The sequence below is a fragment of the Alcanivorax sp. 1008 genome (assembly GCF_020667895.1).
Classification (GTDB): domain Bacteria; phylum Pseudomonadota; class Gammaproteobacteria; order Pseudomonadales; family Alcanivoracaceae; genus PGZG01.
In genome coordinates, this window is record NZ_JAFMPS010000003.1 from 116929 (window position 1) to 174599 (window position 57671).

Consider the following 57671-nt stretch of genomic DNA (forward strand, 5'->3'; position numbering starts at 1 on the left):
GTTCGACGCTTTCCAGAAAGGCCTGCATGCGGCTGGCGTTGCGACGCTCTGGCGACGGGCTCCACAGAGGCATTTGCTGAGTCATGGCTGCTCCGCTTGCCCGGGCTCGAACTGTGCCAACAGGGCACCCTCGCTGACCTGCTCGCCAATGCTGGCGAGCAGGTCACTGATTATGCCGTCCGCCGGTGCTCTCAGGGTATGCTCCATCTTCATGGCCTCCATTGTAACCACGGCAGTCCCCGCGCTCACCGCTGCTCCCGGTGCCACATGCAATGCCACCACGGTGCCGCTCATCGGTGCGGCGAAGGGAGCGTGGCGGCTACCGTGTTGTTGTTGTCCGCGGCGGCTGTCCACATCGCTGATGGAGATGCTGTCCGCGCATACATTCAAAAGTACACCGTTATGCTGATGGATAAATTGTGCCTTGAGTGTGTCGCTTCCCCAGGCCAGAGATACCTGCTTTTGATCCTTGTGCCAGTGAAGGGTACGCTGCTCGCCGTTAACCTTTGCGCCGCATTGGTGGCCATCAACATTAATCTGCACCAGCACGCCGTTGCCATCGACCATCAACTCATATTGCTGTAGCTGCCTGGCGAATGGACGCCAGCCATTGAGTGATTGCCAAGGATCGCCACCTGGCTGGGTATCTGTCAGTGCCGCCGCCGCCGCTACTGCTACCAGCTCAGGCTGGAGGTGGGGCTTTTCCATTAGCTGAGCATGTCGCTCCAGCAGACGTGTATCCAGCTCGGCATTGGCGAAAGCGGCGCTACCAAGTACCTGATAAAGAAACCCGCAGTTGTGATGAATGCCGTCGATCATGGTGGTAGATAGTGCTTGCATCAGTTTTTGGCGCGCTGCGTCGCGGTCTTCACCATGACAAATGATCTTGGCAATCATTGGATCGTAGAAGGATTCAACCCTGTCACCCTGTTCATAGCCACTGTCTACTCTGGCATTACCATGGGGCCAAACCAGTGTGTTGAGCAGGCCAGAGGAGGGCATAAAGTTCTGCCATGGATCTTCCGCATAGATGCGCACTTCCATGGCAGCGCCATGAATACGAAGCTCATGCTGCCGCTTGGGTAGCGGGTTGCCGGAGGCAACACAGAGCTGCCACCAAACCAGATCCTCGCCGGTGATCATTTCAGTTACCGGGTGCTCCACCTGCAGGCGCGTGTTCATTTCCATAAAGTAGAAATGACCATCGGCAAACAGGAACTCCACGGTGCCGGCACCAACATAATCGATAGCTTGGGCGGCTTGCACCGCAGCTTCTCCCACCGCGATGCGCTGGCTCTCGGTTAAACCCGGTGCAGGCGCCTCTTCGATGATTTTCTGGTGACGCCGCTGCACAGAGCAATCTCGCTCGAACAGATGCAGGGCCTGACCATGCTGATCGGCGAACACTTGCACTTCGATGTGGCGGGCGCTGGACAGGTATCGTTCGAGTAGAACGCGGTCGTCGCCAAAGGCTGCCTTGGCCTCGCGGCGGGCACTATGCAAGGCTTCGATGAAGTCTGCTTCGCGGTGCACTACTCGCATGCCTTTACCGCCACCGCCGGCTACGGCTTTGACCAGAAGTGGGAAGCCTATCTGTTTTGCTTCCTCCAGTAGCTGGTTGTCATCACGGATATCCTGATCACAGCCTGGCAGGACCGGGACGCCGCTTTCCGTCATTAGCTTGCGTGCTGCTGCCTTGTCGCCCATCAGTTCAATGGCTTTCGCCGGCGGACCGACAAAGATAATTCCAGCCTCGGTGCAGGCTGCGGCAAAGGCGGTGTTCTCGGAGAGAAAGCCGTAGCCGGGATGAACCGCATCGGCGCCGCTACTGACCGCTGCGGCCATCACTTTGCTGATATCCAGATAGCTTTCCCGAGCCGGTGCTGGGCCAAGTCGTACCGCCATATCCGCTTCGCGGACATGGGCTAGATTAGCGTCGGCATCAGAATACACGGCAACTGTTTCAATGCCGTTGGCTCGACAGGTGCGAATAATGCGCCGGGCAATTTCACCGCGGTTGGCGATCAGAAGACGTTTGATCATGATGCACTCCAGCGCGGTGTGCGCTTGTCGAGAAAGGCGGTTAGGCCTTCGCGGCCTTCATCTTCGGTGCGCAGGCAGGCAATCAGATCGGCGGTGTACCCGATTACGTCTGCATCAATGGGCCGATCAGCCACTTGTTCAATCAGGTCGCGGCTTTTCAGTTGTGCCAGCGGTGCGCCCTGACGCAGTGCCTGAATAATCGCCTGAATACGCTCATCAAGCTGATCGGCGGTTGCTAGCTCGTGAACAATACCCAGTCGTTCGGCAACGGCTGCTGGAATGATCTCTGCGGTCATAAAATAGCGCTGCGCCTGACGGGGGCCCATGGCACGCACTACATAGGGAGCAATAACCGCAGGCAGGATGCCTAGTTTGACCTCGCTGAGACAGAAACGGGCGTCGTCACTGGCAATGGCGATATCACACGCGCAAATCAAGCCCAGAGCGCCGCCGAAGGCAGCGCCCTGAACCCGACAGATCACTGGTTTGCCTGCCCTATCGATGGTTCGCATCAGCTCCGCCAGGCGCAGAGAGTCGGCCCGGTTTTGTGTCCGGTCCAGTTCTCCCATGCGTTTCATCCAGTTCAGATCCGCTCCTGCGCTGAAGTGCTTGCCGTTAGCGCCAAGAACAATGATGCGTACATTGTCGTTGGCGGAGGCTGCATTGAAGGCACTAATCAGCTCTTCAATAATGGCATCATCGAAGGCGTTGTATTTTGCCGGGTTGTCCAGTGTGATCCGTGCCAGATCCTTTTCCACTGTCAGGGAGATGCTCATGGCTTTTTCCTTACATGCGGAACACGCCGTAGCGTGTTTCGCTGATCTCTGCATTGAGGCTGGCCGACAAAGACAGGCCGAGCACATCGCGGGTATCTGCGGGATCAATCACGCCGTCATCCCACAAACGTGCACTTGCATAAACGGGTCGCGCCATGGTGTCGTAGCGATCGACCATTTCTGCTTTGAATGCTTCTGCTTCTTCCTTGGTCCAGCTTTTCCCCTTATTACGCAGAGAAGCGCCCTTGACTTGAGTGAGCACGCTGGCTGCCTGCTCTCCACCCATCACAGAGATTCGCGCGTTTGGCCACATAAACAAAAAGCGCGGATCATAGGCGCGGCCGCACATGCCATAGTTTCCGGCACCAAAACTGCCACCAATCACTACGGTAAATTTTGGCACCCGTGCACAGGCTACGGCGTTGACCATCTTGGCGCCGTGTTTGGCAATGCCTTCGGCTTCGTACTTCTTGCCAACCATAAAGCCAGTGATGTTCTGCAGGAAGATTAGTGGGGTCTTACGTTGATTGCACAGTTCGACGAAGTGCGCTCCTTTTAACGCGGATTCAGAGTAGAGCACACCGTCATTGGCGACGATCCCCACGGGAATGCCATGTATGCGAGCAAAGCCAGTGACCAGGGTTGTGCCATAGCGGCTTTTGAACTCATCCAGATCAGAGTCATCCACAATTCGGGCAATGATTTCCCGCACCGGCATGGGTTGGCGGGTGCTGGGCGGAATAATGCCCAGTAGCTCTTCCGGGTTAAATGCGGGTGGTCGGGCAGGGCGAATGTCGAGCTGCTCGGGCTTGCGCCAGTTTAGTCTCTTGATGCACTGACGAGTCAGTTGCAGAGCGTGTGGCTCGTCTTCGGCAAGATGATCAGCAACTCCCGATTGTTCGCAGTGCAGTGCCGCGCCACCCAAATCTTCCGCTGTAACTTCTTCGCCGGTGGCCGCTTTGACCAGCGGCGGTCCGGCGAGAAAGATGGTGCCGTTGTTGCGCACCATAATGGTTTCATCCGCCATAGCCGGTACATAGGCACCACCAGCAGTGCAGGAGCCTAATACGACAGCTATTTGCGGGATGCCGCGGGCGGACATGTTGGCCATGTTGAAAAAGATCCGGCCAAAATGTTCTCGATCCGGGAATACTTCATCCTGACGCGGCAGATTGGCGCCACCGGAGTCCACCAGGTATATGCAGGGCAGGTTATTCTCGGCGGCGACGGCCTGAGCGCGAAGGTGTTTTTTTACCGTGAGGGGATAGTAGCTACCCCCTTTTACGGTGGGGTCATTGGCGACGATGACACACTCAATGCCTTCCACACGGCCAATACCACCGACGCATCCTGCGGCCGGGACATCCTCACCATAGACACCTTCAGCGGCTAATGCAGAGAGCTCCAGAAACGGGGAGCCAGGGTCCAGCAGTCGATTGATGCGCTCGCGCACGGGCAGCTTGCCGCGCTGCCTGAGTTTTTCTTCCGCCGCTTCGCCTCCACCATGGGCGATGCGGTCTAGCATGCCTTTGAGGTCAGCGCGCAGTTTCAGGTTGTGCTCGCGGTTGGCGGCGAACTCGGCTGATCCGGTCTGGATGTTGCTGTGGATTTTCGGCATCGTTCGGGTGCCTCTTGTCTGTTTTTCGGTCGCGAGAGAGAAGCCACATACTCCTCACGCTATTCATCAGTTCGCACAATCTGTCATCGTCAGGAAAACTGCCCCAAGCCGCTTTTAATAGCGCACAGAAAATCAGGAAGTTTCTTTAAACAGCTCCCGGCCAATCAGCATCCGCCGAATCTCACTGGTGCCGGCACCAATCTCATACAGCTTGGCGTCGCGCAGGAAACGTCCAGTCGGATAGTCATTGATATAGCCATTGCCACCGAGTACCTGAATGGCCTCAAGTGCCATCTTGGTGGCATTCTCGGCGCAATACAGAATTGCGCCGGCAGCATCCTTGCGGCTTGTTTCTCCGCGATCACAGGCGCGCGCCACCGCATACAAATAGGCGCGACTGGCATTCAGCATTACGTACATGTCTGCCAGCTTGCCTTGCATTAGCTGAAATTCACCGATTGCCTGACCAAACTGCTTGCGCTCATGCACATAAGGGACAACCACATCCATGCACGCCTGCATCAAACCAATACAGCCGCCGGACAGCACGGTGCGCTCATAGTCGAGGCCGCTCATCAGCACTCGCACACCATCGCCTTCCTTGCCCAGAATGTTCTGCGCTGGCACTTCGCAGTTCTGGAAAACCAGCTCACAGGTATTCGAGCCACGCATGCCCAGCTTGTCCAGCTTCTGCGCCCGGGAAAAACCGGGGAGGTCACGTTCGACGATAAACGCCGTGATGCCGCGGGGACCTGCCTGAAGATCGGTCTTCGCATAAATCACATAGGTGTTGGCATCGGGCCCATTGGTGATCCACATCTTGTTGCCATTCAGCAGGTAATGGTCGCCGCGCTTTTCGGCCCGCAGCTTCATGCTGACCACATCTGAGCCGGCTCCTGGCTCGCTCATTGCCAGTGCGCCAACATGTTCGCCACTGACCAGCTTGGGCAGATATTTTGCGCGTTGGTCATCGTTGCCATTGAGCCAGATCTGGTTTACGCAAAGATTTGAATGGGCGCCGTAGGACAGCCCTACGGAGGCGGATGCTCTGGATATTTCCTCCATAACAATGGTGTGAGCCATGTAGCCCATGCCAGTGCCGCCGTACTCTTCGCCAACAGTCATACCAAGCAGCCCCATATCACCCATCTTGCGCCATAGCTCCATAGGGAATTGGTTGCTGCGATCGATCTCCGCCGCCTGAGGGGCGATTTCATTACTGGCAAAGGCGCGCACGCTGTCACGCAGTGCATCCAGAGTTTCACCGAGATCGTGGTTCAGGGAGGGGAAGGTCATGGATCTCTCCGTTGGTTATTTAAGGAACTCGAGGCAGCGCTGTTCGGCCTCGTCCAGTTCCAGTTGCATCACTTCAATATCGCGCAGCTGCTGGATCAGTTGGGCACGACGTTCGTGGATCTTGCCAAGTAGCGCTTCCAGTTGGGCGCGATTGGCGTCCGGGTTGTACATTTGAATCAGCTGCCGGCTTTCAGCCAGGGAAAAGCCCAGCCGTTTGCCACGCAGGATAAGCTTTAGCGCAGTACGGTCGGCTGCACTGTAAACCCGCGTTTGCCCGCGACGCTCGGGCTGCAGCAGTCCCTCATCTTCATAGAAGCGAATGGTTCGGGTGGTTACGTCAAATTCCCGGGCCAGATCGCCAATGCTCCAGGAGGTCTTTTTCTTAGCTGTCATGGCAGGTCTGGGCGTTAGCAGAGGTGAAGTGAGTTTAGGAGAAGTTTACGTTAACGTAAACTAGTAGCTGGCAGATTTGCCGCTCGATATCGTCACATAAAGACGCTTTTCACTAGATTGGGCTGGTATACACTCTGTTGTCCCTAATAAGAGCTTGCCGCCATGCTTGATCGCTGGAACCGTCTGGTTGTAGACCACCCCTGGCTGGTCGTTGTGCTTACCGTGCTGCTGGCCGGCCTTGCCACGGTGAGCTTGAAGGACTTTACCAACAATAACGATCCACGCATTTTCTTTAGCGAAGATAACCCGGACTATCGTTTGTTCCGCGAGCTGGAAGATCGGTTTACCAGCAACGAGGCGGTTTACTTTATTGTCCACCCGGCCAACGGAGACATCTTTACCCGGGATAACCTGGCTGCGCTCGAGGAGCTCACTGAGGCAGCCTGGACCCTGCCTAACTCCACCCGGGTCGATTCTCTGACCAACTTCCAGCATACCGAGGTGGATCAGGATGATCTTACCGTTAGCTATCTGGTTGAGGACGCTGCGCAGCTCAGTGACGAACAGGTTGCCAGAATTCGCCAGATTGCCCTGAATGAGCCCTCGCTGATTGGTCGTAGTATTTCTGCCAGCGGCCATGTGGCCGGTGTCGTAGTGACGGTGACCATGGCAGAGGGAAGCCGTGAGGCGCCAATGATTACTGAGGCCTCACGGCAGCTGGCGTTGCAGTTTGCCGAGCGTTATCCGGACATCGAATTTCTCCTGACCGGCACCGTGGTGTTTGCCGAGGCCACCCGACAGGCTACCGATCAGGCCATGTCGTTTACCCTGCCGCTGGCGTTTTTGGCCATGTTGCTCTGTCTTTTGCTGATTCTGCGCAGCGCGCTGTTTACCGGCATCGTGATTGCTGTGGTTGGCCTGTCCATTGGCATGGCAATGGGCGCGTCCGTCTGGCTGGGTATCGAGTTCTCGCCTGTGGTGGGGATGGCCCCCGCCATGATCCTTACTTTGGCAGTGGCGGACTGTGTGCATATCCTCGCCACCTACCGTCACGAAAGGCTGGCAGGCAATCTCAAGCGTGCTGCCATGCTGGAAAGCTTGCGAGTCAATTTTCAACCGGTATGGCTGACTAGCCTGACCACAGCGATAGGCTTTGCCATTCTCAACTTCTCCGATTCCCAACCATTCAGGGCTCTGGGTGATGTGGTTTTTATGGGGGTGCTCATTGCCTTCCTGCTTTCAGTGGCGCTGCTGCCGGCTCTGGTTATGTTGGTGCCTCACCGAGTTACGGCACAGCGGCAAACGGATTACCAGCCGTGGATGAATGCTCTGGCGGAATGGGTTATCGGCCACCATAGACGCCTGTTGCTGGGCATGGGGGCATTGGTCCTGATGCTGGTTGCCTGTATTCCGCTAAACACCATTAACGATGTGTTTAATGAATACTTCGATCGGTCTTTTGAGGTGCGGAGGGTAAATGATTTTGCCATGCGTGAGCTGACTGGGATGCATCGTATTGACTACATGGTGCCCAGTGGTCAGGCAGGAGCCGCCATGGAGCCGGATTTTTTGCACAATCTTGACAAGTTGGTGGACTGGCTCGAGCAGCAGCCAGAGGTGCGCTACGTCAGTGCCTACACCGACGTTATCAAACGCCTCAATCGTGACCTCAACGGCGGGAATGGGGAGTTTTACCGGGTGCCGGATCGACGTGATCTGATCAGTCAGTACACCCTGATGTATGAGCTGTCCCTGCCGCAGGGGCTCGGTCTGGAAAGTCAGCTGGATATCAACAAGGAATATGCCCGGGTCGTACTGATGCTGGAGAACATTGGCTCGCACCCGGTACTTGATTTCAATGACCGGGTAGAGGCGTGGATGAATGCCAACTGGCCGCAGCAGATGCAGGCCCGTGGCACGGGCATGGATATCCTGTTTGGCCGGGTGACTATGAAGAATATCGAGAGCATGCTCACCGGCGCCGTGCTGGCTTTGCTCAGCGTGTCTCTGTTGCTGGTATTGGCGCTGCGCTCCTGGTGGTATGGATTTCTGTCGTTATTACCCAACTTGCTTCCCGCCGCCATGGCTTTCGGACTGTGGGGCTTGGTTAGTGGAGAGATTGGTCTGGCGGTATCCGTGGTGGCCTGCATGACCCTGGGTATTGTGGTGGATGATACCGTCCACTTCCTCAGCAAGTATGTCCGAGCGAAGCGCGAGCATGGCCTTGGTACCGCAGATGCAGTGCGCTATGCCTTCCGTACCGTGGGGGTGGCCTTAATCGCTACCTCAGTGGTGTTGGTGGCTAATTTTGCGGTGATCGGTACCAGCAACTTCTACCCCAATTCGAGCATGGGCCAGCTGTCTGCGATCACCATCGCCATGGCATTGGTGGTCGATTTCTTCTTCTTTGTGCCAATGTTGATCGAGCTTGACCGGCGTCGCCGTAGTGGCAGGGGAGAGGGGGCAGTGGTAACTTAAGCCCCTCGAAATTTTCCGGGAATTGCCCATGCCGAGCCAGTCGCCACCGCCGATGAAAGACCGCAAGGTGCTGCGCAGGATCGACTATGCTGCCGCCCGCACATCGGTGCCAGGGATGCTCGCCGCTCTGATGGTGTTTTTCGTGCTCGGCAGTGTTGGCCAGCTGTATCATGAGGAGCAGTCGCTGACTCTGGGTTTTGGCCTCGCAATTATCGTCACAGCGATCTATCGCATCTTCCTGATGGCTCGATTTGATAGTCTTTATGGCGCAGCGCCGGGGCGCTGGCGGCGACTCTTTGGCTTTGGTTTGCTGGCTCATGCACTGGTCTGGGGGCTGCTGTTAGCCGTTATAGTGGTTCTGGATGGAACCTCCTTTAACTTTCTGCTGGTGGTGGTCTATGCCATCGGCGTTGCTACCGCATTGAGCACATCCTGGATGGCGGCGCTGAGGATTCGGCAGAGCTACGCCATTTTGATGCTGGCGCCGGGTATCGCAGCATTACTGTCGTTAAAAAATGTTGAGGGGCTGGTTCTGGCTGCGTTGTTGGCCGTCTACCTGCTGTATCTTTCCCGTCTTTATCGCGAGCAGTATCTGGCTTTCTGGCATGGCCTGAACCGAGAGCGGCGTGCGCCTGTGGAAGCGACTCAGCCAGTGAAGCTTGCCTCTAACCAGATCCAGCTTAGTCTGGTTTACCGGCTTGCCCATGAAATCCGCACGCCCATGAACTCAATTATGGGGATGCTCTCCCTGATGCGCGAGACGCGCATGGATGACGAGCAGCTTGAGTACCATTTGCACGCCACCCAATCGGGCAACCTGCTGTTAACCCTGATTGATGATGTGCTGGATTACAGTCGTGTATTGACTCGTCGAATCACCCTGAATCCGGACTGGTTTGATTTGCGCACTGCTCTGGAGGAAAGTCTGGATGCCTATGGTGCCGCGGCACAGCACGATGGCCTGGAGCTGTCTTGCGTGGTCGATCATTATTTGCCAGAGCGGCTACGCGGCGACCGCGAGCGGCTTATGCAAATCATTAATAATCTGATTAGCAATGCGATCAAGTTCAGTGAGCAAGGTGAGATCTGTGTCGAGATCAGCTTCTCTGCACTGTCAGATCAGGATGGCATGCTCAAGGTGTCCGTTACAGACCAGGGTGCGGGTATGGAACCGGCCACCTTGGCAGGCTTGTTTCATGATGAAGCGCTTGAGGAAGGTGAGGATCTCTTTTCTGCCCGTCGTACCGGCTTTGGTTTGCTGGTGTGTAAAGGCCTGGTTGAGGCCATGGGGGGAAGTATCGATGCCACTAGCGAGCCGGGCAAAGGCAGTCGTTTCTCGTTCAATGCCAAAGTCGGCATGCAACCCGATATGCAAAGCCGGGACAAGCTACGTACTGTGATGGCCGGCCAGTCTGTGCTGATTGCCGGTGCTGCGACTGGCAGTGTTGCCGCCCTGACCGAGGAAATTGAAGCGCTGGATGTGAACTGCGTGAGTGCCAATGATTATGATCATGCTTTGCAAGCGCTGCGCGGAGGTCTGCGCGAGCACACCAGCTTCTCTGTGCTGCTAGTTGATACCTTTGTGCGCCGTGATTCCGCTCTGAATCTGGCTCGCACGGTGCTGGACGACCCCAAGCTGGCTGCCATGCGAGTCATACTGCTTACCACACTGGCGGAACGCGGCGATCATTCCGTTCAGCAGCTCAAGGGTAAATCTCCGCGTCTTGATGTGTTGGTGAAGCCAGTTCATAGACGTACATTGCGTGAATCTCTGCGCAGTCTTTTTGACCTGGAAAGCACTCGGCCCACGGAAGACAGACGGGTTGCCAGTGAGCCTGACAAAGCTCAGCGAAAGCGCTGGCGCCTGCTATTGGTAGAGGATAATGAAATCAACCAGATTGTTACCCGAGGCATGCTCGACAAGCTTGGCTATCAGGTGAAAACGGTCGGTGATGGCAGAGCCGCGTTGACCCTGTTAGAGCGTGAATCCTTTGACCTGATTCTGATGGACTGCATGATGCCAGAGGTGGATGGATTTGAGACTACGCGTATTATTCGAGCGCGCGAGGAAGGCACGGAGCTTCATGTTCCAATCGTGGCGATGACTGCTAATACTATGGAGGGCGTGGAGGCGCACTGCCTCGCTGCCGGTATGGATGATTACATGGCTAAACCGGTGCATCTTGAAGACCTGGAGATCATTCTCAGCCATTGGCTGCGAAATGATGAAGTTGACCCCTCAGAAGAAGAGAACACGCCATGAGTCGTCGTGCTGTTGTGCTGGGCGCCACCGGATTAGTGGGTGGTTTGCTATTAAATCGGCTGCTGCAGCGTGATGAGTGGCAGCAGATTACCGTGCTTGGCCGCCGGCCGCCGGAATTGACGCATCCAAAGATCCGCTTTGTGCAGGCGAATTTTGACCAGATGGAGGATTATCTGGCGGAGTTTTCCGTTGATGATGTTTTCTGCTGTCTCGGTACGACCCTGCGCCAGGCCGGTTCAAAAGAGGCTTTTATCCGAGTCGATCTGGATTACTGCGTGGCTGCTGCAGAGCAGGCCAAGTCTGGTGGTGCCACCCGGTTTATTATGGTTTCAGCGGTGAATGCCAATCCCCGTGCTCTAGCATTCTATGCCCGTACCAAAGGGCTGGCAGAGCAGCAGATCATAGACAAGAAGATTCCGCTCACATTTTTTATGCAGCCATCGCTGCTTAAGGGTGCGCGCAACGAATTTCGTTTTGGTGAGCAGTTTGGGCTTAAAGCCATGGGCGTGCTTATGCCGCTGGTAAACTGGACGAAAGCGGACTGGCTGCCCGTTGAGGCCCAGACAGTGGCGGATGCCATGGTGGCCGCTGCACTGAGTGATGCCGCAGCAGGCGTGTATCGTTTGCGCTACGCCAAGCTGCAAAAATATGCCCAACAACTGAGGTGATCTGTGAGCTTTGTAACCTGTGATATCTGTGACGCTAATGAAGACAAAGTCCGTGTGCTTAGCGGATTACAGTGGCACAGCTATGGGGGGCGTAATGCTTTTCACGGCGAGGCGGTTACCGTCAAATGCTTCGAGGATAACTCGCGCGTCAAGGAAACTCTGGCCACCGATGGTCAAGGCAAGGTGCTGGTGGTTGATGGTGGCGGCTCCCTGCGCATGGCTTTGATTGGCGACATGATTGGTGAAAGCGCGGTCAAGAATGGATGGAGTGGAGTACTGATCTATGGCGCTTGCCGCGATGTGGACGAGCTCAGAAAACTTGATCTTGGCGTAGTGACGCTTGGCTGTGTGCCGTTAAAATCTGTGCGGCGAGGTGAGGGGCAACTGAATATCGACATTACTTTTGGGGGTGTGACTATCCAGCCTGGTGATCATGTATACGTGGATAATAATGGCGTAGTGGTGTCCAGCGAGAAGCTGCTCTAAAAGGAAATCTCTGCAAAAGACCGCACGCACTTGTGGCTGCTTGCCGGCTTCTTACCATCCCGGTCAAGCAGCACAGTCTGCAAGCCGGCCTGCCGGGCGGCATTCAATTCACCTTCGATATCCGATAGAAATACAATCTCCCCGGCCGGCAGGGTAATAGCCTCTGCAATTCTGCGGTATGACTCGGCTTCCTGCTTCATGCCCGTAGTGGTGTCAAAATAGCCACTGAACAGAGGCGTTAGATTTCCCGCATCACTGAAGCCGAAAAATAGCTTCTGTGCGGCAATCGAGCCTGATGAATATACATACAATGGCAGGCCGGCAGCGTGCCAGCGGCGCAGGGCAGGGGCGGTGTCCGGGTAAAGGTGGGCGGTATAGGCACCGGACTGGTACCCGTCTTTCCAGATCATTCCTTGCAGGGCTTTCAAAGGTGTCGCTTTGCGATCCTCGCGAATCCACTGTTGCAGAATACGATTGGCTTGTTCGGCGGTCGCCACTTCGAGGCCAGTATCAGTGGCCAGTGCATGAATTTGCTCTTGCACGGCCGGCTCGCCCCAGTGTTCTCGCAGAAAGGTTGCCATGTGCTCTGCTGCGTAGGGAAACAGGACCTCTTTGACGAAAGAGATGCTGCTGGTGGTGCCTTCAATGTCAGTGACAACCGCCTTGACCATGGACTCAGTTCTCCAGGCGTGGGAAGCGGCTGGCGATATCAGAGCCGGTGAAATTAGCAACCCAGCCTTCCGGGTTGTTGAATAAACGGATGGCAATAAAGTAAGGGTTCGGACCCATATCGAACCAATGTGGTGTGTTGGCTGGTACGGAAATAAGGTCCCCTTGTTCGCATAGCACTTCATAGACTTTATTGCCGATATGCAGGCTGAACAGACCGCTGCCGGCAACAAAGAAACGCACTTCATCCTCGCTATGACGATGCTCGTCTAGAAACTTCTTGCGCAGTTCTGCCTTTTGCGGATGATCACTGTTCAAACTGACCACGTCGACCGTCTGATAGCCCTGTTCGGCAATCAGACGGTCGATATCCGCGCGGTAGGCGGCAATGACTTTCTCCTGACTATCACCTGGCGCGACGCTGGCATCGGTCTGCCACTGTTCAAAACGCACACCCGCTTCATTGAGCAAGCGGCTGATCTCGCTGTGCTCACTGCTCTCCAGAATGGGGTTGCTGGCATCCTTGTCGTGACAAATGCGAATTTCGCTCATTGGTAATCTCCTCAGCCGCCGATCTTGCGGCGTTCCAGTTCAACGGCCAATAGCACTTCCAGTGCTTCTATCTGGCGGAAGCAGGTGGTCATGTCTTTTGCCCAGGTATATATGCCGTGGCCGCGGATCAGATAGGCGTAGCGGATGCGACCATTCGCCATGGCAGCATCGACATCGCGGGCCAGAGCATCAATATCCTGAGTGTTGTCGAAAATCGGAATAACAAGCTCGGTATCGTGACTGGTTACCCCGTCCAGTGCTTTCAAAAGTTCGTAGCCGCTGAGTACCAGCTCACTGCGTTCTGGCCAGTGCATGGTCAGCACGGTGCTGGCCAGACTGTGGGTGTGTAGCACCGCACCGATATTGGTGAAACGGCGGTATATCTGGGTGTGCAGGCCAGTCTCCGCAGAGGGTTTGCCGTTGCTCGCTGGCGTGCCTTGCATATCCACAACCATGACATCGGCTTCGTTCAGCGTTCCTTTGTCCTTGCCGGAAACGGTCACTGCACAATAGTCCGCATTGAGACGCATGGAGTAGTTGGAGCTGGTGGCCGGGGACCAACCATGCTCATAGAGGCGCTGGCTGATGGCCGCGATGTTACGTGCAGCTTCACGAAAAAGTGTCGGGGACCAGGGACGTGCAATCATCAGCGCGGGTTTCCTGCCGAGGCCAGATGGGCGGCCATTTTATCAGTGTCGGGCTGCTCAATCACGCCGTGCTCGGTGACGATGGCGCTGATTAGTTCCGCTGGAGTGACATCGAAGGCCGGGTTGAATACAGGCACATTCTCCGGGGCAACCTGCACGCCATGAATGCTGCGCACTTCGGCCGCGCTACGTTGTTCAATTTCGATAGCGTCACCACAGGCCAGTTGTGGGTCAATGGTGGATAGCGGCGCAGCAACAATAAACGGGATGCCATGGTGGCGCGCCAGTACGGCAAGGTTGTAGGTGCCGATTTTGTTGGCGGTGTCGCCATTGGCTGTGATGCGATCGGCGCCGACGATTACCGCACCAATGCCGCCGCCCTTAAAGACATGTCCTGCCGCACTGTCGACCACCAGTGTTACCGGAATATTATCTTGCAGCAGTTCCCAGCTGGTCAGTCGGGCGCCCTGCATCCATGGCCGGGTCTCACCAGCGACTACGCCGGTGATCCGTTGCGCAGCCCAGGCTGAGCGAATAATGCCCAGTGCAGTGCCATGGCCGCCGGTGGCTAGTGCGCCAGTATTGCAGTGTGTGTAGACCTGCTTGTCGGGGGGCAGCATTGCGACGCCATGTTGCGCCAGACGATGGTTCATATCCCGGTCGTCCTGATGAATTTGTACTGCCTCCGCGCTGAGTTGTTCGATCAGGGGCTCTCCCTGCAGCTGGCAGGCAGCCTGCATTCTCTGTAGGGCCCAGAACAAATTAACGGCCGTTGGCCGGCTTGCAGCGAGAACATCAAAGGCTGGCTGAAGGTTGCTCAGGCTGGCCTCACTGCCCAGTATGCGAGCGGCCAGCACCACACCATAGGCGGCGGTGATGCCGATGGCGGGAGCGCCACGAACTACCATATCGCGAATGGCATGGGCGGTGTCTTCAGCATTTTCATAACTGAGCCAGCGACTTTCCAGCGGCAGGGCTCGCTGATCGAGCAGCTCAAGGCGATCGCCGTGCCAGCGGATCGCCGGACTTTCAATAATGGCCATGAAGATTCCTAGTGACGGTGGTCTGGGTCGTCCGGGTGAATGATTGGGCTGCGATGGTAGCGCTGTCTGATCCAGTTCGCAGCCTTGAAAACGGTTTGCCGGCGAATGATGGACCGCTCCAGCCTGTATTTGCCCGGAAAAGTGCTGACGGCGAGGGCGATCAGGATAGTCAGCAGCCCCTGACCGGGCAGCACCAGCATCAGCAAGCCAGAGACGAAAAGGATCGTGGCGACAGTATTACGTGCCATCCAGATCGCCCAGCCAAGCGGGCTCCGGTCCGGTGCCGGCTTGGCCCGGCTGACAAAATATTCAGCAGGCATGCGCAGTATCAGCCACGGAATCGCGATGGTGGAGGCAATCGCCATAACGGTGCCGATTGCCGTGAGCAGGGGTAGCCACGGCTGCAGAGAGTGGTAGAGCGATTCCAGAAATGCCAAGTCCAATTTACTCCTCGTCAGGTTCTGACTCTGGCGACCTGATCGCCTGCCGATGATGTCATCCCTTTACCTGTATCCTTTCGGGTATGATTTCGCGCCAATATCACAAGCTAGTCCAGAGTTTGCCAGTATGACTGTTTATGTTGCATTTCCTGCGTCAGATAAGCTTCATCGCAACACCGTTGCCCTGCTTGAGGCTGTGGCCAACAATCCTGGTGTGATTCACCAGCAGTTGATCACAGAAATCAGTGAGGACTTCATTAGTGAAGTGCTAGAGGCCTTTTTCGATGGTCCGGTGAAGTCCCTGAACGTGCAAGGCAGTATGGCCAGTGTCATGAATGGGGTCATATCTATTATTGGCAAGGCATCACGGGCCCTTGTGCATAAGGTGTTTCACAAGGTCTCTACGGATGAGCAGCGGGCTCTGGCGGACCAGTTCAGCGGTATTCAGGTGATCTATGAAGGTAAGCCCTGGTGTGGCTTTCCGCTTGACCCTGAGGTTGCCAACGAAGCGGCGCTGATGTTCGAGTCATTCCGTAAGGGCAGTGGTGAAGAGGCTCATCTTATACACATCATGGGCCTATTTGCCGATGGCGCCATCGAACATTTTTTTGACCGCACCATGGGGCTGGTTAAAACCGGTGCTATTACTCGTGGTCTGGTTGGCGCGGGAAGGGCAACCATCCACAAGGCGGCCCATTCGGCCATGCAGAAGAGCCTGCCGGGGCTGCATCCCAAGGTACGACAGCCAGTATTAAACTACTTTGAAAGTATGCTGATCGAGGTCTAGTGACATGAGTAGCCGTCAGGGAACGATGAGTAATCGGCGCAAGCTGGCACGTATCACTACACGGATGCCGGCCCGTGTCCGCAAGGTGTCCGGTTGGTGGCGGCGTGGTAGTCAGGGTGAGTGCCAAGTAATGGACTACAACCGCTTTGGTGCCGGGCTGCTGCTAGCCCGTGCTTTGCCAGTGGGTAGCCGTCTGCTGCTTGACCTGAATGCGGGTCACTTCGTTTTGCGCCGCCTGCCCGCCGAAGTGGTCAGCTGCGTCCGTGATGGCCGCAGTTATCGGGTGGGGGTTCGGTTTTACCGCAATCTGGGGGAGCTGGCTTCGGGGCAGGCGAGTGCGTCGCTGACACTTCTCTACGGGCTGGAAGAAAGCCTGACACCGCCACCAGTGACAGGCTGAGGCACAGCAAAAAGGGGCGCTTGAGGCGCCCCTTTTATTTTGCAGAACTACTCTTTGTGAAGAGCTCTGCTGACTACGCCTTCTTGCTGGCAGCAGCCTTTTTCGCCGGCGCTTTTTTGGCAGCGGCTTTCTTTGGTGCGGCTTTTGCCTTGGCGGCAGCTTTCGGTGCAGCCTTTACCTTTGGTGCTGCAGCTTTCTTCGCCGGGGCCTTTTTGGCGGGAGCCTTTTTAGCTGCCGGGGTCACTTTCTTCTGGATCTGCTTGGCGCGTTTCTCCAGATCTTTTTCGTACTTGGAAATCCAGCCCGCCAGGCTATGAGCCTGCTTGGCAGTGGCTTTCAGTACCTTGACTTCGGTTTCCAGCAGCGCCTTGCGAGCTTCAGATTCCTTGGCTCGGTCAAAGGCTTCGTCGGCAGCTTTCTTCAGCTTGTCGACTTGCTTGTTGACGGCGCCAGAGGCCTTCTCGCGGTATTCGCTTTGCAGCTCCTCCAGTTTGGAGAGGTTTTCTTTCTGCTTGCTCAGCTCTTCGCGAACCCGTTCCCGGGCCACTTCAAGCTGTTTCTCCAGTGCGGCAACCTGCTTTTGACGTTCGTCGTCAAAACGGTTGGCCAGCTTGCGGATCTGATCCTGCAGTTCGCTTACCTGGTCTTTCACTTTTTTTGCGGCCATGGAAGGCTCCCTATTGCCTTGGGTTACGGGTCAAGTCGGGATTACTATAGGCCAGCGACGAAGTAGCGAGAACAGTTTTTGCCAGATCGTCCGACGATTTTGTGTACAGGAGCGAGATGACATGCCGGTAACCTTCGATGGCAAGCTGGTGGTCGCGATCAGTTCGCGGGCGCTGTTCAATCTTGAAGAGAGTCATCGCATCTACGAGGCGGAGGGTCTGGCGGCTTATCACGAATACCAGATTGCCCATGAGGAAGACGTTCTTGAGCCGGGAGATGCCTTTCCCCTGGTGCGTAAGCTGCTGGGTATTAATCAGCGCCTGTCAGGGGAGCCACGGGTTGAAGTGATTCTGTTGTCGCGAAACAGCTCCGATACGGGTCTGCGGGTGTTTAATTCTATTCAGCATTATGGCTTGCCGATCAGCCGAGCCGCTTTTGCCGGTGGAGCCAGTCCCCATCGTTACGTGTCAGCCTTTGGTGCCCACCTGTTCCTGTCTACTGACTATGAAGACGTTATGGGTGCTCTGGATGCCGGTTTCGCCGCGGCGACTATTTTGCCCGGTGGTAAGGCAGGAGAGGGGGACGAGCTGCGTATCGCCTTTGACGGTGATGCGGTGCTGTTCTCGGATGAATCGGAGAGGATCTTTCAGGAGTCCGGTCTGCAGGCATTTACCGAGAACGAGCAGCGCTCGGCTCGCCAGCCTTTGCACGGAGGTCCGTTCAAGGGCTTTCTGGCCGCCCTGCACAATCTGCAGAGTGAGTTTGCCCCGGGTGAATGTCCCATCAGGACGGCACTGGTGACGGCCCGCTCGGCGCCGGCCCATGAGCGGGTAGTGCGGACCTTGCGCGAATGGAATATCCGTATTGATGAAAGCCTGTTTCTGGGCGGGCTGGATAAAGGTGTGTTCCTGAAAGCATTTGGCGCGGATGTGTTTTTTGATGATCAGCAGGGGCACTGTGAGTCCGCAAGACAGCATGTGCCGGCCGGTCATGTGCCCCATGGGATAAGCAATCAAGGCCGCCGCTAGGCCATCTTTTAACAGTCTTTTCTCTATGCTGACAGAGTATAGCCGGCTGTGTTCTTATAACTGCTGATAGCAATCCTCACGGAGGACGCCATGAAGCTTCAGCAGCTGCGCTATATCTGGGAAGTGGCCCGTCACGATCTGAATGTCTCAGCCACGGCCCAGGCCCTGTATACCTCCCAGCCCGGTATTAGCAAGCAGATTCGCATGCTTGAGGACGAGCTGGGGGTGGAAGTGTTTTCGCGCAGCGGTAAGCATCTGACCCATATCACCCCGGCAGGTCAGGTTATCCTGCAAATTGCCGGGGATATTCTCCAGCAGGTGGAGTCTATTCGCCGGGTTGCCCATGAGTTTCGTGATGAGAACCGTGGCGAGCTACGTATTGCCACCACCCACACTCAGGCCCGCTACGCATTACCTCTGGTGATTAAGCGCTTTACTGAGCGTTTCCCTGATGTGTCTCTGCAGATGCATCAGGGCACCCCCATGCAGATTGCCGAGATGGCGGCCAAGGGGCAGGTTGATTTTGCCATTGCTACAGAGGCCATGGAGCTTTTCTCTGATCTGATCATGATGCCGTGCTATCGCTGGAACCGGACCGTGGTGGTGCCGGACGGGCACCCGTTGACCAAGGTGAAACCGCTGACCCTGGACGCCATTGCCGAGTACCCGCTGGTGACCTATGTATTTGGCTTTACTGGCCGCAGCAAACTGGACGAGGCGTTTCGTCAGGCGGGCCTGCAGCCCAAGGTGGTATTCACTGCGGCGGATGCGGATGTTATCAAGACCTATGTGCGGCTAGGCATGGGTATTGGCATCATCGCTCATATGGCGATGGCGCCAGAGCAGGATAATGGCCTTGTGACGCTTGATGCCAGCCACCTGTTTGAATCGAGTGCTACCCGGATAGGCTTTCGCAAGGGCACTTTTCTGCGCGGCTTTATGTATGAGTTTATGCGCGAGTTTGCTCCCCATTTGCGCAAGGAACTGGTGGATGCAGCGGTGCGCTGCCATTCCCGGGAGGAGCTGGACCAACTATTTGCCGGTATTGAGTTGCCGGTTCGCTAACGCATCGCTTACTTGCCACGCCACTGTACTCCGTAAAGGTCGTGGCGGCGGTCGCGCAGGTTCTTGACTGTGCCGCTGTTACGGGCCAGTTCCAGACTTTCGGGGCGAAGATCGGCAAATAGCACCATCTCCACATTTGGTGTCGAGTCCGCCGCAATGCCGTCTCTGGCAAAAGGGAAGTCACAGGGGGTCAAAATGGCGCTCTGGGCATACTGGATGTCCATGTTATGCACCTTGGGCAGGTTTCCTACGTTGCCGGCCATGACTACATATATCTGGTTTTCGACGGCTCTGGCCTGGCAGCAGTAGCGCACACGCAGGTAGCTCTGCCGCTCGTCGGTGCAAAATGGAACGAACAAGATGCGTATGCCTTGATCGACCAGGTGGCGGGCAAGCTCGGGAAATTCCGAGTCGTAACAGATTAGTACGCCAATTGGCCCACAATCAGTATCAATGGCGGTAAGCGTGTCACCACCACGAATATTCCACCAGTATGACTCGTTTGGAGTCGGGTGTATTTTTGCCTGAGTGTGCACCGTGCCATCCCGAAGAAAAATATAAGCAACGTTCTGAACGCTGCCATCGTCCATAAGGGTGGGGTGTGAGCCGGCAATGATATTGATATTAAAGCGGATCGAGAGCTCTCGGAATGTCTCGCAGAATCTGGGGGTATACTGGCTCAGCGCTTCGATGGCGGCGGAGGGGCCAAGTTCGTCTTGTTCTACGGACAGCAGTTGTAGGGCAAATAGCTCGGGGAACACTACAAAGTCTCCCTTGTAGTTTGCTACTACGTCCACAAAGTAAGTTACGATTTCGACAAACTCGTCAAAGCTCTTCAAGCCACGTTGCATGTATTGCACCGCGCCCACCCGAATACTGTCTGGCACGCGGGCGCCGTATTTTTTCTGTCGTTGAGCGCTATTAATGCTCGAAACCTTGGGGTTTTGCCAAGTAAGGTGAATACCGTAACCGAGTGATTCCCTGTCGGCGTCGAGGTATGAGGAAATGATGCCATGTACGCGGAAGCCATTGTGAAGCTGGAATGATAGTACCGGGTCACGTTGCTGGCCGGCAACGATGTGGTCAACATACTCTTGTACGCTGGCAAAGCGTTTTATCCGTTTTGCCAAGGACGGGAGTCTACCAACGAAAACCACTCCTTTAAGGCCTAAATCCTGACATAGTTGCTTGCGAGCATTATACAGGCGCTGGCCGATCCGGTAGCCCCGTACGTCCGGGTCGACACAGACCTCCATGCCGTAAAGCCAGTCGCCTTCAGGGTCATGCCGTGAGGCATAGCCATTGCCGGTTATGCTCGCCCAATCATGCTCCTTTAGAGCAACATCCTCTGCGACTCGGAAGGTGGCACAGTAGCCAACAACATGTTCTCCGAGAACAGCGACAAACTGTCCTTGTGGGAAACTGTGCATTTGTCCCTGAAGTGGCCCCGAAGAGTAGCCGTGCATTCCGGTCCCCGCATAGGCCTTGCTACTAAGCTGCATCAGCTGCGGAATGTCGTCTCGGGTGGCCTGACGGATAAACAGACGCTTTGAAGCGTCTTGGAATGTACTGTGTGTTGCCATGGCCCGCATCCTCTCAATGCTCTTCGGTCAGAGGCCTGCATGATGCGCCCTGCGAAAACACCGCTGCAAGCTATAACCGGGCTGGCCCCGCTGGAGCCATTGCCAATCGCCTTCAGGACAGGGAAAATGCCGCCTTATTCGTTTCTGGGGGGTGTGCTGTGGAAATCGTCTGTCTTGATCTGGAAGGGGTGTTGGTGCCGGAAATCTGGATCAACTTTGCCGAGCGAACCGGTATTGATGAGCTGCGTGCTACTACCCGGGATATTCCTGATTACGACGTGCTGATGAAGCAGCGTCTGCGCATTCTCGATGAGCATGGCTATGGTCTGCCGGACATCCAGAAAGTTATTGATGAGATGGGCCCGATTCCGGGGGCGGCAGAGTTTGTTGATTGGTTGCGCGAGCATTTTCAGGTAATCATTCTATCTGACACCTTTTACGAGTTCGCCAAGCCGCTAATGCGCCAGCTCGGCTGGCCCACATTGTTCTGTCACAAGCTGGAAGTGAATGAGCAGGGCAGAATTACCGATTACAAACTGCGCCAGAAGGATCCCAAGCGCATGTCTGTTAAGGCTCTGCACGGCCTCGAGTATCGGGTGATTGCGGCGGGGGATTCGTATAACGACACCACCATGTTGGCTGAGGCCGATGTGGGCATCCTGTTTCATGCACCACAGAACGTGATTGATGAGTTCCCGCAGTTCACTGCGGTACATACCTATGATGATCTGAAACAGGAGATCATCAAGGCCAGTGTGCGCGATATTCCAGCCTGACTTTCTCTGTAAAGCCCTTTGTAATGCCACTTGCTGCGGGCGTCCTCTGACGCCCGCTTGTGTTACTGCTGCAGCTGTAGTGAATACTCCAGGCGGAAGCCACCGTTGGGTGGCATTACGCCATCAAATAGCACCCGGAAGTGGGTCACGTTTGCATCATATCCCGGCGGTGCGCCGCCACCTTCAGATACCGGTGTATATAACCAGCTCAGGCCGCCATCCTCAGAGTACTCGATGACATCGATGCTCAGCCCAGAAGAGATATAGGGTGCTGGCGCATCAAAAAACTGAATGCTGCCCACAAGAAAATTGGTAAATTGGGGTAGCTGGTCGGTGACCGCCACACCTACCGCATCGCCAGTGCCCAGCACGTGAGTGTTGCTGACCAGCACCTGGTAATCAATGTCTTCGCCCGGTGAAGCAGATCCAGTGCTGAACAGCGAGGCAGATGCAGTGCTGGCCAGCTTGGATACCGCTAACAGTGGCGGGTCGGTCAATTCAATGCTGGCCGCATTGTAATGGGTCACCGTACCCTCGGTTCCTTCGTTGGCCCGCACCCTGAGTGTAAATGGCCCGTCCTGCCAGTCCGCGGGTAGCGGCACGGCGTATTCAAACACCTTGGTATTGCCAGCTTGGCTGATCACCGCAGTTTGCCCATGGGGCCCACTGACCGGGTTATTCAGTGCATCAAACACTTCAACAATGCTGTCGTTATTGATATCGGCAAAGCCGAACGGGTCCGTTACCGTGCTACGCACATACACGGTGGCTGACTCCACCATGCGGCTGATCAAGTTCCCGGCAGGACTGGCATCATCATAGATCTCGACACTATCCACGTTGATAACAGTGGATGCATCCACTTCCACTCTGGACGGCAGGTTGTCCGGTGAAGTACATAAGGTGCCGGCGCCATTAGAGCTGAAGTCCAGCGTGCGAAAATTATTGCCACTTGCCATATCCACTTGTAAACGCAGTCCCGCGCCGGAAGGTATCGTTGTTGGGCCGGTATGATTGACAGTGAAAACAAGCCACTGCCAATCTGTTCCTGCGAGGCTTTGAGTTGCTGGAGTGGCGCCGATAATTGCATTAGTGTCGGATCGACGTACCGTGACTCCCACGGTGCGAGCGAGATCTGTGCGGGTGCCGGACTTTCTGACGCATAGATGCACGGCCATGTCGCCATTAATCACCAGGTCGTCGGAGAGTGCCGGACTAAGGTCCAGGTTCATCAGGTTGTTGCGATTGATTGGCGGCGTGGCATTGATATCGGTGGTCGGCACGGTACGTTGCAAGGTGCCGGTGGTGGCCGTTGCCGGATAGGCATACAGCCGCTTGTTGCCACTGACCGAGGCACCGTAAATCGTATCGCTCAAGGTGCTGCTGTTGTTGCTGCTGTCGCCATCCACGTTGCCATTGCCTGTTGCCAGGGTGACAGTGGCAGTATTGTCAACGTTCTGACTGCCGCTACCTACCGCGCCAACATCAACATCAATGAATAAGTCCGGCAGGCTGGCGCCGTTGGCCAGCGGGCCTGCATGGCTGCAGCTGATCGTTTGTGCCGGTGATTCGCTGCAGCTCCAGCCGGTGCCAGTAAAGCCTGTGTAGCTGAAGCGACTGTCCAGCACGTCGACTACTTCAATACTATTCAGCGTGGCATCAGGGCCGTTATTGCTAACCTGAATGCGGAACTGCGCTGGCTGGCTGGCTAATAGCAGGCCACTGCTACGCGTCTTGCTGATGGTCAGGTCAGAGCGGACGGCACAGTCGGAACCCGGGCTGACGCCATCAATATCATCGGGGTTGGTATCCGGTGTGCCACTGCCTAGTTCGCCGCCGCTGGGTGTGGCGCCGAAATAATTGCCCGGAGTAATGGTGTAGCCACTCGGGCCCTGGGTGGTATTGATTACAGCGCTGAAGCTGTCGTTGATAAACACCACGCCACCGCCGCCGCCGCCGCCGGGGCCGTGTGCAACGCCACCGGGGTCCGCGTTGCCGCCGGCGCCACCCTCTGCATTGATGGTCAGGGTGCCGGTTTGGCCGTTAGCCAGTACTAAAGCCGAGCCGCCCGCACCACCGCCGCCACCGCCATCGTTGACAGGGTTGGGAGTGGTGCCGTCGCCACCATTCACGTTGATCACGCCGTTGCCGGCCAGATCATTGGCACGGATTAATACTATGCCACCACCGACTCCTCCGTGGGGTGGAGGGCTGTCGCCGTTGTTGCCCGTGGCTGCGCCACCGCCGCCGCCCATGACCAAACGGTTGGGCAGGGCAGGAAACGCAGTGCCGCCATAGCCGCCCACCGGCAGGTTGCTGTTCCAGGAGTTACCGCCTCGGGCCCCGGCGCCGCCATTACCGCCGCCCCCGCCGCCGGAGTTTTCGTCGTTATTGCTGGGGCGGCCATCAGTGCCACCTCCGCCCGCATTGCCTGGGGCTCCTCTGGCATAGGAGCCGTTCGGATAGCCTTCTACACCAGTGTCAATTCGCGTGCCGCTGCCGGTGTAAACATAGCGAGGGGTGCCGGCAATACCTTCGCCTTTGGAGCCATGGGCACCATTGACCGTGTTGCTTGATGTGTTGCGAAAGTCGGTATTGGCAGCGCCGCCCCGGCCAGTGTGTCGAAAGCCGCCGCCGCCGCGGAAACCAGCGGCGCTCATATTGATGCTAAAGCCGTTAAAATCCAGTGTATTGGCTACGTCCAGTGGCAGCACACCGCCTGTTTCACCATTCCATGCCGGCGCAGAGATGTTGCCGGTTAAGGTAAGGTTGTCATACTGCGGTACACGGATTACCTGATAACGACTTTGCCCTATAGTGCCACTGGCGTTGGCCCGTACGTAACCATTTATTAGCGGGCTGTTAAGAGTAATCGTACCGCCGCCGACGGAGGCAACACCGGCATATTCGTAGCGTCCGGCCGTGAAGTTGCTATCGTTCAGCCAGCCAGATGCGTCGCCACCAGCAACCCCATCACCGTAGCTGTCAGTGTTGGCCGAGTTAATCCCGGCGCCCTGCATCTGAATGACCAGGACCATATCGCCGGCAGCAAGTCCGACCGTCGTTGTCAGGGAAATGCTGGTGGAGCCTGCGCCTACACTGCCAGTGGGCTGATAAAAACGTAGTGGCCCCGGAGTGCCGGCTTCCTCTGCACTACCTTCGTCCCCCGGGTCGGCTTCACATTGCAAAGCCGCCATAGCCTGCGAGGAAAAAAGCAGGGCTATTGTGAGAAGCAATGTTTTGCGTAGAAGGTTCACAGCTTAGTCCACCGTTTCATCTTTGTGCAGGTCAGAAGAGCCACTTTTTGGCAGTAAAGGCATTCGCATACAAGAGAGTGCTGGCTCTTCTGGCATCAGGCATTACTCTGTCTCCGTCACACTATTCTTGAAGCGCTTGGCGCTGCTTTGATCAAACTTGATGCGGAAGTCCAGCACGATGCCTTGAACACGGCCTTGAGCACCGCTGAAGTCATCATCATAGAATCCGCGGAAGTTGTACCCAAGGCTGATCCACACATCACGAATCGGGCTGTAGCCAGCCATCAGGCCAAAGGAGTTCATGCGCACATTGCTGTTGTAACTGGCCAGAGTACTGCCACGGACGCCAACGTCCCAACGGGGGGTAATGTCATAACGGTATTCGCCACCGATCAAGTCGGTGTAACCCGTGAAGCGCTGGCTATCGATAGTGTCGCCCACATATCGGGCACCGTACTGAAGGGATACCTGATGGCGCTCCTGCGCAACAAAGTTCAGGTGGGTGTTGTTGATCAGGCGATGACCATAGCGAGAGCCAAAGGCATCCCGTTGCTCGTCGTATACAACACGGCTGCGATTCAGCCAGAACCAGCTCTCGGAAAGGGGGCGACGGACATAGCTGAAGTCCAGCTCAGAGGAGCGCAGGATATCGCCAGTGCGGAACTTCTGGTCAAAGTGTAGTGCGCGGCCAGCAACCGTGTTGGTTTCATCAAGACGGTGCTGGAAACCCGACAGCAGGTTCCACTTGTCATCATTAACCGCATGGCGATATTCGACCCGGTTGGTCCACTGCCAGCTGGCATCCTGATAGCCGAGGCCGCCGGAGATAGCAGTGTAGTCGTTGCCATCGGTGCCGCTGGCAGGGGCGCGATCAGGATCAAAGGAGTCCACCGGGTTGCCGTCGACAAGTGTTTGGGCGCGGTCAAAGCCTATATCCGCGGTCCAGTACTGGGAAAGCTCAATAGTCTGGAACAGCCCTGCATGGGCCATCATGCGAGGACCATACTCATCCATGCTACGGCTAACCGATGTGCTTGCCGTCGCACCGCGCCATGGTGTGGCGCGGGCGCCTACGCGACTATCCTGAGTGCGCTGTTCATGGCTCCAGGTGAACTCCTGGTTGGCGAACAGGGACACTCGGTCAGTCAGGCGGTAATCACTGCCCAGCATCAGGCGGGAGGGATAGTCAGACTCGTCTGAACCGCTATTGATGCTGGTTTCACCCGTTGCGGACAGGGTCAGGCGCTTGTCCAACAGGTCTTTTTGGCCACCGGCAATAAGTTGCTGGCTTTCAAAAATACCGCCATTGGTTACGCTTTCCACATGGCGTGCACCGGCGAATGCCTGCCAGTCCGGCTGCTGGTATTCCACCCGGCCTTCGACAAGATCACGTCGGTTGCCTGTATCAGGAACCTGCTGGCGGCTGGCATCAGCGCTTACGGCGACATCTTCATTAATGCGGTAGCGGATGCCTGCTTGAATGTTGCGGGAGTCCTCATCACTTGGTGACTGCTGGGTAAGCCCGAAACCATCATCGGTTTGGTCAATGCGTACACGGGTATCTACTTGCTCCGAGGTGTACTGGTGCTCAAGCAGCCAAGCCTGATCATTGCTGCTGCCCGGTTGCAGATCCTGTCGTGTTCCGGCCAACTCCGCCTTAATGGTGTGCTGCTCGGTGGGCTTCCAGACCACGTCTGCGCCGATAAGTGAACCGGGTGCAGCCAGAGTATCGTCATTAACGGCGGTTATGCCGACAGTCAGACTTTCATCTTCATTGAACACAGTGGCGCGGCCGCCGGCCACGGTTTTTTCTGCGCCGACTTCCACTTCGTAGGTCACCACAATGCTAAGTGGATTGAACGATGCATCTTGAACGGGGATCGGCTGGCGGAAGAACATGGTGCCGTCAGCGCTGTCCAGGCTGTAGTCGATAAAGCGGGTCATGGGCGTGCTGCTGATCACTTCATTGGTGAAGCGGTCGCGGACTTCGACGGTGACTGTTTCGCTACCCGGCACAATCGGAGCGCGGCTCAGCCGGTACAGGCCCGAGGTGCCGTCCGGCTCAATATCATCGCGGATAAAGCCTTGAGAGCTGTCCGCAACAAAGCCCAGTGCGCTGACATTACGGCCACGCCATTCAGCTTTGGCACCGGTTAATACTCTTTGATAGCGCCCTAGCTCGGTGACGGTCAGACCGGTGTCGTAGTCACCGAAGAGAGCATAAAAATCACGCTTTTCCATTCGCACATAAAGTTTTTTACTGGATGGAGCATCGTGGGTGCGCTGTGCGTCATCGCCGTAAAGCACATACCAGCGCTGGGGGTCGATGGCTTGGTTCAAGGGGCGACCTTCCGGTACACGACGAGTGTCCAGCGCGGCGGTCAGCAGCCATTCTCCGGCAACCGTGCCGCGAGCAAAAAAGGCCATTTCACCGTCGACATAGGCATGTTTATCTGGCGAACCCAGATTTTGCATATTGCCGCTTAGCGTATTGTAGCCGACGGTTCCCTCGGCAAAGCCCACCAGAATCCATTCACGCAAATCCGGTGATACAGCAACAGTGAGCTCATCAGAAACCACTCGTCCATCAGTCAGACGCAGCCGGTAGGTGCCTGCGGTGCTGACCGGCGCAAAGCGAGCAATGCCATTCTGGTCCACCACAACCACGTCGCCACGGTCTTCCAGCGGGCTGGTGGTTTGGCTGTAATTGAGCGGCCGCAGGCTGCCACTGACAATACGCAGTTCAGTTTGCGCCTGTAGTGGTTGATCAAAGGCGTCGAACAAGTTGAGTTTCAGTTGAACCGGGGTTAAACCGTCTGCCACATTCTCGATGCTGTCGCCGCTGCGGATGCTTTTTAGTTCGCCACTGCGGCGCAGAGTTACCTTCTCACGGAAGCGTACGACGCCAAATCCGCCCTTGCCTTGCAGCTCAAAGTTATGTTCGCCGACACTATCAATCTCTACACCAACCCAGGTGTAAACCACGGTTTTGGTTGCTTCGTCAGCGATTCGTGAGCCGATGCGGGCATCTGAAACTTCCACGCCATCAAGCAGCAGCTTGGGTGTCAGTCGATCATCAAGACGGGCAGTGACACTGACGACGGGGTGAATAACCATCATCCCGTCAGTCAGGTTCAGAAAGCCTTTCTTGGCTTCCGCATCAGCCGAATCGTTGCGTTCGCTGGCTCGGTCGCGGTTCAGGCCGCTGTCGGCCACAACGGTGGCCAAGGTGGCATTGGACACCTGCTGCTGGGTAAAGAAGCGCACGGTGACACGGCGATTAAGCGCGCGGCCATCCGCTGTGTCGTTATCTGCAACGGGCTCATCCGGGCCTTTGCCGACAATGGTGATTTGCTCCAACGGAATGAGCAGTAGCTCTGACAGGTATCCTGCTACTGCACGTGCTCTTGCTTCTGAAAGCGCATAGTTATCATTGATCACACGACCAGCACGGGGAACGATGCGCTGGCTATCTGTGTGACCATAAACCTCCAGGCGTAAACCTGGTTTGCCGCGCAGCGTATCCGCCGCATTGCTTATATCTAAACGGTCACGCTCTGATAAGCCTGCGGACATGCTGGCGAAGCGGGGGCGCAGAACCAGCTCGTTGTCCTTCATCTGCGCGCCGGTGACTCTGACACTGTTTTGAGACGATACTGAAAAACGTTTGTTGTCCGGCGTGGTGCCAAAGGTGTTAAAGAGAATGCTTTGTTCCACGGTGTCACGGGTGTTCGGATCCACGGCAAGATCCATTTCAAGAGTGTGGCGCCAGAAATAACCTTCGACGGGAAACTGGAACTCATAAAAGTTGTCGCGCTTGATCGGGTCCGAGATGGGCTTGCCGTCGAAGCGGATGCTGCCGGGTACCGGAGTCAAAGTATGCGGAAGAAACAGGTGCGTGGTGACATTGGTGAAAAGCGTTTCACCATTGCCAATTGGCAGGGTGATACGCGCCACACCATCTTCCAGGCGAGTGGTGAGTTGCTGCTGTAACTGAGCATCCAGTGCCGGACGTACGTTGATGTACCAGTTCTCCCGCCACAGTGTGCCGCCCTGAACATTAACGAAACGGGAACTGGGGTTGCCAGCCTGCCGGGTGTTGTCATGGCATTGGCTCAGCGTATGGCGTGGTCCCAACGTAATGGTGTCCAGCTGCAGGACATGGGTGCCTGGGGTGACGCCTTCAATATGCCAGCGACCATGCTTGTCGGTGATGACACTGGTGCCATCCTCCATATAAATGCGTACGCCTTCGAGGCCAGGAGCATCCTGCTCACCACAGGATCCGGCAATAACACGGCCCATCAGGAAAGCGCGATCGTTGAAGAATGGCCGCTCCACCAAAACCTCTGCTTTGGCCATGTTTGATCGCATGATGCCTGCCGTTGCTTGAGCCAGGTTGGCGGCACGTCCGGCACGGGCGGCCACTGTGACCTCAGTAACGTAGCGAACAGTTCGGCTGGCTCCTGGAGCGATATTGCCGACATCAATAGTGAGCTGGCTGCCGCTTGGATCAATTGCTGGGTCGGCCACTGCAATGCCATCAATGCGCAGCGAACCTGGCTGATAGCGAAAGCCTGCCGGCAGGGAGTCGATGACCTGTGTGCTCAGGGCCGGAGCGATAGAGATGTTCTCTACATTGACATCGTAGGCGAGGAAGTCACCAGTCATCACCGCGCCGCGCTGGCTGGTCTTGGTTACGAACAGGTCCGTGTCTGGCAAAGGCGCAGCGCTGGTGGTGCTGCGACGTTCTGCCTGAATGCTGCCCAGTACCAGTGGGTCAACAAACCAGGGCGCGCCAGCAGTCAGACTGTCTGCAACATCTCCATTGTTATCGTAGCGAATCTCCACGGTACTGTCCGGTGGGATAACGATAGGGCTGCCGGGGATATTGGGCTGCAGGTAGCCCACATAAACATTGCTGTTGGTGGCTGTTTCTACTAGCGCGATGGTGTAGCTGTCGCCGCTGCTGATATCAATAGTCACGCCGATAAAGCGCCGACCATCAGGGCGAGTTGCAATGGCGGTCGGTGGCAAAATCGGGGTGTTCGCAACAATAAAAATTGGCTCCCGGCCCTCGTAAAAGTCGCTGGGAGCAAGAGGGATAGAGCTGTTCAAGGGCAGCGGGGTGCCCGCGTCATCGATAGGCGCCGGAAGCGCGCCAAGCAATGAGGGTGTGCCAGACAGGCTATCCGGGGAGGCAAAGTTGCCTTGCCATACTTGGTAAGAGTCAGGGGCGCCTGGGTCGTAGCGATAAAGACCAATACTCTCATAACGCAACACTTCTACGTTTGCGGTGGCGGGCACCACCGAGCCGGACCAGCTTAACTCTGCTGGTGGCTGAGTAACCACCAGTGCCGCGCTGGAAAAACCGCTAAGCAATAGCAGTAGCAGAGCGACACAGGGCATGCTCTGGCGCTGCCAGCCTTTCAGGCGTGGCAGGGACAGAGCGAGCCACACAGCGACGAAAACCCCACTGGCAAATGCCAGTGGGGTTTTCTCACTGAGGATAAAGCTCCGTTTCATCCGGGTTCCGTTACTGCACGGTGACCTGGAACGTCACTACGGCAGTTTCACCGTCAATGATTTCCCCCGGACCGCCGGTAGCACTGTTGACTTGCAAGCCACCAACAAGAGGGGAGTTCGGGCCAACGTCTGCCACCGGGGCGCCGTTCAGCGTGGTGCTGTTAGGAACATACGCGGTGAACTCCGGGATGCTGTCGGAGATGGTTGCGCCGGTGATGGTTTCAGTAGGAATGGTGCCTGCAGTCAGACGATACTCGAGCACATCGCCGGTGCGTGCAGTTACGCCGCTAGTGGCGAAGGCGCCGCCATCAGTTACGTTACGTACTTCCTTGATCAGGGTTGCGTCACCTGACAATACGGTCACGGTGCCGCCACCGATATCGTCAAAGGTGACTACGTCACCCGGGCCACCAGGGCCAGGAGCCGCTGCGGTACCGTCAATTACGATTTCGTGCTCACCTGGAGTGCCCGGGGTAAGCGGACTGCCTGCGTCCAGCTCGACGGTGAAGGTCTGTACTTCACCTACCTGAGTGCCGACCGGTACATTGCCTGCGATGATTGCCGGAGCAGATGCCTGAGGCGTCAGAGCCACAGCGGTCGGAGTCTCAGGCGTGGTGGTGTTGCCAGTTGTCGATGCCGGGGTACCCGGGGTGACAGAGCCGACGGTGTACAGATAGTCCGTACCACCAATGTTGATCCGCACGGTATCACCCGGAATCAGATTGTCCTCAGAGCCAGCAGCAATGAAGATCGTGCCCGCTTGTGAAGGCCGTGAGGTAATAGACCCTGCCAGAGTAACCTGAGGCGGAGTGATGGTTAGCGACGACGGAGCACCAACGTCTGTGTCATTCGTGCTTACCGTGAGGTCATAGATGTCACTGCCGTTGCTGTTACCGATAATGGTGTAGTTAACCGTTACCGAGTCACCAGCATTGGCGGTTACCGTTTCCGAAGTGATGGTCGGTGCGGCACCGATGGTGCGCACTTCAACATCCACGGAGGCAGTAACCTGTTGCCCGGTGCCAAACGTCATGGTGGCAGCGTTATGAATGGTAGCACCGCCACCGGTGGTGGCGAGAGCGTGGCCAGTTGTAGACAGCGCAGCCAATGCCACCAGTCCTGTAAGTAATTTTTTCATATCAATTCATCCTTTGTTGAAACTTCCGGTGACCGGCGAGGACGCCCGGTCACCGGGGGTTCCGTCAGTCAATGGTGACCTGGAAGATCACATGGCTTATTTCCGTGGCGAGCAGCGTGCCGCCATCCCCATTGCCTGCACCACCAGTGGTATCGTCGCCACCCGCGCCTGCGTAGACGTAGACGGTTCCGTTGCCGGTAGTATCCAGTTCGGCAGCATCGCCATCATCTGCGGTTTCATCCTGAGCGACGAAGGTGCCGTCACCTGGGTCAAGCTCGATGGAAGAAGCAACAAAAGTTGTGAACTGCGGAATCGGATCCGAAACCACGATGTTGTTCGCGGTACCTGCACCAGCGGCCCTATTATCGATAACAATCAGGTACTGCATGGTGTCGCCCGGATTTCCGGTAACGCCCGAGGAGTAGTAATCAACGCCATCAACAGTGATGTCGGCCGCAACCGGGTTGAAGGTGGTGAGCGGGGTGGCGTTGCGCACATACTTGGTCACGGTGAGTACAGGGCGGCGCACGGTGATTACAGTGGCAGTAAGTTGCGTGCCGGATACCGCTCCATCAAAGTCGGATGTGGCAGTCGACAGAATAGAGTGGGTGCCGGATGTACCCGCAGTAATCGTATCCGTGGTGATATCCACAGTTACAGTGTCACGTTGACCGATTGTTGTGCCGTAGATGAAGCCATTGGTAGTGCCCGCGGTCAGCGTAATGGTGACCGTGTTAGTGGCAGCGCCTGTGGTTTCATCGATACTGTCAATAACGGCAACTTCGGCTGTGCCAGTCGGGTCAATGACAATGGTGTCGCCCACTGCCAGGCCGTTGACGATGCCGTCATCTGTGCCATCAAAGGGTACGATGATATCGGTGTCAGTGGCAGAAATTGCGCTGGCCACGGTTGTTGCACCAAGATCAATGCTGGGATCATCACCGACCGCGTCAGCATCCATATTTGTACGTGTGTCTGCGGAGGTGAAGTTGTAGGTGTCAGGACCGTTGGCTGTGCTGGTAACGGTGTATACCAGACTGACCACGGTGTCTTCGGTGGTTGGGTCCACGTCTGCCGGTGATGATACCAGCGGTATAGAGGCAACCAGATTTACATCAATCTCAACACTAGCCGTTTCTGCTGGCTGTGCATTATCCGCAGCATCGCTGTAGTTCACCGTTACCGTATTGGTAATAGTGGTGTTTGCCGCCGTGGCAAAAGCCAGGCTGGGGATTAACGCTGCACTAGCAAGTAATGCGCTCCCCCCCAATAGTTTCTGTAAATGTTTCATTTTTTTATCCTCAGTGTTTGCACCCCGGTTTGGTGATGCGCATCAGGCCTGCTGGAGTGCGAAGGCGGCCTGATGTTTCTGCTAACTCGGTAAAAACCATGTTTTTACCGGGTTTGCAAAAAACGTTTTAATTACTGCACGACTACAGAAAACCCGCTGCTTCCCTGAGCACCTGCGCCGACTTCTTCAATAATCCAGCGAATGGCGTTGTACTGTTCTGGAGAGGCTTGGCGATCTTCCGGCTGACCATTCGTGCCAGTGACTTGATAGGTCAGGTTGCTGGCTTTTTTGAATGTTTTACCGCCGTCAATGGAGAAAAGAATCTCGCTGTTTTCCCCCCAGGCGCTGTTTGCCTGATAGGAAGTTGCTTCCGGCACCGGGTTATCAAGTCGCACATTGCGAGCAGCTTCATCGCCCGTATTGCTGTAGTTGATGGTGTAGAACAGGACGTCACCCGGCACGGTATCGGTGGCCGCTATGCGGCGAGTGACTTGCTGGCCATTTTCATCCACTTCTACAACGTCTTTCTCGGCGGAGATTTGTAGTGAAATCTGTGGTGCTGCCATCGCTATCATGCTGGCGGCGGTTAGGCCGAAGGCAAGCAAAGTATTGCGAATCATACTCATCATCATTGTGTCTCTCCTTTGATATTTATTGGTCCAGAGCCGTCTCCGGACTCCCGGCTAGTGGTTCCTGACCCTCAGCATGAGCTGCCTGCAGGAGTGCCATCAGCTGGTTTTGTGACACAGATCACTGATATTTTAGTGGTATCAGCATGCATATGTCCTGAACGCGCCATGAACAAGATATGAACATCTGTGGTTCTTGAGTGCTTGATGATCATGTATCCATGCCTACAAAGCGGTACCCGGCACCAGCCACCGTCTCAATGAGAGGGCCGGGCACGCCAGCGGCCTCCAGCTTTTTGCGCAAGCGGTAAATCAGCACCGTGACGGTCTCCTCGCTGGTGGTTTCCATTGGCGAGGACATGGCCCGGGCCAGCTGGCGCCGGTTACATAGACTGCCTTTTGCCTGAATCAGTTCTCTTAGCAGGTCCCGCTCACTGCGGGTCAGGCTTACCATTGCACCTTGGGGGCCGGTAACCCGGTATTGGCTGGGCTGCAGGTGCCACTCGCCGAAGCTCAGTGATGATGTCGCCTGAGTGGCTCCGGCGGCCCTGCGGGAGTTTTGTCTACGCAGAAAGTTGCGGATCCGGAACTCCAGCTCGCGAGCGTTAAATGGTTTGACGATATAGTCGTCTGCCCCGGCTTCCAGTGCTTCCAGCCGGCTATGCTCATCGCAGCGACCCGATACCACAAACACCGCGGTATCACCCGCGGCGGCCAGCTCTTTTAGAAGGGCTAATCCATCACCGTCGGGCAGATTGAGGTCCAGCAGCAACAAGTCGAACTTCTCGGTGGTGGACAAGGCTCGGAAACTGGCAAGATCGGCGGCCTCTAGCACCTGATAGTGCATCAGGGATAGAAAGTCTCTGAGTACGGCACGCAGGGCCGCGTCATCTTCCAGAACCAGAACCCGGTATGCTGGCGTCGCATTCATGGTCGGGCCTCCGCGCTTTGTGCCGGTGGCGGGAATGACAGGTTAAAGATCGTTCCGGCACCGGGAGTGCTGTGGATCGTCAAGGTCGCATTGTGGATGCGCACAATTCGATCAACGATATAAAGGCCCAGTCCCATTCCGGGCACACCGGTGGCAGTGTCGGCGCGGAAATATTTGTCCAGCACCTGGCTGAGCTCTTCTTTACTCATGCCGCATCCCTCGTCACTGATTTGTATAACTATTGAATAATCTGGGCGCTGCTCGGCAATGACATGAACAGATGAGTTTTTTGCGGAGTATTTCACCGCGTTGTCAATAATATTGTTGAGCATGGTGAGCAGTAGGTCGTAGTCGCCCTGTATGTAAATGTGTTCATCGCATACAACAGAGAAGCTCCGGTTCCCGGAGGAGATCATTTCTCCGTAGCTGATGCTGTTGTGTAGTAATTCGCTGATTTGAATGAATCTCGCATTTTTGCGCCACTCTGCGCTATCAAGTTTGTCTTCGCGTAGCGCCTGGTTGATTACGGCAGCCATTCTTTCGCTGGCGTGTTGTATTCTTTCGCAGTTGGTTGTGGCATGAACTTCCGGTGTGCGTGGGTCGCTGGCAATAAGGTCACTGGCCATCTGGATGACGGACAGCGGGGTGCGGAACTCGTGAGCCACCATGCGTAGAAACTGCCTTTGCTCCAGTGCTGCCTTCTTTTCTGCATCAAGAGCAACGGAGAGGCGAGAATATGTTTTCTCCAGATCAATGGATTTTTGTTTGCTTATCTTTAACTGTTGTTCAAGACTTTGATTGACCTGGTCCAGTTCAAATGTCCTCTGGCTGACCAGGTTTTCCAAAAGTTTCTCAGAGTGCCGTATGCTTGCCAGTGCGGATTCTCCAGCGCTTCGCATGGTTTTTTCCAGCTGAACATATTTGGTCGCCAGGGTGATAAACATTATTCCTATATGGCTCAGAACAATGATTATGAAGTTATTTTCTGAAAGTATATTTGGACCCGATAGGCCAAAAACCCAGGCAAAGCGGATAATCAAGCCAGTCGCAACAACGCCAAATGCGCTGGCGTATATGTAGGCGACGAGGCCGATTTCTTTGCGCAGAAAAAGAGTGGCAATAGGAATGGCTATAAATATTGCAGCGAAAATCATCCAGTAAAATGGGATGCTTATGTTGTAGAGCCCAAACATCATGGGGATGATGCCGATGATCGCGGCTGCAGATGAACTGAAAATCAATGCTTTATTGATTTTTGGATGATAAATCTTCAGGTCCGTGATTTTACTGAATAGAATCACCAGAGTTACCAAGCCTGCAGCCTGGAAGACAACTTGAAGCCACTCCAGATGCAGTGGCGTCGCCGGCGCTACGATAAAATGGATAATGCCTTCAATTTGAGCAATAAGAAGTGTGTATGACAGTGCGTATAGCAGGAAATACAGGTATACGGATTGCCTTAGGAAGGTAAGAAAAAGCAGGCTCAAAGCGCATACTAGGACTCCGGCGCTAAGCAAAGCCCCATAGAGAAACATGGCGCTGGCAGATTGGACAGCGAATGTATCGCTTTTCCACAGTGTCAGGTTCGCAGCGATGCTGCTGGTGCTTCGTAACTTGACGTAGAACGTTACCGGTCCTTCATTCAGGTGAGGCAGTTGATAAAGGGAGTGGCGCCAGGGGATGACTCGTTGCTGCCACGGTTCTCTGTCACCCTGAATGCCAAGATCCTGAACCTTGCCGTTGTGCACGCTGAATAGCCTGACGTGGTCGAGGAACGAAGGGGATACACCGAGCAGTCTCGGGACGTGCTCGATTTCTTGAGATACCGCGGTGAAGCGGATCCATATGGTGTCGCTTGTGTAGCCAAAGCTTGGCTGTCCTGCCGCATCAGTGAACAGGCCCTGACGATCACTAAGGATAATGTCATCAATGTTCATTTGCCCGCCACTGTCACGATACCAGGCCATACTCCCGGACAGTGACTGGTATGGCTGATCGTCGAGTACCAGTGTGGTTGCTGGCGACCATGACGAAGCCAGTAGCATCCAGATAAACATCAGTGCGCCTGCAAGACTCCTTGCAAGCGGGCGGGTGTTATCCAGAGGTCTCGCCATATCAGTTTCCGGGCATGTGTTGCAGTCTGTTAACTCAAGAACCATGCCAACATTAGATTGAAGCCAGAATGCCACATCATTCTTCTGGCATTTTCATTTTAGTTCAATAAATTCAAATGGTTGGGGGGTTATTCGGTGGGTTGATGAATTGCATGGATATTCACACAGGAAGGGTCAAAAAGGTGAGTTGTGCGTACTGCGTCACATTATGACAGGTCGCAGTGTTTTTCAGGTGAATACCAACAAGGGGCCCGCAGGCCCCTTGTTGGTGTTACCGCTCTGGCACAGCCGGAGGGAGTATTACGGCAGCAGGTGCTGCACCGCATCACGCTCTTCCGCCAGCTCTTGCTCGGTAGCTTTCATACGCTCGCGGGAGAACTCATTGACTTCCAGGCCCTGGACGATCTCCCAGTCGCCGTTCTTGCAAACGCACGGGAAAGAGTAGATCAGGCCCTTCTGGATACCGTAGGAGCCATCGCTGTAGATGCCCATAGAGACCCAGTCGCCATCGGTGGTGCCCAGCGCCCAGCTGCGCATATGGTCTACTGCAGCGTTGGCGGCGGAGGCTGCCGAAGAAGCGCCGCGAGCCTTGATAATGGCGGCGCCACGTTGCTGTACTTCTGGAATGTAGGTATCGGCATACCAGCTCGCGTCGACCTGATCTACGGCTACCTTACCGTCCACAACACAGTGGTGCAGGTCCGGATACTGGGTGCTGGAGTGGTTGCCCCAGATGGTCATTTTGTGGATATCGTTGATGCTCTTGCCCAGTTTGGTTGCCAGCTGCGCCATGCCACGGTTGTGGTCGAGGCGGGTCATGGCGGTGAACTGGCGTGGGTTGATATCCGGCGCGTTACGCTGGGCAATCAGTGCATTGGTGTTGGCTGGGTTGCCGACTACCAGCACCTTAATGTTGCGGCTGGCTACTTCATTGATGGCTTTGCCCTGTACCGAGAAAATGGCTGCATTAGCCTCGAGCAGATCCTTGCGCTCCATGCCGGGGCCGCGCGGACGGGCGCCGACCAGCAGGGCGTAGTCTGCATCTTTGAACGCTACTTTCGGGTCGTCGGTCTGAACAATGCCGGCGACCAGCGGGAATGCGCAATCTTCAAGCTCCATGGCCACGCCTTTCAGCGCTTCCAGAGCCGGAGTGATTTCCAGCAGCTGTAAAATCACCGGCTGGTCCGGGCCGAGCATGGAACCGGAGGCAATGCGGAACAACAGGGAATAGCTGATCTGGCCGGCGGCACCGGTAACGGCTACGCGAACGGGAGCTTTCATTAGGATCTCCTTGTGAAATCGCTTGTGGCGGTGGTGGATTCCTGACCGGCAGGGTGGCGCCGGTCGGTTAGGCGGGGCGCATTATAAAGAAGCCGGGCGCGGATGGCACGGTTCGTTTGGTGGGGCCATCCTTCGTCTATCTGGTTTGTCAGGCGAGAGCCTTTTCGCCAGCTTCAAGAGTCTGGAAAATCAGGGTATTGATAGTCATAGGGCCGACGCCCCCGGGCACAGGTGTCCAGGCCTTCGCCCGGTCTTTGAGCGGGCCCAGCTCAATATCACCCACGCCACCGGGGTGGTAGCCCGCATCAACCACGACGGCGCCGTCCTTGATCCATGCCGCCTTGATGAATTCCGGTTTGCCAACAGCGCCTACAACGATATCGGCGCGACGGATGTGCTCGGCCAGATCTGCGGTACGGCTATGGCAGATGGTGACCGTAGCGTTAGCGCCGAGCAGCATCATGGCCATGGGTTTGCCGAGGATGGCGCTGCGGCCGACCACCACGGCATGCTTGCCGGCCAGCTCAATATTGTGGTGCTCAAGAAGCCGCATAATGCCTTTCGGAGTGGCGCTGCCATAGGCGCGCTCGCCCATGCTCATTCTGCCAAAGCCGAGGCAGGTCACGCCGTCGACATCTTTTTCCAGCGCGATTGCATCAAAGCAGGCGCGTTCGTCGATCTGTTCTGGCACCGGGTGCTGGAGCAGAATGCCATGCACATCCGGGTCGCTATTAAGCGAGTGAATAGCTGCCAGTAACTCCTCAGTGGTGGTGGACTCCGGTAGCTCAATCTTGCGTGAGCCAAGACCGACACGCTGACATGCATTGCCCTTCATCTTTACATAGGTGGCAGAGGCGGGATCAGCGCCCACCAGAATGGTGGCAAGGATTGGCGTGCGCCCGTCACCCTGTGCTTTCAGCTTGTCCACCCGGATACGCATCTCGTTTTCAAACTGCTGGGCCAGGGTTTTACCGTCGAGAATCAGGGCAGTCATGCGTACTCCGCAAATGGTCAGGTCAGGGAAGGGGCCGCACGCTCCGGTGCGGGCGCGATTTTCGCACGCTGCTGCCTTTGGCGCAAAAGCACACAACCTGTCGGTGCTTTTACGCGCAATCATTTCCACTTGCGGGGCTTTTTCGTTGACGCTCCTCAGGGCCACGAGTAATATGCCGCCTCGCTCGAGCAGCTAGCTCGGGGTGTAGCGCAGTCTGGTAGCGCGCCTGCTTTGGGAGCAGGATGTCGGGGGTTCGAATCCCTCCACCCCGACCATCCTTCTGGATGGGTAATGTGACGGAATATGCGCCTGTAGCTCAACCGGATAGAGCAACGGCCTTCTAAGCCGTAGGTTGCAGGTTCGAGTCCTGCCAGGCGCGCCATCCGTGTGCCGGCGGAAATTTTAGTGGTGGCTGTAGCTCAGTTGGTAGAGCCCCGGATTGTGATTCCGGTGGTCGCGGGTTCGAGCCCCGTCAGCCACCCCACTATATTAGGAACCCGCCAAGGCGGGTTTTTTTATGCTTGATAGGCAACCCGCCGCGGTTGATTTATAATCCGCCGCCTTCATGGAGTATCCCTGTTTTTGCGATGCTCCTCCACGAGTTTAAATGCATTTAAAAAGAGGAAGTTATGCAGGTTTCCGTAGAAACAACTTCAGGTCTTGAGCGCCGTCTTACCGTGGCGGTGCCGGCCGAGCGTCTGGATTCTGCCGTTGAGCAGCGTCTGCTTGAAGCCCAGAAGAACCTGCGTATCGACGGTTTTCGTCCCGGCAAGGTGCCCATGCGTGAAGTTAAACGCCGGTTCGCCAGTGCCGTACGCAGCGAAGTGCTTAGCGACGTGATGCGTGACAGCTTCGTCAAGGCTGTAGAAGAGCAGAAGCTGGAGCCGGCCGGCATGCCGCGCTTTGAGGCGACCACCAACGAGCCGGGCAAGGACCTGGAGTTCGTTGCCGTTTTCGATGTGTTCCCGGAGATCGCGTTGGCCAGCTTCGATGCCATCAGCGTTGAACGTCCGGTCGCCGAAGTGACCGATGCGGACCTGGATAACATGATTGATAATCTGCGCAAGCAGCGCGCCAGCTGGGAAGCGGCTGACAGAGCGGCGGAGCAGGGTGATCGTGTGAATATTGATTATGAAGGTTTCAAGGGTGATGAGGCCTTTGCTGGTGGGTCCGCCAAGGGCCAGAATCTGGTGCTGGGCTCTGGCTCCATGATCCCCGGCTTCGAAGATGGTCTGGTCGGCAGTAAAGCTGGTGACCAGAAGACCCTCGAATTGACTTTCCCGGAGGATTATCACGCTGAGGAGCTTAAGGGGCAGGCGGTAAAGTTTAACGTCACCGTGAATAAGGTCGAGGCGCAGAAGTTACCGGAAATAGACGAGGAGTTTATGAAAGGCTTTGGTGTGGAGGGTGGCGATATGGCCAAATTCCGTGCCGAAGTTAAGAAGAACATGGGGCGCGAGCTGACTAACGCTATTCGTGCCAACATCAAAGGTCAGGTTATGGATGCGCTGGTTGGCGCCCATAGCTTTGACGTGCCGGCAGCGCTGGTGAGCAATGAAATCCAGCGTATGCGTCAGCAGATGATGCAGCAGTTTGGTGGTGGCCAGCAGTTTGATGCCAGTATTTTGCCGGATGACCTGTTTCGCGAGCAGGCCGAGCGGGCGGTACGGCTGGGTCTGGTGGTTCGTCAAATTCTCGAGCAAAACCAGCTCAAGGCTGATGCCGATAAGGTTCGTGCTCGGATTGAGGAAATCGCTGAGCAGTACGAAGAGCCGGCTGAGGTGGTCAAGTGGTTTTACGGCAACCGCCAGCAGCTTGAGCAAGTTGAGGGTGCGGTGCTTGAGGAGCAGGTGGTTGAACTGGTGTTGGCCTCTGCCAAGCAGAGCGATAAAGCCACTTCCTACGAGGACGTGGTTGCCAGCCAGCGTGCTCAGCGCTAATCAATCTGGTTGCTTTTTGAGCGATTAAACGGGGCCCACGGGCCCCGTTTCTGTTTATCGAGCATTTCCGGCTAATAAAGCAGCAGTCAGCAGGGTCTTCACGCCCCTTATATGGACGCACGTCGAAAGACCGACATAACATGGGTGCATAACAGGCCAGCTATACAACAAGGAACTGTCCGATGATTGATTTCAGCCGTATCACCTCCATGACGCCAGAGATGAACAAGTTGATCGAGGATCCGACTCGCTCCTCTCTGGTGCCGATCGTGATAGAGCAGACCGCCCGTGGCGAGCGCTCCTTCGATATCTTTTCTCGCCTCCTCAAGGAGCGGGTAGTATTTATGGTGGGTCAGGTGGAAGATCACATGGCTAACCTGATTGTCGCGCAGATGCTGTGGCTGGAGTCGGAAAACCCAGATAAGGATATCCACTTCTACATCAATAGCCCCGGTGGCTCTGTGACGGCGGGCATGTCGATTTATGACACCATGCAGTTCGTCAAGCCGGACATCTCTACCATGTGTCTTGGTCAGGCGGCCTCCATGGGCGCCTTCTTGCTGACTGCGGGTGCCAAGGGCAAACGTTATGTGCTGCCCAATGCGCGGGTAATGATTCACCAGCCATTGGGTGGTTTTCAGGGGCAAGCCTCGGATATCGAGATTCACGCCCGGGAAATCCTCAAGATTCGCTCCCAGCTGAACGAGCTGCTGGCCCATCATACCGGCCAGCCTATTGAGGTGATTGAGCGGGATACCGATCGAGACAACTTCATGGGTGCCGAGGCGGCCAAGGAATACGGTTTGGTAGATCAGGTTCTATCCAGACGCCCGGTGTGATGTGGGTGATTGGGTAAAATCTGAGCAAATAGAGGGGGCTTGGCAGTTCTGGGGTTGAAAAAACCGTATCCAGCCTGCATCTTGACCCTAATGACCAGAATTCGGGAGAGCTGATGACCGATCATAGCAGCGGTAAAGATGACGGTAAGTTGCTTTACTGCTCCTTCTGCGGCAAAAGCCAGCACGAGGTGCGCAAGCTAATTGCGGGCCCGTCGGTGTTTATCTGCGATGAATGCGTCGACCTGTGTAACGACATCATTCGTGAAGAGGTGCAGGAAGACAGTGCTGATAGCGGAGCAGACAAGCTACCGCGTCCGCATGAGATAAAAGAGACACTCGATGACTATGTGATTGGTCAAGAGCGCGCCAAAAAGGTGCTGGCGGTAGCGGTGTACAATCACTACAAACGGCTTCGTGGCGGCAACAAGACAAAAGAAGACATCGAGCTTGGCAAGAGTAACATTTTGCTGATTGGTCCCACTGGGTCTGGCAAAACGTTGCTCGCAGAAACCTTGGCCCGGTTGCTTAACGTACCGTTCACCATTGCTGATGCCACCACCCTCACTGAGGCTGGTTATGTTGGCGAGGACGTTGAGAATATTATCCAGAAGTTGCTGCAAAAATGTGACTACGACGTTGATAAGGCCCAACAGGGTATCGTGTATATCGACGAAATCGATAAGATTTCACGTAAGTCCGACAACCCTTCCATAACTCGTGACGTTTCTGGTGAGGGCGTGCAGCAAGCCCTGCTTAAGCTGATCGAAGGCACGGTGGCTTCGGTGCCACCCCAGGGGGGGCGCAAGCATCCCCAGCAGGAGTTTTTGCAGGTAGACACTTCAAATATTCTGTTTATCTGCGGGGGCGCTTTCGCAGGTCTGGAAAAGATTATTCAGGCGCGCTCTGAAAAAGGTGGCATTGGCTTCTCTGCGGAGGTCAAAAGCAAGGAGTTTGGTCGTACTGTTGGTCAGCTTTTTCAGGATGTTGAGCCGGAAGATCTGATCAAGTTTGGCCTTATCCCGGAGTTTATTGGTCGTCTTCCGGTTACGGCTACTCTGGAAGAACTGACTGAGGAAGCGCTGATCCAGATACTCACTGAGCCCCGTAACGCTCTGACCAAGCAGTACGGTCGGCTTTTTGAAATGGAAGCGGTGGAGTTGGATTTTCGTGAGGATGCCCTGCGCGAAGTGGCTAAAAGAGCCATGGAACGCAAGACCGGAGCTCGCGGCTTGAGGTCCATACTTGAAAATGTGCTTCTAGACACCATGTATCAGGTACCGTCGATGCAGGGTGTTGCCAAGGTCGTGATTGACTCGGCGACCATTCGCGGTGATTCGGAGCCGCTACTGATTTACAGCAATAGCGAAAAACCGGCATCCAAAGTGGCACCGGACTGACTCTGAAAAAGGCCTGTAAAGGCCTTTTTCAGTCTTGGTCGGAGTAACTTTTTACCAGTGAGGCGAAACGTGCTGAAAGAAATTCCGCTGCTGCCACTCAGAGACGTGGTTGTTTATCCGCATATGGTCATCCCGCTATTTGTTGGTCGGGCCAAATCCATTCGTGCTCTCGAGGACGCCATGGCTGGCGAGAAGCAGGTGTTGCTGGTTGCCCAGCGCAATGCCTCAGACGATGAGCCCACTCCTGAAGATATCCATTCGGTTGGTACTGTAGCCACTGTTTTGCAGATGCTTAAGCTGCCTGACGGCACGGTTAAAGTGCTGGTTGAGGGTGTCTCTCGTGCCACGGTGACCCACCTGATGATGGATGGGGCGAGTATCAGCGCCAGTATTGAAGAGCTGGATGAAATTACGCCAGATCTGGCTGAAGCCGATGCGCTGTCGAAGTCACTACTCGGTCAATTTGACGACTACGTAAAGATGTCGAAGAAGGTGGCACCAGAGATTGTCAGCTCAGTGACCAGCATTGATGAATTGGGACGTCTGGCGGATACCATTGCGGCCCACCTGCAGCTGAAGATTGAAGAGAAGCAGGACATTTTGCAGATGGCTAACATCCGTGAGCGGGTGGAGCACCTGATCGGTCTGATGGAAGGCGAACTCGATGTGTTGAAAGTCGAGAAGCGTATCCGTGGTCGGGTTAAAAAGCAGATGGAAAAGAGCCAGCGTGAGTACTACCTCAACGAACAGATGAAGGCAATTCAGAAAGAGCTGGGTGATCTGGACGAAGGTGGTAGCGAGCTGGAAGAGTTGGAAAAACGCATTGGCGCAGCGGGCATGACTAAAGAGGCCCGGGAAAAAGCCAAGGCCGAGTTGAACAAGCTGAAGATGATGTCACCGATGTCAGCGGAAGCTACCGTCGTGCGCAGCTATCTTGATTGGATGGTGAATGTGCCGTGGAAAAAGCGCAGCAAGATCAGTCATGACTTGGCGCGCGCCCAGCTGGTATTGGATCAGGATCACTATGGCCTGGAAGAGGTCAAGGACAGAATTCTCGAGTTTCTTGCGGTGCAGAGTCGGGTAGGAAAAGTTAAGGGGCCGGTGCTTTGTCTGGTAGGGCCTCCTGGCGTGGGTAAAACCTCCTTAGGTCAGTCTATTGCCAAAGCGACCAATCGTAAGTTTGTGCGCATGGCCGTGGGCGGGGTTCGTGACGAAGCAGAAATTCGTGGCCATCGCCGTACTTATATCGGCTCTTTGCCGGGCAAGGTTGTGCAAAAGCTTGCCAAGGTCGGTGTCCGCAATCCGCTATTTCTGCTTGATGAAATCGACAAGATGGGCATGGACCAGCGCGGAGATCCGGCGTCTGCATTGCTTGAGGTGCTTGATCCAGAGCAGAACAACACCTTCAACGATCATTATCTGGAAGTGGATTACGACCTTTCAGAGGTTTTGTTTATCTGTACTTCGAACTCGATGAATATTCCGGGGCCATTGCTTGACCGGATGGAAGTGATCCGTATTCCGGGCTACACCGAGGATGAAAAGGTCAACATTGCCCGCCAGTATCTGGTGCCCAAGCAGGTGGAGGCCAATGGCCTTAAGGGAGAGGAAGTCCAGTTTGATGATGACAGCCTGCGTCACATCATTCGTCACTACACTCGTGAAGCCGGGGTGCGTGGTCTTGAGCGTGAGATCGCCAAGGTTTGCCGCAAGGTGGTTAAAGCCAATTTGCTGGCCGGATCTTCGGAGCCGGTCAAGGTGGAGGGGATTGCTATTGAGCAGTATCTCGGCGTGAGAAAGTACAGCTTCGGCCGAGCAGAGGAGGCGGATCAGGTTGGTCAGGTCACCGGACTTGCCTGGACCTCGGTGGGCGGTGAATTGTTGACAATCGAGGGTGTCTCCGTGCCGGGCAAGGGCCGAGTCACTAGCACCGGTTCGCTTGGCGATGTTATGCAGGAGTCTATTCAGGCTGCCTGGACCGTGGTCAAAAGCCGTGCTCGTACGCTTGGTATCCGGCGCCGTCAACTTGAGCGTAATGACTTCCACATCCATGTGCCGGAAGGTGCTACTCCGAAGGACGGGCCGAGCGCTGGTATTGCCATGTGTACCACCCTGGTATCCGTACTCACCGGCATTCCCGTTCGGGCTAATGTGGCCATGACCGGGGAGATAACCCTGCGTGGGCAGGTGCTGCCCATTGGGGGGTTAAAGGAAAAGTTGCTGGCAGCTCATCGTGGCGGCATTGATACCGTCCTGATTCCTCAGGAGAACGAACGCGATCTAAAGGAAATTCCGGATAACATCAAGGCGTCACTGAAGATCATTCCAGTGAAATGGATTGATCAGGTGCTTGAGGTAGCGCTGCAGCACATGCCGACACCTCTTAGCGAGGCAGAGGTGGAGGAGGAAATTGCTGCGGAAAACAGCAAAAGGCCGGAGGTCGATGAAGACCGGGTTAGCACCCATTAAGGTTTCCATCAATAAAAAAACAGGGGGCTTCTAGCCCCCTTTTTTTTTATTTTTCCTGACTGCGTCGTTACGTTTGGTGTCACAGGTGAGATGTGGGCCGGGATGTCTGCTTTTTGATTTGCTCAAAAAAGCAGCGGATGAACCCAATGCGGTTTGGCTTTGGGCTTTTTTTTCCAAGGTGCGCTTTCGAAATAGTGTTTCGTAATCATAGGGTTCCGTGGTTATTTTCACCCTGTATGTAAAACCCGAGCAGAAAAAGCTGCAAATGGCCACGGATTCATACTTTACGCTGTGGCTGTGCTGCTATACTTCGCGCTGCCCGGTGCGTCGCTTTAGGCCAGTCAGGGCCAGTAAGGACGCGGGTTTTGCTTCCTTGACGGTACATGGGCCCGTTGGTATAAAGTCGCCTTGGTCAGGGAAAGAGAGCCAAACGCTCAACTAATTATCCGTATAAACAAAGGGGAACTTCGTGAACAAATCCGAACTGATTGATGCTATTGCTGCTGCTGCTGATCTGTCCAAAGCAGATGCAGGTCGTGCTCTTGACGCTACCATTGAAGCAATCACTGGTGCGCTGAAGAAAGAAGAAACTGTGTCGCTGGTCGGCTTCGGTACCTTTCAGGTAAAAACCCGCTCTGCTCGTGAAGGTCGTAACCCGCAGACTGGTGCTACCATTCAGATCGCTGAGGCGAAAGTACCGGGTTTCAAGGCCGGTAAAGCGCTCAAGGATGCAGTTAACTGAGTGCATGAGACGGAGCGGTAGTTCAGGCACTTACAGTCGGCCTGGCACGCTGGGGTCCTCGGGTTTGAGTCCCGTCCGCTCCGCCATCGAAAAAGCGTATCCAGAGGATGCGCTTTTTTGTTTTTACGGTAGTCAGTCCGGCATATCAGTTCAGGCATGAACTGGTTGTCAGTGGAGAAAACGGATGCAGTCTTTCAGAAAGTTCATTCGTGGTCCGGTGGGCATGGTCCTGTTGGTCCTTTTTGTTGTGCCATTCATCATTACTGGTTTCTACGGGTACTTTGAGTCCAGCGGCAGTGCTGACGTTGTGGCAGAAGTTGAGGGCGTTCCGATCTATGGCCGTCAGGTTAATGAGCGTGTCCAGCAAATGCGCCAGCAGGTACGTCAGCAAAGCCCGGATGTTGACCCTCGGCTACTGGACAGCTTTATCAATGCAGAGATGGTGCTCGAAGGGCTGATCTCCAACGAACTGATTGCTCTGGAAGCACGCCGGGCAGACATGGCCGTGTCCGAAGATATGGCGGCTCGGATGGTTTACGAGGTGCCTCAGTTTCGTGATGAGAACGGCCAGTTTTCGCCGGACATGTTCGAGCGCTTTGTTCGCTCTCAGGGCATGACCCAGCGTTCCTTTATAAGCAACTTGCGCCGTGAGCTGGTGCTGAATCAAGCGCGTAGCGGTATTCAGGATACCGACTTTGCCTTGCCGGCGGAGGTCAGTGAGCAACGCAGGTTGGCCGAGCAACGCCGTGATATACGCTATCTCCGCAAGAGTGTTGCCGAGGTGGGCGCCGGGCACGATGCTACCGACCAGGAAATTAGCGACTGGTATGAGGCTAATCAGGCTAGCTTCCTTAGCCCGGAGGCTCTGCGTTTGCAGTATCTGGTAGTGGATCCGGCGCAGGTGGATGACTCCACTGAGGTGAGCGAAGAGCAGATTGCGGCGGAGTATGAAGTGCGTCGTGCGGCTATGGAGCAGGTTGCAGCCCGAGCCGAGCGTCGCAATGCTGCGCACCTGCTGGTCAGCATCAACGACGAGCGCAACGAAGCGCAAGCCCAACAGCGAATTTCCAGCTTGCAGGACCGTTTGAATATGGGCGAGGACTTTGCCGCGCTAGCGAAAGAGGCTTCTGATGATATTTCTACGGCTGCCGCAGGTGGTGATCTTGGCCCAGTGGGTCGGGGTGATCTGCCAGAGTCCATGGAGCAGGCTTTGTTCGCTTTGGAAGAAGGCGAGGTATCACAACCGGTGCGCACCGACTCTGGCTATCATCTGGTTAAGCTGAGTTCTGTGCGAACCCGGGATTTGCCAGCCATGGAAGACAGTCGTGAGGATATTATCCGCGACCTGCACCGTCGCGCTGCAGAGATGAAAGCCGTTGAGATGGCCGACCGCCTTGAGGAGCTGGCATTTGAGCACAGCGATTTACAGACGCCAGCCGCGGAGCTGGGTCTAGAGATTCAGACCACTGACTGGCTGACTCTGGCTAGTCCCACGGGGCTGTTGGCTGAGGCAGAGGTGCGTGAAGCCGTGGTTTCTCCCGCACTGCGCGACCAGCGCCTGAATAGCGAGCTGATCCAGCTGGCCGATGGTCGCTCTTTGGTGGTGCGTATTGATGACATAAGGCCAGCCGCACCAATGCCGATTGCTGAGGTTAGCGATCGAATTCGAGCCGCTATTCAGCGCGAAAAAGCATTGGCAGACATTGATGGCCTGACGGAATCTGCCCGTCAGGCGGTTGCAGAAGGTAAGGGTCTGGATGCCCTCGCTGAGCTGGTGGGCGCTCAGGTAGTCGAGCAGAAAGATCTACAACGTACCAACGTTGAGCCCTCTGCCGAGGTCGTTAGAGCTGCATTTCGAGCTCCTAGACCGGCCCAGGACGATACCAAGATTGATGTGATGCGTCTTGCCAATGGTGACTTGATAGCGATAGCGGTGGTTGCTGTGCGCGATGGAGGTGTCGAGCTGGATGAGACTCAGCAGGCCATGGCATTGGCAGAGCTTGGTGCGGTGGAGGGGAGCCGGAGCTTGCGCCATGCACTGGCATTGCTGCGTGATACTTCGAGCATCGATGTCTATGAAAGTCGTCTTAATCCGGCACAGCTGGATTAATGCTGGAAGATAGTAATAAAAAAGCCGGCTATGCCGGCTTTTTTATTACTCAGTATCGGTTGCTTGAATCCTTATTAGTCTTCCGGCAGCGCCATGGCAGAGGTGTTGGCGCCGGCATCCACGTACATGATTTCACCAGTAATACCGGATGCCAGATCGGAGCACAAAAATGCTGCTGCATTACCGACTTCTTCAATGGTCACGTTGCGACGCAGGGGAGCTTTGGCGGCATTGTGATCCAGCATTGCGCGAAACTTCTTGATGCCTGAGGCGGCCAGAGTACGAATTGGGCCTGCAGAAATTGCGTTAACACGGATGCCTTCCGGGCCGACGCTGGCGGCCAGGTAGCGTACCGAGGCCTCCAGGCTTGCCTTGGCCAGACCCATCACATTGTAGTTTGGCACGGTCTGCCTGGATGCGTGATAAGTCAGCGTTAACAGGCTGCCGTTGCGACCCTTCATCATTTCTCGACCGGCCTTGGCCAGTGCGACAAAGCTATAGCTGGAAATATCGTGAGCGATGCGGAAGCCCTCTCGGGTTGTTACATCGATATAGTTACCATCAAGCTCATAGCCCGGGGCAAAGCCAACCGCGTGGATAATGCCATCAAGACCGTCCCAGTGCTTCTTCAGTTCGACAAACACGGCGTCAATTTCTGCATCACTCACTACGTCGCATGGAAAACATAGTTCTTCCCGGCTGCCGTAGGCCTGGGCAGCCTTGATGACTCGCGACTTGAGTTTGTCATTCTGGTAGGTGAAAGCCAGTTCAGCGCCCTCGCGGTGCATCGCTTCGGCTATGCCGGTGGCGATAGAGCGGTCGCTGGCAACGCCAACGATGAGGTAGCGCTTGCCTGTCAGAAAACCCATGGTGATCTCCCTTGATCCTGATATTAGCGCCCAAGTATAGGCAGTTAGCGGGGCTTCGCCAGTGGCGGGATGTAAGCAATCCTGTTAAATCTGCCTGAGGCGTTCATCGAAGGCCGCGTCAAGCAGCATCCGGGTGTAGTCCTGCGAGGGGGTGGCGAAAACCTGCTCGGTGGGGCCTGACTCAACAACATGGCCATGACGCATAACAATCAAATGATGACTGATGCTGCGCACGACCTTCAGGTCGTGGCTGATAAACACATAGCTCAAGTTGTAGCGGCGCTGCAGGTCACGCAGAAGCTCCAGCACCTGATGCTGGATACTACGGTCCAGTGCAGAGGTAGGCTCGTCCAGAATTAGCAGCTCTGGCCTCAGAATCAGGGCCCGGGCGATGGCGATACGCTGGCGTTGACCACCGGAGAATTCATGCGGGTAGCGATGACGGGCTAGTGGGTCAAGGCCAACTTCCTGAAGAATCTCGGCTACTCTCTGATCCCGCTCACTGCGCCCCATTTCGCGGGCATGCACGGTAAGGCCTTCAGCGATGATCTGGCCAATAGTCATGCGCGGATTGAGTGTTGCCCAAGGGTCTTGAAATACTACCTGCATGCGTTTGCGCAGTGGCGTGAGAGCCCGGCCGCGTAGCTCATTTAACTGAGTGGTACCCAGTCGGATGCTGCCACGACTGTCAAGAAGTCGCAGTATGGCTAACGCGAGAGTGGATTTGCCTGAGCCAGACTCGCCGACGATGCCAAGAGTCTCGCCCTGGCGTAGTTTGAAATCCACGTTATCCACGGCGTGGAACCAATCGTGCCGTCCCCAGCTGCGTTTCTGTTTAAACCACACACAGACCTCTTCGCCTTGTAGATGCATGGGCTTGTCCGTATCTGCACTTGGTGCTATGCCATGAGGTTCAGAGCTTAGCAGCTGCTGTGTGTATGGGTGCTGTGGCGCGGCGAGCACCTCTCGGGTGATGCCAGACTCGACAATTTTTCCGCGGTTCATCACTGCCATATCTTCAGCATAACGCGCCACCACGCCGAGATCGTGAGTGATCAGTAGTACGGCCAGATTCATATCCCGCTGCAGCTCTTTGAGTAGATCAAGGATGCCTTGCTGAACAGTGACATCCAGCGCGGTGGTGGGCTCATCGGCAATCAGCACAGACGGATTGTTGGCCAGCGCTATGGCAATCATGACCCTTTGGCGCTGACCGCCGGAAAGCTGATGAGGGTAACGGCCAAGCATTCTTTCTGGTTCCGGGAGTTGTACTCTCTGGAGTAACTCAAGACTGCGTTGGCGAGCTTGTTGGTCTGACAAAGCCTGGTGTATCTGCAGGCTCTCTGCCAACTGCCGCGCGACGGTATGCAGGGGGTTCAGCGCCGACAGAGGTTCCTGAAAAATAATTCCTATACGGTGGCCTCGTAGAGCGCGTAAACGTAGCGTCGAAGCTCGGCTAATGTCCTCGCCATCAAGCAGTATGCTTTCTACTTGGTAATGAGCTTGCGGGGGGAGAAGCTGTGGCACTGACAGGGCAGTCAGAGATTTTCCGGAGCCTGACTCTCCCACCAGAGCAAGCATTCTCCCCGCCTGTAGCGCAATGCTGACGTCGTCCACGGCGGGAGCATCTTGCCCGGGAAAGTTTATGGTTAGGTGATTGATTGCCAGACGCGCGGTCATTGCAGGTACTTCCTCGGGTCAAAAGCATCCCGCACGGCTTCACCAATAAAAATAAGTAGTGACAGCATAAAAGCGAGCGACACAAATGCACTGATACCTAGCCAGGGGGCATGCAGATTAGCCTTGCCTTGGCCAAGTAATTCTCCCATCGAGGGTGAGCCGGGCGGCAAACCAAAACCGATAAAATCCAGTGACGTTAGGGTGACAATTGAACCGTTAAGAATGAATGGCATAAAGGTAAGGGTGGCAACCATCGCGTTGGGCAGAATGTGGCGAAACATGATCATTCGATCGGACACACCCAAGGCCCGGGCCGCGCGCACATAATCCAGGTTACGGCCGCGAAGAAACTCGGCTCGTACCAGATCAACCAGTGCCATCCAGGAAAAGAGCAGCATTATTGCCAGTAGCCACCAGAATCCGGGTTTTACAAAGCTGGACAGAATAATAAGTAGATACAGTGTGGGCATGCTTGACCAGATCTCTAGAAAACGCTGTCCGGTTAGATCAACCCAGCCACCATAATAACCCTGCAGCGCGCCGACAATGACACCAATAATACTGCTGGCAATGGTTAGTAGTAGGCCGAAAAAAAGCGATATACGCAGCCCGTATATGATCCTCGCCAGAACGTCCCTGCCTTGATCATCGGTGCCCAGCCAGTTCTCTGCTGACGGTGGTGCTGGTGACGGCACGGAGAGGTCGTAATTAATGGTGTTGTAGCTGAAGCGGATCAGAGGCCAAAGCATCCAGCCATCTTGCTCAATCAGGTCGCTGACAAAGGGATCCCGATAATTGGCCTCGGTTTCAAACATGCCGCCAAATTCCGTTTCCGGGTAAGCAAACAGTATTGGAGAATAGAGTTCTCCCTGAAAGCTGAGCAGAATGGGCTTGTCGTTTGCGATAATCTCTGCTGCGCTGCAGATCATGAATAGCAGCATGAAAATCCACAATGACCAATAGCCGCGACGATTGCTGCGGAACGCCTGCCACTGCCGCTGACTAACCGGGTTCTTTAGTAGCATCAGAACTCCCGTCGATCAAAGTCGATACGTGGGTCGACCAGCACATAGGTAAGATCACTGATCAGCTTCAGTAGCAAGCCGAGCAGCGTAAATATAAACAAGGTGCCGAATACCACCGGGTAGTCACGGTTAATTACGGATTCAAACCCAAGCAGACCAAGCCCTTCCAGAGAAAAGATGTACTCGATCAGCAATACCCCGGTAAAGAACATGCCCACGAAGGCTGCAGGAAAGCCGGCGATGATAATCAGCATGGCGTTACGGAATACATGCCGGTAAAGCACCTGGTTTTCACTCAGGCCTTTGGCCATGGCGGTTTGAACGTACAGCTTGCTGATCTCATCAAGAAACGAATTTTTGGTGAGCATGGTTAAGGTGGCAAAGTTGCCGATCACAATAGCGATAGTAGGCAGGGTGATATGCCACAGGTAGTCGGTGATCTTTCCCAGCCAAGATAGCTCCTGCCAGTTGTCTGAAGTCAGCCCACGCAGTGGAAACCAGTCTAGATAGCTGCCTCCGGCGAACAACACAATCAGCAAAATCGCGAACAGGAAGCTGGGGATGGCATAGCCCACAATAATCGCACTGCTGCTCCAGACATCAAATGGGGTGCCATGCCTGACGGCCTTGCGGATACCTAGCGGGATTGAGATCAGGTAGGTGATCAAGGTGCTCCACAGACCAAGGGAGATAGATACGGGAAGGCGCTCAACGATTAGCTCGGTTACAGGGCGGCCACGGTAGTAGGAGTCACCAAACTCGAAGCTGGCATAATTCTTCAGCATTAGTACAAAGCGTTCCAGAGGCGGCTTGTCAAAGCCGTATAAGGCTTCTATCCGAGCGATCAGCTCAGGAGGCAACCCCTGTGATCCGCGATAGCCACTTGAGTCGCTTGCTGAGCCACCGCTCGAGCCGCCACTCTGAATCATGTCGGCGCTGGTGCCGGCGAACTGGCCAGTGGCGGAGGTATGCATGCCTTTCAGTTCGGCCACCATGCGCTCAACGGGGCCGCCGGGGGCGGCCTGCACAATGACAAAGTTAAGCACCAGAATGCCAAACAGGGTGGGCACAATAAGCGCCAGGCGGCGCAGCACATACCAGCTCATCAGGGTTTCTGCCACCATGCATCAATCGGCAAACCATAGGGCGGGTTCACCTGTGGCCTCGCCAGGGTGCTGCGATATGCTACCCGGAAGCGATTTACATGCCAGTTTGGTACGACGTAGTGGCCCCACTGCAGTACCCGATCTAATGCCCGACAGGCCACCACCAGTTGCTCACGACTCTGAGCGCGGATGATCTGCTCTACCAATGCGTCCACAGCCGGGTTTTTAAGACCGATGCGGTTGCGCGAGTCTGACATGTCTGCTGCAGATGAGTGCCAAAAGTCACGCTGCTCATTGCCTGGCGAGTTGGACTGTGGGAACACTGCAATAATCATGTCGTAGTCAAATTTACGTACTCGCTCCAGATACTGGGTCGGATCGATCCGGCGCACATTTGCATCAATGCCAAGGGCTTTCAGGTTGCGGGAAAAGGGCAGAGCGACGCGTTCAAAAGCGCCACTATCCAACAGGATCTCGAAGCGTACCAAGGTGCCATTTGGCGTTTTCAGTTGATTTTTCTCGATCGTGTAGCCCGCAGTCTGGAGCAGATGCTGGGCACGTTGCAGGTTTTCTCTTGGGCGTCCTGAGCCATCGGTTTTCGGTGGCTGGTATTCCTTGTCAAATACTTCCTTTGGAAGCTGCTTGCGAAATGGCTCAAGCAGTTCCAGCTCTGCTGCGGAAGGCAGTCCAGTGGCGGCCATCTCAGAGTTCTGAAAAAAACTCCGCGTGCGCGTGTACTGGCCATGAAACAGGTTCTGGTTAGACCATTCGAAATCCATGGCCAGGCCGATAGCTTCGCGAAGGGTTCGATCAGTGAACAGCTCGCGGCGCTGATTCATAACGAAGCCTTGCATGCCGCTTGGCAGACTATGAGGGATTTCTTCGAGAATGATCTCCTTGCGCGTCAGCGCCGGGCTGGTGTACCCCGATGCCCAGTCCTTGGCGCTGCGCTCCAGTCGCCAGTCATAGGCACCCCCTTTAAATGCTTCCAGCGATACGGTTTCGTCCAGAAAGTATTCGAACGAGACATGATCGAAATTATATTGGCCACGATTCACCGGCAGATCTTTAGCCCAGTAATTGTCACGACGTTGATATACAACTCGGCGGCCTGGTTGAAAACTTTCGACTTCGTACGGGCCACTGCCGATAGGTACTTGCAGAGACGGTTTGCTGAAATCGTGGTCCTTCCAGTGATGCTTGGGTAGCACCGGCATCTGGCCAACAATAAGTGGCAACTCCTTATTTTCGCGAGTTCGAAAGTGGAAGCGCACGCTATGGTTGTCAATGGCTTCGACTCGTTCCACGTCACCATAATAGTAGGCATAGAATGGCGAGCCCTTATCGGTCAGTAGATTGAAAGAAAACACCACGTCCTCGGAGGTGACAGCCACGCCGTCTGCAAAACGTGCTTCCGGGTGAAGGTGATAGGTGACGTATGAGCGATCCGCTGCCAACTCAATAGTCTTTGCCAGAAGCCCATATTGGGTAAAGGGCTCATCCTGACTGGGAGTGGTCAAGGTGTCATATAGATAGCCCGTGCCTGCTGCCGGGTTTCCCTGTGGAATAAACGGGTTAAAGCTGTCGAAGGTGCCAATGACATGGCGGCGCAGAGTGCCACCCTTAGGGGCATTTGCATTGACGTAGTCAAAGTGACTGAAGTTAACACCGTATTTCGGCTCGCCATGCATTGCTATAGCGTGCTTGCCGGGAGAGGCGTGAGCAGAAGTAGCCAAGGCAAAAAGTATTGGAGCAAGCAATATGGATTTCAGCATCAGAACTTCCTGTTATGGTTATTGCGAGCGTTCTGCTTCGGTCATCCACCAGGTTTCGGTGCCAAGGACATAAGGCGTGGCGGAGGCCGGTCGTTTAAAAAGATCCCACCAGGCTAGCCGATGTCGGCCCAGATACCAGTGCGGAATCGTATAGTGGCGCCACAGCAGCACCCGGTCCAGTGCGCGCAGTGCCGCCCGGTAGTCATCCAGTGTGGAGGCAGACAGTACCTTGCCGACCAGGCCATCAATCACCGGGTCCTGGATGCCAGCGTAATTACGCCCGCCATTCATGTCAGCGCTGGAGGAGTGCAGATATTCAATGAGCTCCACGCCAGGGAAAGTGTTCTGCGGCAAAACAAAAAGGGTGACATCAAAATCAAACTGATCAAGTCTCTGCTTGAAAGAGGCTGGGTCAATGGAGCGATAACTGGCGTCAACGCCAAGCGCCTCCAGGTTTCTCAGCCAAGGCTGGATAACCCGGTCCATGCCCGGGCTATGGTAATTAAGGATTTCCAGTGACAGCGCTTCGCCTGTTTCCCCGTGCACCAGCTTTTTGTCTCGTATCAGGTAGCCCGCCTTATTGAACAGGGCCATCGCTAGCTGCATATGGCGGCGATCCCGTCCGGAGCCGTCACTGACAGGCAGGGAAAAGGGTTCGCTAAACAGCTTTTCCGGTAATTGCTGCCGAAATGGCTCCAGCAGGGCAAGCTCGGCCCCGGAAGGCACGCCGCTGGCGCTGTGCTCGCTGTTTGGGAACCAGCTCAATTGGCGCTGATAGGCGCCATTGAAAATATTCCGGTTGGTCCATTCGTAATCAAATAGCAGGCCGAGGGCCTGGCGAATATCCGGGTTGTTGAATGGTGTGCGGCGTTGGTTAAAGAAAAATGCCTGAGTTCCCTGGGCGATACGGTGAGGGATTTCAGCGCGCTTGACCCGGCCATCGCGTACCGCGGGGAAATCGTAGGCGGTGGCCCAGTGCTTGGCAATGTAGTCGAGGTGAATGTCGTAACGGCCGGTTTTGAAGGCTTCGAAGGCGACCTCTGCATCGCGGTAGAAATCTATAATTACTTGATCAAAATTGTAGCGACCGCGATTTACTGGCAGGTCGCGCCCCCAATAGCCTGGGTCCCTCTGCAGGGTAATCTGTCTCCCCGGCTGGATACCGGCGACTCGGTAGGGCCCACTAATAACCGGGGGTGTGAGTGTCGGTTTGCTGAAGTCTTTGTCCTGCCAATAGTGTTTTGGCAGGACCGGAAGTTGGCCGGCGATCAGTGGCAGCATGCGCCGATGCTCACCGGTAAAATGGAAGCGCACCTGATGAGAGTTGATGATGCTGACCTTGTCGATCTGCTGATAACGCAGGGCATAGCGTGGGTGGCCTTGATCACGCAGCAGGTTGAAGGAAAACAGCACGTCATCAGCGGTAATTGGCGTGCCGTCCTGAAAGCGGGCTTCGTCACGTAGCTTGAATGTGCACTGGTTCAATTGGGGGTCGCAGTTGATGGATTCTGAAATAAGGCCATAGGCGGCACCTGCTTCATCTCCGACGCTGTTATGTGCGTCAGCGCCCATCAATAGGGTGTCGGTCATTTCCAGAAAGCCGAAGACATAGGCGCCGGGTGTGTTGGCGGGGCTACGTCCTGCGAGGATGTAGGGGTTGATACTGTCGAAATCACCACTGCCAAGCAGCTTCAGGGTGCCGCCCTTGGGGGCACTTGGATTGACGTAGTCAAAATGATGGAAATCGGCGGAGTATTTTAGCACTCCAAAAGGGTGGTAGCCGTGCTGTGGAGCTGCGCTGCAAACCATGGCGCCGGCGGTCAGTAGAGCGCCAGCACCAAGACGTCCAATAGCCCATCGACTAGGGCGCATAGCGAACATCCACATACAGCGTTAGTTGCTGACCGGGCCGCAGGTAGCGGCTGGTGTTAAGTTTATTCCAGCTGGCAATCTGGCCGACGGACACGTTAAAACGGTTCGCGATTCGGTGCAGGGAGTCACCTCGTCGAACGGAGTAGTTGACCCGACGGACCATCTCCGGGCGATCCACAGAGGGCGCAGTTACGGTGGTGTTTGACTTGCTCCAGATCACCAGTTTTCGGCCAACGCTCAGCGTGTCTCCCGGAGCCATGCCGTTCCATTTGGCCAGCTCTTTAGTGCCCACGTTATGGCGGCGGGAAATTGTCCACAGGCTGTCGCCACTTTGTACCCGATACTCTATCTTACTGCGCCCCGCAGGCGCTTGATTCTGCTTTGCTTCAAGGCGGTTGTCGGCACTGAGCCGATAGGCGTCGGCGCTCGCGGCGGGCTGGGGGATAAGCAACTGGCGTCCGGCAACGATGATGTTGCTGCGCAGGTTGTTGCTTTGCCGCAAGGCATCAATAGTGGTGTTGAACCGCTTGGCAATGCCTCCCAATGTATCACCCGAAGCGATTGTATACTGCTGCCAACGGAGCCGTTGCTCGGCCGGCAGCGAGGCCAGCTTTTGCTCCAGCTCGCTGGCCCGGGAATACGGGACTAGCAAGCGGTGCGGGCCGGCTGGTGGAGTACTCCAGCGACTATAGCCGGCGTTAAGGTAATAAATTTCCTTAACGTCGGTGCCACTCATGTCAGCCGCTAATTGCAGGTCCAGTTGGCCGCCGGTGTCGACTACCGCGAAGTAGGGTGCATTGGCTATCGGCTGCAAGGTCACTCCGTAGCGTTCCGGGTCGCGAACAATCTGGCTGATAGCAATCAGTTTGGGAACATAAGCGCGGGTCTCTTTGGGTAGCTGCAGGTTCCAGTAATCTGTTGGGCGTTGTTGCTGTTGATTGCGGCGAATGGCCTTTGAGACGGTGCCGCCGCCGGAATTGTAGGCGGCCAGTGCCAGCTCCCAGTCACC

44 protein-coding genes and 3 tRNA genes (2 of these 47 only partly in view) are annotated in these 57671 nt (G+C 55.5%); 18 read left to right on the top strand and 29 right to left on the bottom strand.

What is annotated here, in order from left to right; genetic code table 11:
* From J1C54_RS05935 to J1C54_RS05960, 6 genes are all read right to left on the bottom strand, one after another.
* Nucleotides 1-85 carry the beginning of an acetoacetate--CoA ligase gene (locus J1C54_RS05935; protein ID WP_229145858.1) on the bottom strand. The gene continues 1865 nt to the left of window position 1, outside the view, so the window shows 85 of its 1950 coding nt (coding positions 1-85); it begins with the start codon at nt 83-85; its stop codon lies off the left edge, out of view.
* Entirely contained in the window at nt 82-2043 is a 1962-nt protein-coding gene (locus J1C54_RS05940; protein ID WP_229145859.1) for a biotin carboxylase N-terminal domain-containing protein, read from the bottom strand. Before J1C54_RS05940 ends, J1C54_RS05935 begins: the two co-directional genes overlap by 4 nt.
* On the bottom strand, nt 2040-2819 hold the full coding sequence (locus J1C54_RS05945) for an enoyl-CoA hydratase/isomerase family protein (RefSeq protein WP_229145860.1): 780 nt from the start codon (nt 2817-2819) through the stop codon (nt 2040-2042). The genes J1C54_RS05940 and J1C54_RS05945 overlap by 4 nt, the downstream gene beginning before the upstream one ends.
* A gap of 10 nt (nt 2820-2829) precedes the next feature.
* The gene (locus J1C54_RS05950) at nt 2830-4437 is read right to left on the bottom strand and encodes a carboxyl transferase domain-containing protein (RefSeq protein ID WP_229145861.1); all 1608 of its coding nucleotides are present in this window, start codon (nt 4435-4437) and stop codon (nt 2830-2832) included.
* Between the two features lie 132 nt (nt 4438-4569).
* A complete protein-coding gene (locus tag J1C54_RS05955) occupies nt 4570-5733 on the bottom strand; it encodes an isovaleryl-CoA dehydrogenase (RefSeq protein WP_229145862.1) in 1164 nt (387 codons plus the stop codon).
* Between the two features lie 15 nt (nt 5734-5748).
* Nucleotides 5749-6126, bottom strand: coding sequence for a MerR family DNA-binding transcriptional regulator (locus J1C54_RS05960; RefSeq protein ID WP_229145863.1), 378 nt, complete (start codon nt 6124-6126; stop codon nt 5749-5751).
* Between the two features lie 162 nt (nt 6127-6288).
* Between J1C54_RS05960 and J1C54_RS05965 the strand changes: the two genes are divergently transcribed.
* The 4 genes from J1C54_RS05965 to rraA are packed head-to-tail and all read left to right on the top strand — an operon-like array spanning nt 6289 to nt 12021.
* Complete coding sequence (locus tag J1C54_RS05965) at nt 6289-8604, top strand: RND family transporter (RefSeq protein ID WP_229145864.1); 2316 nt, start codon at nt 6289-6291, stop codon at nt 8602-8604.
* A gap of 28 nt (nt 8605-8632) precedes the next feature.
* Nucleotides 8633-10867 carry a response regulator gene (locus J1C54_RS05970; protein ID WP_229145865.1) on the top strand — a complete coding sequence of 745 codons (2235 nt, stop codon included), beginning with the start codon at nt 8633-8635 and terminating at the stop codon, nt 10865-10867.
* On the top strand, nt 10864-11535 hold the full coding sequence (locus J1C54_RS05975; RefSeq protein ID WP_229145866.1) for an NAD(P)H-binding protein: 672 nt from the start codon (nt 10864-10866) through the stop codon (nt 11533-11535). Before J1C54_RS05970 ends, J1C54_RS05975 begins: the two co-directional genes overlap by 4 nt.
* Nucleotides 11536-11538: 3 nt before the next feature.
* A complete protein-coding gene (gene rraA, locus J1C54_RS05980) occupies nt 11539-12021 on the top strand; it encodes a ribonuclease E activity regulator RraA (protein ID WP_229145867.1) in 483 nt (160 codons plus the stop codon).
* Here the strand turns inward: rraA and mtnC are convergent.
* The 5 genes from mtnC to J1C54_RS06005 are packed head-to-tail and all read right to left on the bottom strand — an operon-like array spanning nt 12018 to nt 15369.
* Nucleotides 12018-12692, bottom strand: a complete 675-nt coding sequence (gene mtnC, locus J1C54_RS05985; RefSeq protein ID WP_229145868.1) for an acireductone synthase — start codon at nt 12690-12692, stop codon at nt 12018-12020. The two genes, rraA and mtnC, sit on opposite strands and share 4 nt — an antisense overlap.
* 4 nt (nt 12693-12696) lie before the next feature.
* A complete protein-coding gene (locus J1C54_RS05990) occupies nt 12697-13242 on the bottom strand; it encodes an acireductone dioxygenase (protein ID WP_229145869.1) in 546 nt (181 codons plus the stop codon).
* An 11-nt stretch (nt 13243-13253) separates the two neighbouring features.
* Nucleotides 13254-13889: a methylthioribulose 1-phosphate dehydratase gene (locus J1C54_RS05995; RefSeq protein WP_229145870.1), complete on the bottom strand. Its 636-nt coding sequence runs from the start codon at nt 13887-13889 to the stop codon at nt 13254-13256.
* Nucleotides 13889-14932: an S-methyl-5-thioribose-1-phosphate isomerase gene (gene mtnA, locus J1C54_RS06000; RefSeq protein ID WP_229145871.1), complete on the bottom strand. Its 1044-nt coding sequence runs from the start codon at nt 14930-14932 to the stop codon at nt 13889-13891. Before mtnA ends, J1C54_RS05995 begins: the two co-directional genes overlap by 1 nt.
* Nucleotides 14933-14940: 8 nt before the next feature.
* Complete coding sequence (locus tag J1C54_RS06005; RefSeq protein ID WP_229145872.1) at nt 14941-15369, bottom strand: hypothetical protein; 429 nt, start codon at nt 15367-15369, stop codon at nt 14941-14943.
* A 130-nt stretch (nt 15370-15499) separates the two neighbouring features.
* Here J1C54_RS06005 and J1C54_RS06010 point away from each other — a divergent pair, with 130 nt between their 5' ends.
* A complete protein-coding gene (locus J1C54_RS06010) occupies nt 15500-16159 on the top strand; it encodes a hypothetical protein (RefSeq protein ID WP_229145873.1) in 660 nt (219 codons plus the stop codon).
* Nucleotides 16160-16163: 4 nt separating this feature from the next.
* Nucleotides 16164-16559: a PilZ domain-containing protein gene (locus tag J1C54_RS06015; protein ID WP_229145874.1), complete on the top strand. Its 396-nt coding sequence runs from the start codon at nt 16164-16166 to the stop codon at nt 16557-16559.
* 73 nt (nt 16560-16632) lie between these two features.
* Here the strand turns inward: J1C54_RS06015 and J1C54_RS06020 are convergent, their stop codons facing one another.
* Nucleotides 16633-17226, bottom strand: a complete 594-nt coding sequence (locus J1C54_RS06020; protein ID WP_229145875.1) for a hypothetical protein — start codon at nt 17224-17226, stop codon at nt 16633-16635.
* Nucleotides 17227-17347: 121 nt separating this feature from the next.
* Here J1C54_RS06020 and J1C54_RS06025 point away from each other — a divergent pair, with 121 nt between their 5' ends.
* Both J1C54_RS06025 and cysB read left to right on the top strand, forming a co-directional pair.
* Nucleotides 17348-18253, top strand: a complete 906-nt coding sequence (locus J1C54_RS06025) for a 5'-nucleotidase (RefSeq protein WP_229145876.1) — start codon at nt 17348-17350, stop codon at nt 18251-18253.
* A 90-nt stretch (nt 18254-18343) separates the two neighbouring features.
* Nucleotides 18344-19318, top strand: coding sequence for an HTH-type transcriptional regulator CysB (gene cysB / locus J1C54_RS06030; protein WP_229145877.1), 975 nt, complete (start codon nt 18344-18346; stop codon nt 19316-19318).
* Nucleotides 19319-19326: 8 nt separating this feature from the next.
* On the opposite strand, the gene J1C54_RS06035 is transcribed toward cysB, so the two are convergent.
* Nucleotides 19327-20901, bottom strand: a complete 1575-nt coding sequence (locus J1C54_RS06035) for a bifunctional GNAT family N-acetyltransferase/carbon-nitrogen hydrolase family protein (RefSeq protein ID WP_229145878.1) — start codon at nt 20899-20901, stop codon at nt 19327-19329.
* 158 nt (nt 20902-21059) lie between these two features.
* On the opposite strand from J1C54_RS06035, the gene thrH reads away from it, so the two are divergent.
* Nucleotides 21060-21677 carry a bifunctional phosphoserine phosphatase/homoserine phosphotransferase ThrH gene (gene thrH / locus J1C54_RS06040; protein WP_229145879.1) on the top strand — a complete coding sequence of 206 codons (618 nt, stop codon included), beginning with the start codon at nt 21060-21062 and terminating at the stop codon, nt 21675-21677.
* 62 nt (nt 21678-21739) lie between these two features.
* On the opposite strand, the gene J1C54_RS06045 is transcribed toward thrH, so the two are convergent.
* The 9 genes from J1C54_RS06045 to folD form a co-directional block, all read right to left on the bottom strand.
* Nucleotides 21740-24934 (bottom strand): DUF11 domain-containing protein, encoded by a 3195-nt coding sequence (locus J1C54_RS06045; RefSeq protein ID WP_229145880.1) that lies wholly within the window; start codon nt 24932-24934, stop codon nt 21740-21742.
* A 102-nt stretch (nt 24935-25036) separates the two neighbouring features.
* The gene (locus J1C54_RS06050) at nt 25037-30460 is read right to left on the bottom strand and encodes an OmpA family protein (RefSeq protein ID WP_229145881.1); all 5424 of its coding nucleotides are present in this window, start codon (nt 30458-30460) and stop codon (nt 25037-25039) included.
* Between the two features lie 10 nt (nt 30461-30470).
* Nucleotides 30471-31598 (bottom strand): hypothetical protein, encoded by a 1128-nt coding sequence (locus tag J1C54_RS06055; RefSeq protein ID WP_229145882.1) that lies wholly within the window; start codon nt 31596-31598, stop codon nt 30471-30473.
* A 64-nt stretch (nt 31599-31662) separates the two neighbouring features.
* A complete protein-coding gene (locus J1C54_RS06060; protein ID WP_229145883.1) occupies nt 31663-32889 on the bottom strand; it encodes a hypothetical protein in 1227 nt (408 codons plus the stop codon).
* Between the two features lie 131 nt (nt 32890-33020).
* Nucleotides 33021-33521 (bottom strand): hypothetical protein, encoded by a 501-nt coding sequence (locus J1C54_RS06065; protein ID WP_229145884.1) that lies wholly within the window; start codon nt 33519-33521, stop codon nt 33021-33023.
* Nucleotides 33522-33729: 208 nt separating this feature from the next.
* A complete protein-coding gene (locus J1C54_RS06070; protein ID WP_229145885.1) occupies nt 33730-34449 on the bottom strand; it encodes a response regulator transcription factor in 720 nt (239 codons plus the stop codon).
* Nucleotides 34446-36563 (bottom strand): sensor histidine kinase, encoded by a 2118-nt coding sequence (locus J1C54_RS06075; RefSeq protein ID WP_229145886.1) that lies wholly within the window; start codon nt 36561-36563, stop codon nt 34446-34448. Before J1C54_RS06075 ends, J1C54_RS06070 begins: the two co-directional genes overlap by 4 nt.
* Before the next feature lie 300 nt (nt 36564-36863).
* A complete protein-coding gene (locus J1C54_RS06080) occupies nt 36864-37844 on the bottom strand; it encodes a malate dehydrogenase (RefSeq protein ID WP_229145887.1) in 981 nt (326 codons plus the stop codon).
* A 148-nt stretch (nt 37845-37992) separates the two neighbouring features.
* Complete coding sequence (gene folD, locus J1C54_RS06085) at nt 37993-38838, bottom strand: bifunctional methylenetetrahydrofolate dehydrogenase/methenyltetrahydrofolate cyclohydrolase FolD (protein ID WP_229145888.1); 846 nt, start codon at nt 38836-38838, stop codon at nt 37993-37995.
* A 198-nt stretch (nt 38839-39036) separates the two neighbouring features.
* Here folD and J1C54_RS06090 point away from each other — a divergent pair.
* The 9 genes from J1C54_RS06090 (at nt 39037) to J1C54_RS06130 (ending at nt 48335) form a co-directional block, all read left to right on the top strand.
* Nucleotides 39037-39113, top strand: a tRNA-Pro gene (locus tag J1C54_RS06090).
* A gap of 30 nt (nt 39114-39143) precedes the next feature.
* A tRNA-Arg gene (locus tag J1C54_RS06095) sits at nt 39144-39220 on the top strand.
* A 26-nt stretch (nt 39221-39246) separates the two neighbouring features.
* Nucleotides 39247-39322: transfer RNA gene (locus J1C54_RS06100), tRNA-His, on the top strand.
* Nucleotides 39323-39467: 145 nt separating this feature from the next.
* On the top strand, nt 39468-40778 hold the full coding sequence (gene tig, locus J1C54_RS06105; RefSeq protein ID WP_229145889.1) for a trigger factor: 1311 nt from the start codon (nt 39468-39470) through the stop codon (nt 40776-40778).
* A 182-nt stretch (nt 40779-40960) separates the two neighbouring features.
* Nucleotides 40961-41617 (top strand): ATP-dependent Clp endopeptidase proteolytic subunit ClpP, encoded by a 657-nt coding sequence (clpP, locus tag J1C54_RS06110; RefSeq protein ID WP_304504401.1) that lies wholly within the window; start codon nt 40961-40963, stop codon nt 41615-41617.
* Nucleotides 41618-41730: 113 nt separating this feature from the next.
* A complete protein-coding gene (gene clpX / locus J1C54_RS06115; protein WP_229145890.1) occupies nt 41731-43014 on the top strand; it encodes an ATP-dependent Clp protease ATP-binding subunit ClpX in 1284 nt (427 codons plus the stop codon).
* Nucleotides 43015-43083: 69 nt separating this feature from the next.
* A complete protein-coding gene (gene lon, locus J1C54_RS06120; RefSeq protein ID WP_370635616.1) occupies nt 43084-45483 on the top strand; it encodes an endopeptidase La in 2400 nt (799 codons plus the stop codon).
* A 469-nt stretch (nt 45484-45952) separates the two neighbouring features.
* Nucleotides 45953-46225, top strand: a complete 273-nt coding sequence (locus tag J1C54_RS06125) for an HU family DNA-binding protein (RefSeq protein WP_229145891.1) — start codon at nt 45953-45955, stop codon at nt 46223-46225.
* Nucleotides 46226-46409: 184 nt separating this feature from the next.
* Entirely contained in the window at nt 46410-48335 is a 1926-nt protein-coding gene (locus J1C54_RS06130) for a SurA N-terminal domain-containing protein (RefSeq protein WP_229145892.1), read from the top strand.
* A gap of 74 nt (nt 48336-48409) precedes the next feature.
* Here the strand turns inward: J1C54_RS06130 and J1C54_RS06135 are convergent, their stop codons facing one another.
* The 7 genes from J1C54_RS06135 to J1C54_RS06165 form a co-directional block, all read right to left on the bottom strand.
* A complete protein-coding gene (locus J1C54_RS06135) occupies nt 48410-49204 on the bottom strand; it encodes an enoyl-ACP reductase (protein ID WP_229145893.1) in 795 nt (264 codons plus the stop codon).
* 84 nt (nt 49205-49288) lie between these two features.
* Nucleotides 49289-50884, bottom strand: coding sequence for an ABC transporter ATP-binding protein (locus J1C54_RS06140; RefSeq protein WP_229145894.1), 1596 nt, complete (start codon nt 50882-50884; stop codon nt 49289-49291).
* On the bottom strand, nt 50881-51909 hold the full coding sequence (locus J1C54_RS06145) for an ABC transporter permease (RefSeq protein ID WP_229145895.1): 1029 nt from the start codon (nt 51907-51909) through the stop codon (nt 50881-50883). The genes J1C54_RS06140 and J1C54_RS06145 overlap by 4 nt, the downstream gene beginning before the upstream one ends.
* Nucleotides 51909-53015, bottom strand: coding sequence for a microcin C ABC transporter permease YejB (locus J1C54_RS06150; RefSeq protein ID WP_229145983.1), 1107 nt, complete (start codon nt 53013-53015; stop codon nt 51909-51911). Before J1C54_RS06150 ends, J1C54_RS06145 begins: the two co-directional genes overlap by 1 nt.
* Nucleotides 53015-54790 (bottom strand): extracellular solute-binding protein, encoded by a 1776-nt coding sequence (locus tag J1C54_RS06155; protein WP_229145896.1) that lies wholly within the window; start codon nt 54788-54790, stop codon nt 53015-53017. The genes J1C54_RS06150 and J1C54_RS06155 overlap by 1 nt, the downstream gene beginning before the upstream one ends.
* An 18-nt stretch (nt 54791-54808) precedes the next feature.
* On the bottom strand, nt 54809-56662 hold the full coding sequence (locus tag J1C54_RS06160) for an extracellular solute-binding protein (protein ID WP_229145897.1): 1854 nt from the start codon (nt 56660-56662) through the stop codon (nt 54809-54811).
* Nucleotides 56652-57671: the 3' portion of a LysM peptidoglycan-binding domain-containing protein gene (locus J1C54_RS06165; RefSeq protein WP_229145898.1), read on the bottom strand. It continues 633 nt past the right edge of the window; the window shows 1020 of its 1653 coding nt (coding positions 634-1653); its start codon lies beyond the right edge, outside the window — the gene reads right to left on this strand; its stop codon occupies nt 56652-56654. Before J1C54_RS06165 ends, J1C54_RS06160 begins: the two co-directional genes overlap by 11 nt.

Excerpts from the sequence above, each read along its gene's own strand:
- J1C54_RS05940 (WP_229145859.1), bottom strand. The coding sequence starts at position 2,043 with ATGATCAAACGTCTTCTGATCGCCAACCGCGGTGAAATTGCCCGGCGC.
- J1C54_RS05945 (WP_229145860.1), bottom strand. The coding sequence starts at position 2,819 with ATGAGCATCTCCCTGACAGTGGAAAAGGATCTGGCACGGATCACACTG.
- J1C54_RS05950 (WP_229145861.1), bottom strand. The coding sequence starts at position 4,437 with ATGCCGAAAATCCACAGCAACATCCAGACCGGATCAGCCGAGTTCGCC.
- J1C54_RS05955 (WP_229145862.1), bottom strand. The coding sequence starts at position 5,733 with ATGACCTTCCCCTCCCTGAACCACGATCTCGGTGAAACTCTGGATGCA.
- J1C54_RS05960 (WP_229145863.1), bottom strand. The coding sequence starts at position 6,126 with ATGACAGCTAAGAAAAAGACCTCCTGGAGCATTGGCGATCTGGCCCGG.
- J1C54_RS05965 (WP_229145864.1), top strand. The coding sequence starts at position 6,289 with ATGCTTGATCGCTGGAACCGTCTGGTTGTAGACCACCCCTGGCTGGTC.
- J1C54_RS05970 (WP_229145865.1), top strand. The coding sequence starts at position 8,633 with ATGCCGAGCCAGTCGCCACCGCCGATGAAAGACCGCAAGGTGCTGCGC.
- J1C54_RS05975 (WP_229145866.1), top strand. The coding sequence starts at position 10,864 with ATGAGTCGTCGTGCTGTTGTGCTGGGCGCCACCGGATTAGTGGGTGGT.
- mtnC (WP_229145868.1), bottom strand. The coding sequence starts at position 12,692 with ATGGTCAAGGCGGTTGTCACTGACATTGAAGGCACCACCAGCAGCATC.
- J1C54_RS05990 (WP_229145869.1), bottom strand. The coding sequence starts at position 13,242 with ATGAGCGAAATTCGCATTTGTCACGACAAGGATGCCAGCAACCCCATT.
- J1C54_RS05995 (WP_229145870.1), bottom strand. The coding sequence starts at position 13,889 with ATGATTGCACGTCCCTGGTCCCCGACACTTTTTCGTGAAGCTGCACGT.
- mtnA (WP_229145871.1), bottom strand. The coding sequence starts at position 14,932 with ATGGCCATTATTGAAAGTCCGGCGATCCGCTGGCACGGCGATCGCCTT.
- J1C54_RS06010 (WP_229145873.1), top strand. The coding sequence starts at position 15,500 with ATGACTGTTTATGTTGCATTTCCTGCGTCAGATAAGCTTCATCGCAAC.
- J1C54_RS06015 (WP_229145874.1), top strand. The coding sequence starts at position 16,164 with ATGAGTAGCCGTCAGGGAACGATGAGTAATCGGCGCAAGCTGGCACGT.
- J1C54_RS06020 (WP_229145875.1), bottom strand. The coding sequence starts at position 17,226 with ATGGCCGCAAAAAAAGTGAAAGACCAGGTAAGCGAACTGCAGGATCAG.
- J1C54_RS06025 (WP_229145876.1), top strand. The coding sequence starts at position 17,348 with ATGCCGGTAACCTTCGATGGCAAGCTGGTGGTCGCGATCAGTTCGCGG.
- cysB (WP_229145877.1), top strand. The coding sequence starts at position 18,344 with ATGAAGCTTCAGCAGCTGCGCTATATCTGGGAAGTGGCCCGTCACGAT.
- J1C54_RS06035 (WP_229145878.1), bottom strand. The coding sequence starts at position 20,901 with ATGGCAACACACAGTACATTCCAAGACGCTTCAAAGCGTCTGTTTATC.
- J1C54_RS06050 (WP_229145881.1), bottom strand. The coding sequence starts at position 30,460 with ATGAAACGGAGCTTTATCCTCAGTGAGAAAACCCCACTGGCATTTGCC.
- J1C54_RS06055 (WP_229145882.1), bottom strand. The coding sequence starts at position 31,598 with ATGAAAAAATTACTTACAGGACTGGTGGCATTGGCTGCGCTGTCTACA.
- J1C54_RS06060 (WP_229145883.1), bottom strand. The coding sequence starts at position 32,889 with ATGAAACATTTACAGAAACTATTGGGGGGGAGCGCATTACTTGCTAGT.
- J1C54_RS06065 (WP_229145884.1), bottom strand. The coding sequence starts at position 33,521 with ATGATGATGAGTATGATTCGCAATACTTTGCTTGCCTTCGGCCTAACC.
- J1C54_RS06070 (WP_229145885.1), bottom strand. The coding sequence starts at position 34,449 with ATGAATGCGACGCCAGCATACCGGGTTCTGGTTCTGGAAGATGACGCG.
- J1C54_RS06075 (WP_229145886.1), bottom strand. The coding sequence starts at position 36,563 with ATGGCGAGACCTCTGGATAACACCCGCCCGCTTGCAAGGAGTCTTGCA.
- J1C54_RS06080 (WP_229145887.1), bottom strand. The coding sequence starts at position 37,844 with ATGAAAGCTCCCGTTCGCGTAGCCGTTACCGGTGCCGCCGGCCAGATC.
- folD (WP_229145888.1), bottom strand. The coding sequence starts at position 38,838 with ATGACTGCCCTGATTCTCGACGGTAAAACCCTGGCCCAGCAGTTTGAA.
- tig (WP_229145889.1), top strand. The coding sequence starts at position 39,468 with ATGCAGGTTTCCGTAGAAACAACTTCAGGTCTTGAGCGCCGTCTTACC.
- clpP (WP_304504401.1), top strand. The coding sequence starts at position 40,961 with ATGATTGATTTCAGCCGTATCACCTCCATGACGCCAGAGATGAACAAG.
- clpX (WP_229145890.1), top strand. The coding sequence starts at position 41,731 with ATGACCGATCATAGCAGCGGTAAAGATGACGGTAAGTTGCTTTACTGC.
- J1C54_RS06130 (WP_229145892.1), top strand. The coding sequence starts at position 46,410 with ATGCAGTCTTTCAGAAAGTTCATTCGTGGTCCGGTGGGCATGGTCCTG.
- J1C54_RS06135 (WP_229145893.1), bottom strand. The coding sequence starts at position 49,204 with ATGGGTTTTCTGACAGGCAAGCGCTACCTCATCGTTGGCGTTGCCAGC.
- J1C54_RS06140 (WP_229145894.1), bottom strand. The coding sequence starts at position 50,884 with ATGACCGCGCGTCTGGCAATCAATCACCTAACCATAAACTTTCCCGGG.
- J1C54_RS06145 (WP_229145895.1), bottom strand. The coding sequence starts at position 51,909 with ATGCTACTAAAGAACCCGGTTAGTCAGCGGCAGTGGCAGGCGTTCCGC.
- J1C54_RS06150 (WP_229145983.1), bottom strand. The coding sequence starts at position 53,015 with ATGAGCTGGTATGTGCTGCGCCGCCTGGCGCTTATTGTGCCCACCCTG.
- J1C54_RS06155 (WP_229145896.1), bottom strand. The coding sequence starts at position 54,790 with ATGCTGAAATCCATATTGCTTGCTCCAATACTTTTTGCCTTGGCTACT.
- J1C54_RS06160 (WP_229145897.1), bottom strand. The coding sequence starts at position 56,662 with ATGCGCCCTAGTCGATGGGCTATTGGACGTCTTGGTGCTGGCGCTCTA.